The organism is uncultured Aquabacterium sp. (genome assembly GCF_913773725.1).
In the GTDB taxonomy this organism is placed as follows: domain Bacteria; phylum Pseudomonadota; class Gammaproteobacteria; order Burkholderiales; family Burkholderiaceae_C; genus Aquabacterium.
Genome location: NZ_CAJYGK010000034.1, coordinates 54,432 through 110,108, shown reverse-complemented (window position 1 = coordinate 110,108; position 55,677 = coordinate 54,432). Strand labels below are relative to the sequence as shown.

Here is a 55,677-nt window from a genome sequence, read left to right as displayed (position 1 = left end):
GTGGTGTCGTCCGGGCGGATCGCCTCGCGCTCGATCAGCAGCATGTCGCCGGTGTCCAGTCCCGCGTCCATCTGCATGATGGTGATGCCGGTGTCGGCATCGCCCGCTTCGATGGCGCGGTGAATGGGGGCAGCACCCCGCCACCGTGGCAGCAACGAGCCGTGGATGTTCAGGCAGCCGAGCCGCGGCAGGTCGAGCACCCATTGCGGCAGGATCAGGCCATAGGCGGCCACCACCATCACGTCCGGTGCGGCGGCCTGCAGGGCCTCCCGCGCGGCGGCGGCTTCGTCCGGGTACTTGCCGTCGAGCTTCAGGCTGTGCGGCTGCGCCACCGGAATGCCATGGGCCATGGCCAGCTGCTTGACGGCCGAGGCCTGCAGCTTCATGCCGCGACCCGCCGGTCGGTCAGGCTGGGTCAGCACCAGCGGCACCTCGTATCCGGCGGCCAGGATGGCGGCCAGGGCTTCGCGGGCGAACTCCGGCGTGCCCGCGAACGCGACCTTCAGCGCGCTCATGCGGACTGCTGCTCGTCGCGGGCGCGCTTGACCAGTTTGGTCTTGATGCGGTTGCGCTTGAGGGGCGACAGGTATTCGACGAACACCTTGCCCATCAGGTGGTCGAGCTCGTGCTGCACGCACACGGCCAGCAGCTCGTCGGCATCGAACTCGTACACCTCGCCATCGCGGTTGGTGGCGCGCACCCGAACGCGGGCATGGCGGTCGACCTTGTCGTAGATCGTCGGCACCGAAAGGCAGCCTTCTTCCCACACGATCATCTCGTCGCTGGCCTGGATGATCTCCGGGTTGATCAGCACCATCGGCTGGTTGCGCTCCTCGCTGGTGTCGATCACCACCACGCGCTCGTGCACATCCACCTGGGTGGCCGCCAGGCCCACGCCCTTGGCGTCGTACATGGTTTCCAGCATGTCGTCCACCAGCTGGCGAACGCGGTCATCGACCTGTGCCACGGGTTTGGCCACCGTGTGCAGACGGGGGTCGGGAAACTTCAGGATGGGCAACAGGGCCATGGCAGCTCGGGGGATTTCAGCGGGGTGGAATGTGGATGGGGCGCAACGACGCGTTCGCCCAAGGGCGGGTATCGGGCCGTAACACCGGGCAATTTTCGTTGCGACTGCCCGGTTTTTGCGGGCAGAATCGTTCGATCACTGACCAGATTTTGCCGAATCCGGGGAGTCCTTGCTGGATGAAATCCCTTCGGCGGTTTTCGGAGACCGATTTCATGAGCGAGCGATCACTGCCCCCGGGGCTGGCAGGCGTTCTGGGTTGCGGCCCCGCCCGCCGGCGGTATGCCCCGGTGGCCCGGGCGGCTGTCCTGGCCCTGTTCGCCCTGGGCGCCGCCCAGGCTGGCGCCGAACCCAACTTTCCCGTCACCCCGCAGCAGAAGGCCACGGCTCAGAAGGTCGCCGAGGCCGGCGTGCCGCTCTCCGAGCTTTCTCCCAACGCGCCGGACAGCTACACCGTCAAGCGGGGCGACACGCTCTGGGACATCGCCACGCTGTTCCTGAAGTCGCCCTGGCGGTGGCCGGAGCTGTGGGGCATGAACCTGCAGCAGATCCGCAACCCCCACCTGATCTTTCCGGGTCAGGTGCTGTTCCTCGACAAGCGCAATGGCCGCGCCGTGTTGCGTGTCGGGCAGCCGCTGGGTGCCTCGGGCGATGTCAAGCTCACCCCCCGTGTGCGCGAGGGCAGCCTCTACGACGCCATCGCCGCGGTGCCCATGCACCTGCTCGAGTCCTTCTTCAACGAGGCCGTCATCCTCGAAGACAGCCAGCAGCTGCTGACCGCCCCCCGCGTCGTGGCCACCCAGGAAGGGCGCGTGATGCTCTCTCGCGGGGAAACCGCCTACGTGCGCGGCGAGCTGGGCAATGTGCGTGACTGGCGGCTGTTCCGCGAGCCTCGCCCGCTGCGCGACCCGGCCACCAAGGAGGTGCTGGGCTACGAGGCGCAGTACGTCGGCACCCTGTCGCTGCAGCGCGAAGGCGCCGAGGGCACCGGGGCCGATGGCAAGCCGCTCATCATCCCGTCGACCTTCACCGTCAACAGCATTCGTCAGGAAGCCTCGGTGGGTGACCGCCTGGCCCCCGTGCCGGTGCGCGAGTTCGACAGCCTGGTGCCCCACCCGCCGGCCCAGCCCATCAGCGGGGCGATCGCCTCCATTTACGGCGACGCGCTGGCGGCAGGGCAGCACCAGATCGTGGCGCTGAACCGGGGCACGCGCGATGGCCTGGCCCGTGGCAACGTGCTGGCACTGTGGCGCGATGGCCGCGTGGTGCGCGACATGACCCAGCCCGATCGTCCGCAGATGAAGTTGCCGGACGAGCGCCAGGGGCTGTTGTTCGTGTTCCGCGTGTTCGACCGCATGTCGTACGCGCTGATCATGAACACGCAGGATGCCGTCAAGGTGGGCGATCGCTTCACGCAGCCCTGATTGCCGGCACCTTTCCGTTGCGCCCACCCGATCGCCCGACAGAGGTGAGGGCGGTGCGCTTCGCTGACCGGGCCGAGGGCCCTTCAAGGGATGGATCACGATGAACTGGGCGCCTGGCTGCGCCTGTTGATGACGCCGCGCATCGGGCCCTTGCAGGCCCGGCGCCTGCTGGCGGCGTTCGGCTCGCCTCAGGCTGTGCTGGCAGCCACGCCGTCGGCCCTGGGCACCTTGCTGTCCGAACGGGATGTGGCGGCGCTGTGCCAGGTCCCGCCCGAGTTGCCGGCCGTCGTCGCCCGCACCGAAGCCTGGCTGGCTGCCAGCCCGCACCACCAGGTGCTGAGCCTGGCCGACGGCCGCTACCCGGCTGCGCTGCTGGACCTGGCCGATCCACCGCCCCTGCTGTTCGCGCAGGGTGACCTGGCCCTGCTGCAGCGGCCGGCTGTGGCGGTGGTGGGCAGCCGCCACCCGACACCGCAGGGCGCGGACAACGCGCGGGCCTTTGCCGCCGCGCTCAGCGAGGCCGGCGTGGTCATCGTGTCCGGGCTGGCGCGTGGGGTGGACGGTGCCGCCCATGAAGGCGCGCTCGAAGCGCAGTCGCGTTCGCTGGCTGCCGGCGGCACGGTGGCCGTGGTGGGCACGGGGCTGGACATCGTCTATCCCAAGGCCCATTCGGCGCTGGCCGCCCGCATCCGCGAACACGGGCTGCTGCTCAGCGAGTTCGTGCCGGGCACGCCGCCGCTGGCGGGGCACTTTCCCAAGCGCAACCGGCTGGTGGCCGCGCTGTCCCGCGGCACGCTCGTGGTCGAGGCCGCGGTCCAGTCCGGCTCGCTGATCACCGCCCGTCTGGCGGCCGAGCTGGGGCGCGAGGTGCTCGCCATCCCGGGCTCGATTCACGCACCACAGTCGCGGGGCTGCCATGCCTTGATCAAGCAGGGCGCGCGGCTGGTGGAAACCGCGCAGGACGTGCTGGACGAGCTGCATCTGCAGCGACCGGTATTGCAGGTGGGCGACCTGCTGCCCGACGAGAGCCCGCAGTCTTCCGCAGCGGGCCACGACGAGCCGACGGCCGACCCCGTGCTGGCCGCCATGGGCTACGACCCGGTCAGCCAGGAGGCGCTGTGCGCGCGAACCGGGCTGGGGCCAGCCGCGCTGTCGGCGCGCCTGTTCGAGCTCGAGCTGCTCGGCGAGGTGGCGCGCCTGCCCGGGCAGTTGTTTCAGCGCGTCGGGCGTGCCTGAGGGCGTGGGCGGCCCGGATGCCGGGCGGTGCTTCGCCCGCGTGCATCGGTGATACAAACAGGCCCGTGAGCACGACCGACATCCTGGTGCGCGACCTCGGCCTGGCCGACTACGCGCCCACCTACGCCGCCATGCAGGCCTTCACCGAGGCCCGCACCCCCGACACGCCCGACGAGCTGTGGCTGTGCCAACATCCCCCGGTGTTCACCCAGGGGCTGGCCGGCAAGCCCGAGCACGTGCTGCTCAACCCGCCGGGCGCCGGCCACATCCCGGTGGTGCAGACCAACCGGGGCGGGCAGGTCACGTTCCACGGCCCCGGGCAGGTGGTGGCCTATCCGCTGCTCGATCTGCGCCGGCGCGGCTACTTCGTCAAGGAATACGTCTACCGCATCGAAGAGGCCGTGATCCGCACGCTGATGCACTTTGGCGTGACCGGCCACCGCGTGGGCGGCGCCCCCGGCATCTATGTGCGCCTGAACGACCCGTTCTCGCACGCGGCGCTGACCACGCCGGCCGACCCGCGCGACCCGTTCAAGGGCCTGGGCAAGGTGGCCGCGCTGGGCATCAAGGTGTCCAAGCACTGCACCTACCACGGGGTGTCGCTCAACGTGGCCATGGACCTGTCACCGTTCCAGCGCATCAACCCGTGCGGGTATGCGGGCCTGGCCACGGTGGACCTGGCGGCACTGGGCGTGCAGGCCGACCCGGCCGAGGCCGCGGCGGTGCTGGCGCAGCAACTGGTGCAGCGGCTGGCGCCGTGACGGTATGCGCGGTGCGTTGGGGCCCGCTGCGCTGTGCCCCGGCAGGACGTCCCTTTTCCCCCGCCGGCGGGCAGATCGGCTAAAGTGGCGGATTGGCCGCGCCACCCGTGCGGCCTGTGTGGGCCACAGCCAGCCTATCCGGCTTTGCGTGTGCCCCTTCCGGCAGCCACGCCACCTGACCCCGCGCCATGACCACTGAACGCACCCCGTCCGCACCGGCCCCCGATACCCCCACGGCCGCCGGTTCCGCCAGCTACGACCCCAGCGCCAAGCAGAAGGCCCAGGCCAAGACCGCGCGCATCCCGATCAAGATCGTGCCGGCAGGCGAAGTGCTGAAGAAGCCGGACTGGATCCGGGTCAAGGCCGGATCGCCCACCACGCGCTTCTACGAGATCAAGGAGATCCTGCGCGAGCACAAGCTGCACACGGTGTGCGAGGAGGCCTCGTGCCCCAACATCGGTGAATGCTTCGGGCACGGCACGGCCACGTTCATGATCATGGGCGACAAGTGCACGCGCCGCTGCCCGTTCTGCGACGTGGGCCACGGCCGCCCTGACCCGCTGGATGTGAATGAGCCGGCCAACCTGGCCAAGACCATTGCGGCCCTCAAGCTCAAGTACGTGGTGATCACCTCGGTCGACCGCGATGACCTGCGTGACGGCGGCGCCGGGCACTTCGTCGAGTGCATCAAGCAGGTCCGCGAGCAGTCGCCGGCCACGCGCATCGAGATCCTCGTGCCCGACTTCCGCGGCCGTGACGACCGCGCGCTCGAGATCCTCAAGGCCGCGCCGCCCGACGTGATGAACCACAACCTCGAGACGGCGCCGCGCCTGTACAAGGAAGCGCGCCCGGGCTCGGACTACCAGTTCAGCCTGAACCTGCTCAAGAAGTTCAAGGCACTGCACCCCGATGTGCCGACCAAGAGCGGCATCATGGTCGGCCTGGGCGAGACCGACGACGAGGTCTACCAGGTGATGCGCGACATGCGGGCGCACGACATCGACATGATCACCATCGGCCAGTACCTGGCACCCTCGGGCCACCACCTGCCGGTGCGCCGCTACGTGCACCCCGACACCTTCAAGGCCTACGAGCAGGCTGCGATCGAGATGGGCTTCACCCACGCGGCCGTGGGCGCCATGGTGCGCTCGAGCTACCACGCCGATCAGCAGGCCATGCAGGCCGGCGTGGCGGTCCCCGGCGGCTGAGCCGGTTCGCTCAGAAGGTGCCCACGAGCGACCCCAGCGCGATCACCACGGCCAGCGCCAGGATGGGGCCGGCCACGGCCACAACCGCGATGTCCGCATACGACTGACGGTGCGTCATGCCGCTGATGGTCAGCAGCGTGATCACCGCGCCGTTGTGGGGCAGCGCATCCAGGCCGCCGGTGGCGATGGCCGTGACGCGGTGCAGCAGCGCGGGCGAGATGCCGGCTGCTTGACCGAGCTGCAGGTAGGTGTCGCCCAGCGTCTGCAGCGCGATGCTCATGCCCCCGGAGGCCGAGCCCGTGATGCCGGCCAGCACGTTGACGGCCACCGACAGCGAGATCAGCGGGTTGCCCGGCGCGATGCCGAGGACCGCATCGCGCACGAGCACGAAGCCGCTCAGTGAGGCGATGACCGCCCCGAAGCCCACCAGCGAGGCGGTGTTGAAGATGGGCATCACGGACGCCGCGGCGCCGGCGTCGAGCAGGGCCGTCAGCTTGCCGAGACGGTGGTACTGGGTGGCCGCGATCAGCACGATGGCCGTGCCCAGGGCCACGATGATGGCCCACACGCCCCGCACCGCGCTGATGTCGGTCGGTCCATACAGCGCCTCGGCCAGGTAGGCCGTGTCCCAGCGCGGCAGCAGCACCTCGGCCAGCAGGTAGTTCAGCGCCACCACCAGCACGATGGGCGCGAGCGCCATGCCCGGCGAGGGCAGGGACGCGACCACGGGCGGTGCCGCCTCGGGGGCATCGACGCCTGCGCCTTGCGCGTGCGCACGCAGCGGGGCCTCGTCCACCGGCGGCGCGATGGCGTCCCCGGCCACGCCGAACCCTTCGCCGGCCGCTGCCGCCTGGCGCGCCCGGTACCCCAGCCACAGCAGGCCCACGCCCAGCATCACGGCACTGGCGATCAGGCCCAGGCCGGGCGCGGCGAACGGCGTCGTGCCGAAGTAGGGCATGGGGATGGCGTTCTGGATGGCCGGCGTGCCCGGCATGGCGGTCATCGTGAAGGTGAAGGCACCGAGCGCGATGGCCGCCGGGATCAGGCGTGCCGGCACCTCGGCCGCACGGAACAGCGCCACCGCGATCGGGTAGACGGCGAAGGCGACGACGAACAGCGACACGCCGCCATAGGTCAGCAAGGCACAGGCGCCGACGACGGCCAGGATGGCACGCCCGGCGCCCAGCAGGCGGACCATGCCCTGCGCGAGCGCCTGGGCCGCCCCGCTGGCCTCCATCAGCTTGCCGAACACGGCCCCCAGCAGGAACAGCGGGAAATACAGCGTGATGAAGCGGCCCAGCGCCGGCATGAAGACCTGCGTGTAGCTGGCGAGCAGGGGCGCGCCGCTGAAGGCCACGGCCAGCAAGGCGGCCACCGGCGCCAGCAGCAGCACGCTGATGCCGCGGTAGGCCAGGGCAATCAGCAGGGCCAGGGCAAGCAGCATTCCGATCAGGCTTTCCATTCGTCCTCCGTTCAGGCGTACTGGGACAGCGCCACGGTGCCGCGGCGCCCCAGGTGGGTGAAGTGGGTCTGCAGCCACTGGTCGGCCGCATCCCGGCCGATGCGGTGCAGGCGTTGCAACTGGGGCCAGCCCGCGTCCAGCTTGCTGCCTGCGCCGAGTCCGAGCAGCGCCTTTTCGGCATCGATGCGGTGCAGGCGCAAGGCTTCGACGTGGCGAAACAGCGTGGCCCGGCGAGGCGGCACATGCCCGGGCTCGTGTTCTTCGCGCAGCGCGGCCTGCACCAGAGCCAGGGTGCGCAGGTCTTTCAGCAGGGCGCCATTGAAGGTGATCTCGTTGGTGCGGTCCAGGATCTGCCGCGGCGTGACCGGCACGGCCTGCCGGAACGACGGGTTGATCTGGACCAGCACCAGGTCGTCGGTGCTCCCTTCGGTCATCAGCGGCAGCAGCGGGGGGTTGCCGACGAAGCCGCCGTCCCAGTAGGCCTCGCCCTCCACCGTCACGCTGCCGAACAGCAGCGGCAGGCAGGCCGAAGCCATCAAGGCGTCTGCGCTGAGTTCATGCTGGCGGAACAGCTTCAGTGCGCCGGTCTGCACGTGCGTGGCCGAGATGCAGACCTTGACCCGGTTGCAGCGGCGCACCCGGTCGAAATCGATGGTGTTCCGCACGATGTCGGCCAGGGCGTGGGTGCCCGGCAGAAAGCTGCGCGGCGACCACAGCGCCATCCAGCCGGCCATCCACTGCATGGGCAGGGGTGCCGGTGTGCCGTCTGTGCCTGAAAAGGTGTGCATCCAGCCACCCGGTGCCGCGCGGCCCACTGCTGTCCAGAAGCGCCGCAGGGCGTCCCGGGCACCGGCTCGGCCTCCCGCCTGCAAGCCATCCGCCAACACGGCCGCATTCATGGCGCCGGCGCTGGCGCCGCTGACCGCCTCGATTTCAAGCCGCTCGTCCTCCAGCAGCCGATCCAGCACGCCCCACGTGAACGCACCGTGAGACCCACCCCCCTGCAGGGCCAGCTTGACCTGCTTGCGCCGACGCGTTCCGCTCATGAGTGACGTGCCTCCTTGACCGTGTCGTTCCATTGTGCCGGCTGGGGGAGGGAAGGCCCGGATAGACGGTGATCACCAGGGGCGATGGCCCCTCCTTGGAAGGAAAGGCGTCCGTTTTTCTATGTTGTCGGCCTGCCGACAGTTATCATCACGTGGGACGCCGGTGTTTCAGGGTGTCGCAAAGACAACGAAATCGTGACCAGGGGTGGGACGATGTCCGCCAGTTCAAAGCAACAAGATTCCCAGGGATCGGGCCGTGTGGCCCTGACGCCGCGCCAGTTCGCTGTCGGCGCCCTGGTGGCCCGGGGGCTGACCAATGCCGAAGTGGCCGAACGCCTCGGGCTCAGTGTCGCCACCGTCAAGGTGTATCGCCGGGAAGCCATGCAGCGGCTCGGTGCGTCTTCCCCGGTGCAACTCGTCCGGCACTTTCTGGGTGTGCCGGCGTCGGCGGCCGTCGGCAACGTGGCTCGGCTGGTGCAGCCGCTTCAGGTGCATGTGGTGGATGCCGACGACGCCACGCGGCGGGCGCTGGTTCAGGCGCTCCGCCAGCGTGGCATTCCGACCCAGCCGCACCCCGACGTGGAAGCCCTGCTCGATGCCTGCACCCCGTGCGACACCGATGTCGTGCTGCTGGCCCTGACGCCACGCCAGGGGCCCATGGTCGACCCGCTGGATTTCGCTCCGCTCGCGGCTGTGCGGCACATCAGCCCATGCGGCCTGCTGGCATTGCTGCCGTGCTACCGCGCCCCGCACTGGACTGAAGCGCGGGAGCAGGGGGCCGACGGTGTCTTCTCAAGACCTGCAGAGCTGCGTGAACTGCACGCCGCCATCATGAACCTCTATGCCCGACTGGGCCATGGCGCGGCGGCCGACGTAGACTCGCCGGCATGGCCCGCAAATCTGCCCACGTCAGCGAAACCCCTGCAACCCAATGGCTCAAAGCTCACAGCGTGAGCTACACCGAGCACGCGTACGATTACGTTGATCACGGCGGCACGGCCGAGTCTTCGCGCCAGTTGGGGTGGCCCGAGCACCAGGTGATCAAGACGCTGGTGATGGAGGATGAGCGCGGCGCGCCCCTGATCATCCTCATGCATGGTGACCGGCAGGTCAGCACCAAGAACCTGGCGCGCGCCATCGGTGTGAAGTCGGTGCAGCCGTGCAAGCCCGAGGTGGCCCAACGCCACAGCGGCTACCTGGTAGGAGGCACGTCGCCATTCGGCACGCGCAAGGCCATGCCGGTGTACGTAGAGTCCAGCGTGCTGGCGCTGGACCGCATCCTGATCAACGGAGGCCGACGGGGGTTCCTCGTCGGCCTTGCATCCGAGGTGCTGACCGGGCCGCTGGGCGCGCGCCCGGTTCAGTGCGCGCTGTAGGGCGCAGCCCGGCCGTCAGCGCGAAAGTGCCTTGTCGGCCTGACCTGTGGGCGGCAGGCGCGCCTCGACATCTCGCGCGAACATGATGGCCGCCTGAAACAGCGAGTAGGTGTTGCGCAGCACGTCCTCCAGGGGCATGCGGCAGCGGTCGGCGACCCACTTGGTCGCGATGCGGGTGTTGGAGCCCACCAGGCCTTGTGCCAGGGTGTTGTGGTTGAGGCCGGCTTCGGGCAGGCGCGGGAACATCTGCGTCATGAAGCCCTGGATCAGCAGCGCAAAGTCTTCCTGCGCCTTGTCGAAGGCAGTCTGCATTTCGCCGCCCACGTTCAGGGCATCGATCAGCGCGACGCGCGCGCGCCGCGGGTCATCGCGGATGAACTCGAAGAAGGCTCGCAGGGCCGACTCGGCCAGCTTGTCGGGCTCGGGCTCGCTGCGGGCCAGCGCCATCACAGTGGCCTGCATCAGATCCCGGCTGACGTCGGCATACACGGCGCGGAACAGGTCTTCCATGCCATCGAAGGACTCGTAGAAGTAGCGCGAGGTGAGCTGCGCCTGCTTGCACACGTCGCGCACGGTGGACTGGTGGTAGCCCTGCTCCCCGAACACCGCCAGCGCCGCTTCGATCAGGCGGGCGCGGCGCTGGCGCTGGCGTTCTTCCGAGTCGATGCCGCCATACCGCCGGCCGGTCGTCCCCGCACTGGAGGGGGTCTCAGGGTTAACCCGATTTCTGGAAACGGACATTGTCAAATAGTATTTTCTGAAATTGATCGTTGTCAAATCCGGCGCGCCGCGTGGCGTGTGCGCCCGGGCGTGGGGCCGACAGGACGATCTCCCACGCAGGACTGCAGCGCAGTGCACAAAAGTATGGCATGCCAGGGCCTTTTTGCCGCCCCCGTGTGCACACGGATGTGATCTGACTGCAAACCGAACCGGGTGGGCTGACAGCGCGCGACCCCTCCGTCTCTGCTCCCCGCACATTCACACCAGGCACCACTCATGAAGGACTTCCGCAACAAGGTTGCCGCCATCACCGGCGCGGCATCGGGCATGGGCCGCACGCTGGCGCTGGAGCTGGCCCGGCGAGGCTGTCACCTGTCGCTGAGCGATGTCAATGACAAGGGGCTGGCCGAGACCGCCGACATGGTCGGTCGGTTTGGCGTGCGCGTCACGACGGCCAAGGTCAACGTGGCCGACCGGGACGCGGTGTGGGCCTGGGCCGAGCAGACCGCGCGCGACCATGGCAAGGTCAACCTGGTCTTCAACAACGCGGGCGTGGCCCTCGGTGCCTTTTGCGAGAGCGTGAGCCTCAAGGACTTCGAGTGGATCATGGGCATCAACTTCTGGGGGGTGGTGCATGGCACGCAGGCCTTCCTGCCTCACCTCAAGCAGGCCGGCGAGGGCCACATCGTCAACACCTCCAGCCTGTTCGGGCTGCTGGCCACGCCCACGCAGGGCACGTACAACGCCAGCAAGTTTGCGGTGCGCGGCTTCACCGAGGCGCTGCGCCAGGAGCTGGACATGGCCCGCTGCGGTGTCAGCGCGACCTGCGTGCACCCGGGCGGCATCCGCACCAACATCGCCCGGGATGCCAAGATGGACGCCAGCATCGACAAGGCGACCGGCGGCAAGGCCGACGTGGCCCGCGCCAAGTTCGACAAGCTGCTGAACACCACCAGTGCCGAGAGCGCCGCGCTGCAGATCCTGCGGGCGGTCGAGCGCAATGACCGTCGCGTGCTGGTCGGGATGGACGCCCGCTTCCTCGACAAGCTGGTGCGCCTGCTGGGCAGCGCCTACCAGCCGCTGACCACCTTCTTCGCCAAGAAGAGCATGCTGGGCTGATGCCGGCCCGCGCCGCATTCCCCCCCTCACCCGAAGCCCCACCCGCCGCCATGTCTGCCGTCCTGCACGCCGCCCCAGCCCCTTCCGGCCGATCGTCGCCCGTCCAGCGCACCTACGAGCCCGTGCCCGGCCTGCGGGAACGCGTGATGTCGGCCCTGATGCGCACCAGCCTGCGCCTCATGTTCAAGCCCGTGATCAAGCCGCCGATGCCGGTCGGCCTGCAGCGGGCCGTGCTGCACACGCTGTCGGTGTCGATGCCGCCGGGCGGCGGGGTGAAGGTCGAACACATCCGCATCGGGAACATGGCCGCCGAGCGCATCACGCCCAAGGCCACGCCGAAGCCGAAGCACGCCATGCTGTACCTGCACGGGGGCGCGTTCTGCGCCGGCAGCCCGCGCAGCCACCGCAGCATCACCACGCGCCTGAGCCGCATGGCCGACTGCGAGGTGCTGGCGATCCACTACCGCCGCGTGCCGGAGCATCCCTTTCCTGCGCAGATCGAAGACTCGGTGGCGGGCTACAAGGCCTTGCTCGAGCGCGGCTACCGGCCCGAACACATCGCCGTGGGCGGGGATTCGGCTGGTGGCACGCTGACCCTGCTGGTGTTCAAGGCGCTGGAACTGGCGGGCCTGCCCACGCCGAAGTGCCTGGTGATGATGTCGCCGGCGTTCGACGCCAAGCTCAACAGCGACAGCGTGAAGAAGTACAAAAAGCTCGATCCGATGATCAACATCGAGTGGGGCATGCAGGGCTTTGCCTGGTACCGCCCGCAGCATGACCACCCGCTGGCGTTTCCCAAACGCCAGGACCTCAGCACGCTGCCGCCCACGCTGGTGCAGGTCGGCGAGATCGAGGTGCTGCACGACGATTCCGTGTGGCTGCTGCACGCCGCCAAGCGCTTCGACCGCCCGGTGGAGCTCGAGGTCTACAAGGGCCGCTGGCACGTGTTCCAGATCCACGCCGGGCTGATGCCGAGCGCGACACAGGCGCTGGCACGTCAGGCCGCATTCATGAAGCTGCACTGGGGCGCCTGACGCGGCCGCCCGCGACGTTTCGCGTCACGGCACAAGACAAAGCCACCCCGCGGGGTGGCTTTGTCGTTCAAGGCGGGGCTCAGGCGAAGACGGGGCGTGGGCCGCCCCCCGGCTCACGCCGCTTTTTTCCGCCGCGCCATCTCGGCAAGGGCTTCGTCGCGCAGGTCCTTGCGCAGGATCTTGCCGACGTTGCTCATGGGCAGGTCTTCGCGGAACTCGATGTACTTCGGCCGCTTGTAGCCAGTCAGCTGTTCCTTGCAGAAGGCGGCCACATCGTCTTCGGTCAGGCTGTAGTCCTTGCGCACCACGAAGAGCTTGACCGCCTCGCCCGAGCGCTCGTCCGGCACGCCGATGGCGCAGCACTCGGTCACGCCAGGGTGCAGGTTCACCACCTGCTCGATCTCGTTCGGATAGACGTTGAAGCCGGACACCAGGATCATGTCCTTCTTGCGGTCGACGATCTTGATCAGGCCGTCTTCGGCCATCACGCCGATGTCACCGGTGCGGAAGAAGCCATCGGCCGTCATGACCTTGGCGGTTTCCTCGGGGCGCTTCCAGTAGCCGGCCATGACCTGCGGGCCGCGCACGGCGATTTCACCGGCTTCGCCCAGCGCCACGGGCTGGCCTTGCTCGTCGAGCAGCGCCACCTCGGTCGAGGGCAGGGGGTAGCCGATGGCGCCGTTGTAGCTGCGGTTGTCCAGGCGGTTGACCGTGACCACGGGCGAGGTCTCGGACAGGCCGTAGCCTTCCACGATGGGCACGCCTGTGATGCGCTGCCAGGCCTCGGCCGTGGCCTGCTGCACGGCCATGCCGCCGCCGTTGCAGACCTTCAGGCGCGAGAAGTCGAGCTGCTCGAAATCGGGCTCGTCCACCAGCGCGTTGTAGAGCGTGTTGACGGCGGGGAACTGCGTGATCTTGAACTTCTTGAGCGTCTCGATGAGCTTGCCGATGTTGCGGGCGTTGTCGATCATGACGTTGAGCGTGCCCATGCGCGCGCTCAGAAAGTAGCACACCGTCAGTGCGAACACGTGGTACAGCGGCAGGGCCACCACGTTGACCAGCTGGCCCTCGACCTTGTCGAGCTCGGGCTTGAACCAGGCCTCGCACTGCAGGATGTTGGCCACCAGGTTGCGGTGGGTCAGCGTGGCGCCTTTGGAGACGCCGGTCGTGCCGCCGGTGTACTGCAGGAAGGCGACGTCGCTGCCGCGCAGCGAAGGGGCCGTGAACGGCAGGCCCTTGCCCGCGGTCAACGCCTGCTTGAAGGGCGTGACCTTGAGCCGGCCGCCAGCGGGCAGCTTGAAATCGATCACATGCTTGTCCACATTGCGGGACTTGTAGGTGACCCACGGGCCCTTGAGCGGGCCGAAGACGTCACCCAGCGACGCCAGCAGCAGATGGCGCACGGGGGTGCGGCCGATGACCTCCTGAACGGTTGGCCCGAAGTACTCGAGCACGATCAGGACATCGACCTCGGCGTCGTTGAGCTGGTGCTCCAGCTCGCGCGGGGTGTACATCGGGTTGACGTTGACCACGGCATGGCCGGCCCGCAGGATGCCGGCGATCGCCACCGCGTAGTGCGGGATGTTGGGCATCATCACGGCCACGCGCGCGCCCTTGGCCAGCTTCAGCGCCTGCAGCCAGGCCGCCAGATGCCGCGACAGGGCATCGACCTCGGCAAAGGTCCAGCGTGAGCCCAGGTAGGCCATCATGTCCTTGCGCGCGTGGGTGCTGAATGCCGACTCGAGCAAGGACACCAGCGAAGGGTGGCTGTCGGGATCGATCGTGGCCGGCACGCCGGGCCCGTATTGTTTCAACCAGGGTTTTTCCATGAGCTGCTGCCCCATCCAGAAGTGATGAACGACGTCATCTGAAAACGATGGATGTCATTTTGTATGACGTCGCGCAAGGTGTCATCCCTGGTTTGTGGGCAAGCACGGCCCCGCCCCTGCTGAGCGCGGGTTATCCCGGGTGTGCTGCATGAAAAAGCCCGGCGGGCACGTGGCACGCCGGGCTGGCGGGGGCAAGGCGGCCGTCCTTGCCGCCTTGAATCAGACAAAGCTGAAATGCTCGTTGTCCATTTGCATGACCGACCGGGTGGGCGACAGCATGGTCTTCTTGTGGCCGTCGGCACGGGGGGCCAGGCGCTCGAAGAAGAACTCGGCGGTCTGGATCTTGGCGGTGTAGAACTCCTTGGACTCCTTGCCGCCGCGGGCCAGCCGCTGCTTGGCCACGATGGCCTGCTTCAGCCAGAAGTGGCCCATCATCGCGAAGCCGGCGTACATCAGGAAGTCGTAGCAGGCCGCGCTGACGATGTCGCGGTCCTTGTTGGCGCGCAGCATGATCTTCAGCGTGATCCACTTCCACTCCATGGCCCGCTTGAACGAGGCCCGGGCCATCTTGCCGATGGCGTCGCCATCGAGCAGGTGCGGCCTGGCCAGCGCGACCATCTCGTTGGTGAAGTTGAAGACGCACTTGCCACGCGACTGCAGCAGGGTCTTGCGGCCCAGCAGGTCGAGCGCCTGGATGCCGGTCGTGCCTTCGTACAGCGTGGAGATGCGCGCGTCGCGGGCGATCTGCTCCATGCCGTGTTCCTTGATGTAGCCGTGCCCGCCGAAGACCTGCATGCCGAGGTTGGCGCACTCCAGTCCCATTTCGGTGATGAAGCCCTTGAGGATGGGCGTGTAGAAGCCCAGCTTGTCGTCGTACTCCTCGTACTTGGCCTTGTCGCCGGTGGCCACCCCGGCCACCATGTGGTCGGCCAGCTTGGCGGCGTGGTAGATCATCGCGCGAGCCCCTTCGGCCACGGCGCGCTGGGTGAGCAGCATGCGGCGCACGTCGGCGTGCCAGATCAGGGCGTCGTTCGGGTGGTCGGCGTCCTTCTTGCCCGACAGGGCACGCATCGAGCGGCGCTCCTTGGCGTAGGGCAGGGCGCCCTGGTAGGACAGTTCGGCGTGGGCCAAACCCTGCACGGCGGTGCCGATTCGGGCGGTGTTCATGAAGGTGAACATCGCTTCCAGGCCCTTGTTGGGCTCGGCAATCATGTAGGCGGTGGCGCCATCGAAGTTCATCACGCAGGTGGCCGAAGCGCGGATGCCCATCTTGTGCTCGAGCGCACCGGCGCGCACGTTGTTGCGCTCGCCCAGGCTGCCATCCTTGTTGACCAGAAACTTCGGCACGATGAACAGCGAGATGCCGCGCGTGCCCTTGGGCGCGTCGGGCAGGCGAGCCAGCACGATGTGGATGATGTTCTCGGCCAGGTCGTGTTCACCCGAGGAGATGAAGATCTTGGTGCCGGTGAGCTTGTAGGTGCCGTCACCGGCTGGCTCGGCCTTGGTCTTGACCTGCCCCAGGTCGGTGCCGCACTGGGGTTCGGTCAGGCACATCGTGCCCGTCCACTCGCCGCTGACCAGCGGCGGCATGTAAGTGGCCTTCTGCTCGGTGTTGCCAAACTGGAAGATGGTGTTCATGCAGCCCAGCGACAGGCCGGGGTACATGGTGAACGACCAGTTGGCCGTGCCCATCATTTCCGCCTTCAGCAGGTTGAGCGACATCGGCATTTCCTGCCCGCCGTACTCCTTGGGGTGCGACAGGCCCTGCCAGCCACCGGCCACGTACTCGGCATAGGCTTCCTTGAAGCCCTTGGGCGTGGTGACTTCGCCGTCCTTGAGCGTGCAACCTTCCAGGTCGCCCGGCAGGTTCAGCGGAGCCAGCACCTCTTCGCAAAAGGTGGCGCAGCCTTCGAGAATGGCGTCCACCATGTCGGGGGTGGCTTCTTCCCCGTTCGGCAGGCTCTTGTAGTGCCCTTCGTAGTCGAAGACTTCGTTGAGCAGGAAGCGCATGTCGCGCAAGGGCGTCTTGTACTGCGGCATTGGTCGTCACCTCGTCGTGTCAGGGGGCTGTCGAACGGTCTTTTGAAACGGTCGTTCGAATCTGGCGCATTTATAGCGCATTGCAGCCGCCCTGTGTCAAGGCACGCCCATTGCCAAAGGGGCCTTCCCCCGGAGCGAGGGGCCGGCTTTTCCCTTGCCGGCCCCGTGAGGTCACAGGCCCAGCAGGCCGTAGATCGGCTGCAGCAACCAGTCAAGCACGCCCGGCGTCAGCGTGTTCTGGGGGTTTTTCTGGGTCTCCACCGCGCGGATGGGGGTGCCCTTGCCATCGATCAGATCGTCCACCACCACTTTCAGGCTGCTGATGTTGGCTTCCTTGATGGCCGTGCCGGCAAAGGTCAGTGTGGTCAGCGTGTGCGACTTCAGCAGGTCACGCTGATAGGGCACGTAGTAGCCCACGTTCGGATAGGGCTTCATGGCGTCCACCCACTTGTTGACCTCGAGCGTCCACTTCTGGTTGAGCAGCGTGTCGCGCGGAACGCCGGACGGCGCGGCGGCAATCTCCGGGTAGAAAGAGGTGTAGGAGAACGCCGAGTAGATGCCGTCACGCTGCAGCGTGCTGAAGTTCAGCCGGTCCTGCGGAAAGATCTTGGCCAGGCCGGTGCTGAGCGAGCCCAGGTTCTCGGCCGTGCCCGCGTTCGGGTACAGCGTCAGCAGCTTGGTGACCAGGCCCTGCTCGCCATCCAGTCCCCACACGTCGCGGATCTTGTTGTGCAGCCGGACCGAGGGCGAGACCTCGGGGCTGTCCGTGCGGTTCACCTGGAACAGCGGACCCGAGTCGGCCAGCAGCGCCGACTTCTTCGGGTTCATGGCCAGGCGCACCCAGCCATAGTTGGCCGTGGCGCCCGCGCCGCCCGCCGAGAAGCCCGTCACCAGCAGCCGCTCGGGCTGCTTGAAATTCTTGCCCAGCCACTGGGCCATGGCGTAGCCGTTGACACTGCCGCGGTGGTACTGGGTGCGCGGCGTGCTGGTATCGGCGTCGTTGTAGACGGTGACCTTGTTGCCCGTGTGCACGTCACCCGTGCAATAAGGGGCATAGACGATGTTCCAGCTCTGCGTCTGCACCGATTGCAGCGGGTGCAGGCGCGCCGAGAACGGGGTGATCAGCCCCCCCAGCGCCACACCGGAGAGCCCGCCGTTCAGGATGCTGAAGATGTTGGTCATGTAGTCGGCAGGCACCCCGTTGGGGTTGGAGGCCGACAGGATGGACAGACCCAGCGGGCCCTCGCCCTTGCCTGCGCACGCGTTCTGATCCCAGCAGGCGCCGCCGCCTTCGAAGATCACGACGGTCTTGGTCGTGAACGGCGTGCGGTTGACGAAGAAGCGGTAGGGCGAGCCGTTGCCGCACGAGGCGCCGGTGCTGGCGGGCAGTTCGACGGCTTCCCATTGGAAGTAACCGGCGGACGCTGCCAGGGGCAGCACACATGCCGACAGCGCGGCAAGACGGATCATGGGGCGCATGGTGGACTCCTGTGTGTGTCGTTGGGGTGCTGCAGTCTAGGAAGCGGTGCCTGCGCACGCGATTGGGGAATCACCTTCGGGTGATTCCGCGCCGAACGTCGGCGTCGGGACAGTCCACGGGCCCCTGGCGGTGTAGCGCCTGGGCTGGCAGGTCGCGTTCGCCCCAACTCGGGGTGGCATGAACGCTGCTTGTATACAAGTCGGTGCATCACCTGAAGTGATCAGATTCAGGCGATGGCCTTGCGTGGTGCAGGCCGTCGGATCAGGTGGTGGTCTTCAACGTGTTGGTGCAAGGAGATGTGCATGTCACTGGATCAATGGAGCCGGCGTTCGTGGATCAAAGGCGTGGGTGCCTCGGGGGCGGGTCTCGCCCTGGGCGGGCTGTCCGGGCTCGCGCTGGCGCAGAAGCCGCTGGTGATCGGCATGATCTACGTCGGCCCCAAGGACGACTTCGGCTACAACCAGTCGCACTACGAAGCGGCCATGGCGATCAAGGCCATGCCTGGCATCAAGATGGTCGGTGAAGAGAACGTGCCCGAGACCCAGTCGGTGCAGAAGACCATGCAGGGCATGATCTCGCAGGACGGTGCCACGCTGCTGTTCCCGACCTCCTTCGGCTACTTCAACCCGCACATCCTCGAGGTGGCCAAGAAGAACCCCGACGTGCGCTTCGCGCATTGCGGGGGCCTGTGGGATGCGGCCAAGCACCCCAAGACCGTGGGCAGCTTCTTTGGCTACATCGACGAATGCCAGTACCTGAACGGCGTGATCGCCGGCCACATGACAAAGTCGAAGAAGATCGGCTTCATCGCGGCCAAGCCCATCCCGCAGGTGCTGCGCAACATCAACGCCTTCACGCTGGGCGCGCGTTCGGTCAACCCGGCCATCACCTGCTCGGTCATCTTCACGGGTGACTGGTCCATGCCCGTCAAGGAGGCCGAAGCCACCAACAGCCTGGCCGATCAGGGGGTGGATGTGTTCACCATGCACGTCGACGGCCCCAAGGTCATCGTCGAGACCGCTGCCAAGCGCGGCAAGTTCGTGTGCGGCTACCACGCCAGCCAGGCCAAGCTGGCGCCCAATGCCTATCTGACCGGCGCCGAGTGGAACTGGATCACGCCTTACAAGCAGATCGTCGAAGCCGCGCGCACCGGCAAGCCCCATCCGAACTTCCTGCGGGGAGGCCTGAAGGAAGGCTTCGTGAAGACCTCACCCTATGGCGCGATGGTGCCGGAAGGCGCGCGCAAGCAGGCCGACGCCATCAAGGCCGCGATGCTGAAGGACGAGTTCGAGATCTTCACCGGCGAGATCAAGGACAACACCGGCAAGGTGGTCGTGCCCAAGGGCTCGGTGATGAAGCAGACCGACGTGGCGCTGGAAGGCATGAACTACCTCGTCGAGGGGGTGATCGGCAAGATCTGATCGACCCGCTCTGTCCGGTCAGGCTCGCCGATTGAGCCTGATCGGCAGACAACCAGCCACTCCGTTACCGGGATCAAGGGCCACGACGATGCGAGACCGCTTGCTCAACCTCTTCGACAGTGTGGTGCTGCCGCTGCTGGCGCTGGCTGGCGCCGTGCTGCTGTTCGGCGGCTTCGTCTGGCTGGGTGGCACCAGCCCCACCGAGACCTGGGTGCTGCTGTTCAAGGGCGCCTTCGGTGACGCGTTCTCGTGGCAGAACACCTTGCAGCGCGCCGCGCCGTTGATGCTGACGGCACTGTGCGTGGCCATTCCGCAGCGCGCCGGGCTGATGGTGATCGGCGGGGAGGGCGCGCTCGTGCTCGGTGGTCTGGCTTGCGCGGGGCTGCCTTACTGGTTTGCGCCACCTGCGGGCGTGACGGGCACGGTGCTGGTGTTGCTCGCCAGCGCCGTGGCGGGCGCGGCGTGGATCGCGCTGGTGGGGATTCTGCGCCAGTTTCGCGGTGTGAATGAAACCATTGCCTCTCTGCTGATGGCCTACCTTGCCATCGGCGTCTTCAAGCATGTCGTGGAAGGGCCGATGCGGGATCCGGCCAGCCTCAACAAGCCGTCCACGCTGCCGCTGGATCCGGTCCTGCTGTTGGGCCCGTTGCCCGGGCAGGATGTGCATTGGGGTCTGGTGTGGGGGGCGGTGGCCTGCGTGGTCGCGGGCCTGTGGCTGTTTGGCAGCACGCACGGCTTTGCCACCCGGGTGGTGGGCGGCAATGCACGGGCGGCCCGCCTGGTAGGGCTGCCGAGCCACACCATCGTCATCACCGCCTGTGCGCTGGGCGGTGCCTGTGCCGGCCTGGCGGGCGGCATCGAGGTGGCCGCCGTGCACACCTCGGCCAATGCCTCCCTGATTGTCGGGCTGGGCTACACCGGCATCCTGGTGTCCTTCGTGGCCCGGCACAACCCGTTTGCCGTCATCCCGGTGGCCATCCTGTTCGGCGGCTTCGGGGCGGCGGGCAGCCTGCTGCAGCGCCGGCTCGATCTGCCCGATGCCTCGGTGCTGGTGCTGCAGGGCTTTGCCTTCGTGCTGATCCTGGCCTGCGAGGCGCTGCGCGGAAGGCTGGCTCAATGGGTGAGCGAGCGGGACGCGGTGCGGGACCGACAGACGCCCCATGAAACCAGCCGGGCACGGCTCGCCCGGGAACAGGCGGCCCTGCGGGCCGCGCGCAAGGAGGCCGCATGAGCGACGCTGCAATGTGGGGCGATGTGGCCCTGGCCGTGCTGGGCGGGGCCATCCGCGTCGGCACGCCCTTTCTGTTCGTCAGCCTGGGGGAGTGCCTGACCGAGAAGTCCGGGCGCATCAACCTCGGCCTCGAAGGCGTGCTGGTGCTGTCGGCCATGGCCGCCTTCGGGGGCAGCTACCTCACGGGCTCGGCCTGGGCCGGTGTGCTGCTGGCCGGGGTGGTGGGGGCGCTGCTGGCCATGCTGCACGGGCTGTTGTGCTCGCTGCCGCGCGTCAACGACATCGCCACGGGCATCGCGCTGATGCTGCTGGGCGCAGGGCTGGCGTTCTACCTGGGCAAGCCGCTGATCCAGCCGCAGGCCGCGCAGATCCCGGCGCTGTCGCTCGGCGACTGGATCGACGCGCCGGCGGTCCAGGCGGCCTTGCGCATCAATGCGCTGTTCCCCATCGGGGTGGTGCTGGCCGTGCTGATGGCCTGGGCGCTGGCCAACACGCGCTGGGGCCTGATCGTGCGCATGGCCGGCGACAGCAGCGACGCGGCGCGGGCCCTGGGCTACTCGGTGAACACCGTGCGCGTGCTGGCCACGATGGCGGGCGGCTTCGTGGCCGGCCTGGGTGGCGCGTCGCTGTCGCTGTACTACCCGGGCAGCTGGAACGAGGGGCTGTCGAGCGGCCAGGGTCTGATCGCCGTGGCCCTGGTGATCTTTGCCCGGTGGCGCCCCGTGGCTTGCCTGGGAGCCGCATTGCTGTTCGGCGGGGCAGGCGCGCTCGGCCCGGCCTTGCAGTCGGTCGGCGTCAGCTGGGGCTATCACCTTTTCAACGCGGTGCCTTACGCGCTGACCCTGGCCATTCTGGTGTGGACCTGCAGCCCGAAGCGGGCCGTGCAGGGCGCCCCGGCCGAACTGGGGGTGTCGCGCTGAACGCCCGCGCATGACCGCTGCACACAGAGAAAGGACGAACCCATGAGTGGACTCAGTGGCCTGAACAAGTCGCCCAACGGCATGGTGATCGGGCTGGTTCAGCTGCAGTTGCCGGTGGTCGACACGCCTGCGCAGCTGGCCGCGCAGACCGATCGCATCGTCGAGATGGTGGGCAAGGCGCGCCGCAGCTATGCCGGCATGGACCTCGTTGTGTTCCCGGAGTACGCCTTGCACGGCCTGTCCATGAACACCGCCGAGGATCTGATGGTGACGCTCGACGGGCCCGAGGTCGCCGCGTTCAAGGCGGCCTGCCTGCAGCACCGCATCTGGGGCTGCTTCTCGATCATGGAGAAGAACCCCGGCGGCAACCCGTACAACACGGGGCTCGTCATCGACGACCAGGGCGAGCTGAAGCTCTACTATCGCAAGTACCACCCGTGGGTACCGGTCGAGCCCTGGGAGCCGGGCAACATGGGCATCCCGGTGATCACCGGCCCGAGGGGCGTGAAGCTGGCGCTCATCATCTGCCACGACGGCATGTTTCCCGAGATGGCGCGCGAATGTGCCTACCAGGGCGCGGAAGTGATGATCCGTACCGCAGGCTACACCGCGCCCATTCGCCATGCCTGGCAGATCACCAACCAGGCCAATGCCTTCCAGAACCTGATGGTCACGGCCAGCGTGTGCCTGTGCGGCAGCGATGGCACCTTCGATTCGATGGGCGAGGCCATGGTGTGCAACTTCGACGGCACGGTGATGGCCCAGGGGGGCGGTCGCCCCGATGAAATCGTGTGTGCCGAGGTGCGGGCCGATCTGGTGCGCGAGGCGCGGCGGCACTGGGGCGTCGAGAACAACCCCTACCAGTTCTTCCACCGCGGCTATGTGGCCGTGCGCGGCGGCGCGCAGGACTGCCCCTACACCTTCATGCAGGACATGGTGGCCGGGCGGGCGCGCCTGCCGTGGGAGGACGAGGTGGTCCACACCGACGGCACGTCCTGTGGCTTCGCCCCCCCTGAGCGCACCCACCGCGGGGCCGAACCGAACCTGCTGACCTCGTCCACGCCGGCCGTGGCCCAGTCTGACCTGAAGGATGCCGCATGAGCACGCCCCTCACCCCCCTGTACGTCGAAGCCCAGCCTTATGCCTGGCCCTACAACGGCGACCTGCGCCCGGCAAACACCGCGCTCGTCATCATCGACATGCAGACTGACTTCTGCGGCGTGGGCGGCTACGTCGACAAGATGGGCTACGACATCAGTGCCACGCGCGCTCCGATCGAGCCGATCAAGGCGCTGCTGGCCGAAGCCCGCCGCGTGGGCATGCACGTGATCCACACCCGCGAAGGCCACAGGCCCGATCTGAGTGACCTGCCGGCCAACAAGCGCTGGCGCTCGCGCCAGATCGGCACCAACGGCGTGGGCATCGGTGACATGGGCCCGTGCGGGCGCATCCTGGTCCGGGGCGAGCCGGGCTGGGACATCATTCCCGAGCTGTATCCGATCGACGGCGAGCCTATCATCGACAAGCCGGGCAAGGGCAGCTTCTGCGCGACCGACCTCGAGCTGATCCTGCGCACGCGCGGCATCGAGAACCTGATCCTGACGGGCATCACGACCGACGTGTGCGTGCACACGACGATGCGCGAGGCCAATGATCGTGGCTTCGAATGCGTGATGCTGACCGACTGCACCGGCGCGACCGACCCGGGCAACCACGCCGCGGCCTTCTCGATGATCCGGATGCAAGGCGGTGTGTTCGGCGCCTACACCGATTCGAAGGCGGTGATCCGGGCGCTGCAGGGCCTGCCCCTGGTGGCCGCTTCGGTGCCCACGCCGGCCAAGGTCGCCTGAGCCATGACCGCCCCGCTCGACCCCATCCCGCCGCGCTCCGGTGCGCTGGCCCTCTCCACCTACCAGCTCACCAAGCGTTTCGGCGCATTCACGGCGCTCGACCACGTCGACATCGAGGTGCGGCCGGGCACCGTGCACGCCCTGTTGGGCGAAAACGGCGCGGGCAAGAGCACGCTGGTCAAGGCCATTGTGGGCTACCACCAGCCCGACGACGGTGCCGTGCTGATCGACGGCCGCGAGCGCGCCATCACCTCGCCCGTGGTGGCGCGGGAACTGGGCATCGGCATGGTCTACCAGCACTTCACCGTGGTGCCCGGCATGACGGTGGCCGAGAACCTGCTGCTGGCCCGGGGCGCCTTGCCGGCAGTCGTGCCGTGGAAGCGCGTGCGTGCCGAGCTCGAGGCCTTCATGGCCACCACGCCGTTCCGACTTGACCTGGATGCCCGCCCCATGGACCTCTCGGCTGGCGAGAAGCAGAAGCTCGAGATCCTCAAGCAGCTCTTCCTCAAACCGCGCCTGCTCATCCTGGACGAACCCACGTCGGTGCTGACGCCGCAGGAGGCGGACGAGGTGCTGGGCGCGCTGCGCGACCGCGCCCATGCCGGCGAGGTCAGCGTCATCATGATCTCGCACAAGTTCCGCGAGGTGATGGAGGTGGCCGACGACGTGAGCGTGCTGCGCAGGGGCAAGCTCATGGGCAGCCACCGCGTGGCGCAGACGACGCCGGCCTTGCTGGGCGCCGAGATGATGGGCCTGACCGCTGCCGCTGGCGCGCCTGCCGGGGCCGTGGCCCAGGCCGAGGCGCTGACACGCGAAGCGCTGCCCCAAGGCCCGGTGCGCCTGGAGGTCGAGGGCCTGTGCGTGGCCGGTGACCGTGGCGAGCGCGCGGTGCACGGGCTGTCACTGACCGTGCGCGCGGGCGAGATCGTCGGCATCGCCGGCGTGTCGGGCAACGGCCAGCGCGAGCTGATGGAGGCGCTGGTGGGGCAGCGGGACCGCGAATCGGGCACGGTGCGGCTGGCCGGCGAGCGCTACGACGCGCGGCGTGAACAGAACCAGCGCCTGCACGTGCGCAGCCTGCCGGAGGAGCCGCTGCGCAATGCCTGCGTGGGCGACCTGAGCGTGGCCCTCAACATGGGTCTGCGCCGCTTCGATCAGGCGCCCGCAGCCCGATTCGGCTGGCTGCACGGCGGGGTGCTGCGTGAGCAGGCGCGGGCGTTGATCCAGGCCTACAAGGTCAAGACGCAGGGCGAGAACGCCCCGATCCGATCGCTGTCCGGCGGCAACGTCCAGCGCGCGGTGCTGGCCCGCGAGCTCGACGGCCAGGTCGACGTGCTGCTGGTCTCCAACCCGGTGTTCGGCCTGGACTTCGCCGCGGTGCACGAGATCCACGCCCGCATCATGGCCGTGCGCAACCGCGGCGGGGCGGTGCTGCTGGTCAGCGAAGACCTGGACGAGTTGCTCAAGCTGGCCGACCGCATCGTGGTGATGAGCGAAGGACGACTGGTGCACGCCTGCTCTGCCGCCGAAGCCGATCGCCACGTGCTGGGCAGCTTCATGGGCGGCCACCACCACGCCGAACACGCCACCGAACAGGAGGCCGCATGACCTCGCCCCTCGACGCCCAGCCCTTTGCGTTCGCCCTCGACCTGCCGCGGGCCGCGCTCGTCATCATCGACATGCAGCGCGACTTCGTCGAGCCGGGCGGCTTCGGCGCCAGCCTGGGCAACGACGTGACCCGCCTGCAGGCCATCGTGCCCACCGTCCAGCGGGTGCTGCGCGCGTGGCGGGCGGCTGGCGGGCTGGTCGTGCACACCCGCGAAGGCCACGCGCCCGATCTGTCCGACTGCCCACCGGCCAAGCGCCTGCGCGGTCAGCCCAGCCTGCGCATCGGCGACACCGGCCCCATGGGCCGCGTCCTGATCCACGGTGAGCCCGGGCACGCGATCATCCCGGAGCTGACCCCCCTCGATGGCGAGGTCGTCATCGACAAGCCGGGCAAGGGCGCGTTCTACGCGACGCCGCTGGGCGAGGTGCTGGCTGAGCGGGGCATCACGCAGCTCGTCATCATGGGCGTCACCACCGAGGTGTGCGTGCAGACCACGATGCGCGAGGCCAATGACCGCGGCTTCGATTGCCTGCTGATCGAGGACGGCACCGAAAGCTATTTCCCCGAGTTCAAGGCCGCCACGCTCGAGATGGTGCGCGCACAGGGCGCCATCGTCGGTTGGACGGCGCCCAGTGCGGCGCTGCTCGGTGCACTCGGCGCCGACCGGCTCATACCCTGAGCCAGATCACCTTGTCCCCCTCATCGCGAACGACTTTTCCGGCAATCTGCCTTCATCCATGAGTTCGAAGCCCTCTCTTGTCTCCACCGAGATCCCGCCCACGGTGGCGGGCCTGCTGGCCGCCTACCGCGATGGCAGCCTGACACCGGCGCGTGTCGTGGCCGCCATCCAGGCCCGCTGGGCCGCCGTGCCCGCGTCGTCCGATCCGGCGTGGATCACCCGGGCCGATGACGCCTTTCTTCAGGCCGAGCTGGCGCGTCTGGAAGGCGCCTCGCCCGACACCCTGCCGCTGTACGGCGTGCCGTTTGCCGTGAAGGACAACATCGACGTGGCCGGTCTGCCCACCACGGCGGCCTGCCCGGCCTTCGCCTTCCACCCCGAGCGCAGCGCCGAGATCGTGCAGCGTCTTCAGGCAGCCGGGGCCATCGTCATCGGCAAGACCAACCTGGACCAGTTCGCCACAGGCCTGGTGGGCACGCGCACACCCTACGGCATCCCGAGCAGCACCTTCAGTGCCGACCACGTGTCAGGCGGATCGAGCTCGGGCTCGGCCGTGGTGGTGGCGCGGGGCGAGGCCGCCTTTTCTCTGGGAACCGACACGGCGGGCTCGGGCCGCGTGCCCGCCGGCTTCAACAACCTCGTCGGCCTCAAGCCCACGCCGGGGTGGGTGCCCATGCGGGGCGTGCTGCCGGCCTGCCGTACGCTGGATGTGGTGTCCGTGTTCACGCACACGGCGCCGGATGCGGCGCGCGTGCTGGCGGTCGTGGAAGGGCGCTCACCCGATGAGCCAGTCTTTCAGAGCGTCACGCTCCAGCCTCCCCAGCTGCCGCGCGCCCTGCGTGTCGGCATCCCGGCCCGTCCGGAGTTCTTCGGCGATGTCGAGTACGCCGCCTGCTTCGATGCTGCGTGCGCACACTGGTCAGCCCTGCAGGAGGCCGACGGACAGCCCTGGCCCGTGACCCGGGTCGAGGTCGACCTCCAGCCCTTCTTCGATGTGGCCCGCATGCTGTACGAGGGCCCGTGGGTGGCCGAGCGCCATGCGGCGATCGCGGCCTTCATGGCGGGCCACGCCGACGAGATGAACCCGGTGGTGCGCGGCATCATCGAGCAGTCGAGCCGCCACGATGCCGTGGCCACCTTCCAGGCGTTGTACCGCCTGCGTGAACTGGCCGTGCACACGCGCGCCACCTGGGAGGCCATCGACGTGCTGATGGTGCCGACCGCACCCACCCACCCGACGCTGGACAGCGTGGCCGCCGACCCCGTGGGGCGCAACAGCCAGCTGGGCACTTACACGAACTTCGTCAACCTGCTGGGGCTGGCCGCACTGGCCCTGCCTGCGGGCTTCACCCCCGCGGGCATGCCGTTCGGCATCACCCTGATTGCGCCGGGCGGCAGCGACGCGGCCTTGCTCGACCTGGGCGTGCAGTGGCAGCGCACCCTGCAACGCCAGGGGGCGGTCACCCAGCTGGGCTGCACGCGCACGCAGCCCGGCCCCGCCGAGTGGGCCTGGCCCTTGCCGACCCTGCCCGCCGGCGAGCCGGTGATGGCCCTGGCCGTGGTGGGCGCCCACCTCCGTGGCATGCCGCTGCACGGCCAGCTCACCGAGCGCCGCGCACGCCTGATCGAAGCCACCCGGACGGCGCCCCGCTACCGTCTGCATGCGCTGCCAGGCACGGTGCCCCCCAAGCCGGGCCTGGCCCGCGTGCCCGATGACGCCGGCCCGGACACCGGACACGCCATCGACGTCGAGGTGTATGCCGTGCCCCTGTCGGCGGTGGGCTCCTTCCTCGCCCTCATCCCGCCGCCGCTGGGTCTGGGTTCGGTCGAGCTGGCCGATGGCCGGTGGGTCAAGGGCTTCATCTGCGAGCCCTGCGGCCTGAACGGGGCCGAGGACATCAGCCACTTCGGCGGCTGGCGGGCCTACATGGCGCACCGTGCAGCGCTGCCGAAGGACGGGGAGGGCGCATGACGCTGCCTCCCCGCCAGATCGACGCACCCGATGTGGTGCAGGAAGTCACGCAGCTGTTTCTGGCCTATGAAGCGGCGTTGATGGGCAACGACGTGGCGGCGCTCAATGCCTTCTTCTGGCACGATCCGCGCGTCACGCGGTATGGCATTGCCGACCGCCAGTGGGGCCACGACGCCCTGGTGGCCTACCGCGCGAGTGTGCCGGCGCCGGATTTCACCCGCAGGCTGGAGAATGTGCGCATCACGGCCTTCGGCCCGGACATGGCAGTGGCCCTGTGCGAATTCGTGCGCAGCGACACCCCCTTGCGCGGTTTTCAGTCGCAGACCTGGGTGCGCCTTTCCGAGGGATGGCGCATTGTCTCCGCCCATGTCAGCATGATCCCCTGGACGTCCCCTGACGCATTGCCCGCACCTCGTTCATGAAGCTGGTCGCCTCTTCCTCGCCGGTTCTGCCGCCCACCGCCTTGCCTGCCACGACGCTGGCCGAGCGCGTGTACGCTCAGATCAAGCAGCTCATCTTCGATTTCGTGCTGCTGCCCGGCGACCGCTTCTCAGAAAGCGATCTGGCCAACCAGGTGCAGGTCAGCCGGACGCCGTTGCGGCAGGCCCTCCAGCGGCTTCAGCGCGAGGGCTTTCTGCTGGTGTTTCCCAAAAGCGGCTGGCAAGTGGCCCCGCTGGATTTCGATGCATTCGACCAGCTCTACGACCTGCGCATCCTGCTGGAAACGCATGCGGTGGCGCGCCTGTGCGAGGCCGAAGTGCGGCCCGTGCTCGATGAGCTGGCGGCGGTGTGGTTGATCCCGCCAGGCGAGCGCGCGCAGGCCTTCCTGACGGTCGATCGGCTGGACGAGGCCTTTCACGCAGCCCTCGTGCGCGCCACCGGCAACGACGAGATGACCCGGGTGCATGCCGACATCACCGAGCGCATCCGGATCATCCGCCGGCTGGACTTCACCAAGCCGCAGCGCGTCGAGGCCACCTACAACGAACATGCGACCATCCTGAGGGCCATCACCCGCCGCCGCGCCGACGAGGCGCAGCGCCTGCTGCGCGCCCACATCGAGCACAGCAAGCTCGAGGTGCGGCGCATCACGATCGAAACGCTTTACCACGCGCGCCAGCGCCTGGCCGAGGTGCGTGAGCAGCCGGGCTGAGCGCCCGGTGCGGCGTCAGCCGACGTGCAGGTCCGGCATCCGGCGCAGCATCATGACGTCGCGGGTGTCGACGGCCTGGGTGTCACCGTGGCCAGAAAAGCGGTAGTGGCGTCCCGACACGCTGGACCGCACGCTGAGCCGCCCCTGCCCCGTGAAGCGGGCGGTCACGGTTGCGCCGTCGTGCATGCTGGGTTCAGGCGCCTGCGGCACTTGCACCGGCGAGCGCCGCGGCAGGCCGCTGGCGGCGGGCGCCATGCGGGTGGTGAGCGACGGGGTGCTCACGGCGCGGTCCGGGGTGGCAAAGGGAATGGGCGCGCGAGGCGCCAGAGGGCGTGCGATCATGGACGGCTCCTGGGCGGGACCATGCGCGAACAGGCCATGGCAGGCGACAACGACCCAAGGAGTGTCCTGCACCTTTGGTCAGGTGGGTATCCCCCTAGGGTGGGGCCTCAGCCGCCGAACACCGTGAGCACGCCGGTGTAGCCGTACAGGTGCCGGCGGGCGATTTCGCCGCCGGCAAAGAAGCCGACGAGCGGGATGTCGCCCAGCGCGTGCCGGACGATCTCCATCTCGGCATGAGGCCCGCCGAAGTGCGGCCCGCCGCGGCCCGAGCAGCTGATGTAGACCGCGCCCAGCATCCGGCGTCCGGGGTGTTCCAGCGGGTCGAATTCCTCCCGCACCTCTGCGCATGCGCGCACCAGATCCTGGCGCGCCGCCTGCACGTGCCGCTGGCAGAAGGCGAGCTGCATGCCGGGCTCCACCCAGTCGCTCACCGCCACGCCATGGCGGGCCGGGTCGAGGCCAACCAGATGGCGCACCCGGGTGTCAGCCCCGAAGTGTTGCCCGTGCTGCATCAGGTCGGAGTCGGCATCCGTCAACCCGACCAGGGTCGCGCGCATGCGAGGCAGGGCTTCGCGCTGCCAGTCCGGCCCGCCCACCGGCGCCGTGACGCCCAGGTCCCGGAGCAGGCAGGTCAGGGCGGGCTCGCCGTCCAGGGTGTAGACCAGGTTGCGGTCCGACGAGGTCACTTCGCGCCGCGGGCCGATGGGCTCACAGCCTTGGGTGACCCGCGAGACGAGGTCGATGCGGGCGTCGAACGCGACGCCGGAGACGCCCCCTTCCCACACGCCGAGTTCGCCCCCTTCACGGGGGTCGAAGGCCAGGTGCAGGGCGTGCTGTCTGCCGGTGCTCAGTCCGCCGAACAGGTAACCGGTGTCCGTGCGCTCGGCCAGCTCGCTCAGCAGGTCGCACAGGTCGGCCGTGCGGGCATCGGCGTGCACCTGCGCCGTGTGGGCGCGCCAGCCGGTGGCGTCAGGCAGCAGGCGCTCGGTCGGGCCCGGCAGCGGCTGTCGTCCATGGAAGATGCGGAAGCTGTCTGCAGGCAGGTTCGACACCATCGCCACCAGCGCAGGCTCGTCGATGTATTCGACCCCGCTGGCCAGGACGCCCACGCCGACGCCCCCCACCCACGCGACGCCGGGCAGACGGGCGCGCAGGCTGTCGAGCACGGCTTCGGCGTGGTCAGAGTAGGCCTCCGTCAGGTAGCACCACCCGATGCTGGCTTCCATGGTGGTGGCGCCCTGCGAGGCAAGCTGGGCCCACGCGATCTCGAGCGCGAGCTCGGGATGCGGGTGCGTGGCATGCGCGTGCAGAAAGCGCAAGGGAACGGAAGACATGGCGTGCTCAGTCGGCCTGGGGGTCGGTGCGGCGCCGGCTGGCCGGGCGGGCGGTGCCCGACGCCGCGCCCGAGGTCCGTTTGCGGGCCGGTGCTGCGCCCTTGTCACTGCCCGTGGGGGCGGCGGCCGCCCGCCGCGTGGTGCCGGCGCGTCCGGCGGGGCCGGTAGCCGCTGCCGGGCTCTGGTGATGGGTCGCCGCCTTGCCTTTGGCTGGCGAACCTGCGGCGGGCATCTGCGCCGCCGCAGTGGCTGCCGTGGCGGCAGCCTGGTTGGCCAGGTGCGTGAACTGCTGCGTGAGCGTGTCCCACCAGCGCATCGGATTGATCAGGTCGGCCGGGGGGGCTTCGCCGGGCTGGCCGGCCTCGGCTGCGGGCGGCGCCGCAGCCGGTTCCGGCGGCGCCTCCGGGCGGGGCGCCGCTTCGGCTCGGGCGGTGCCGAGGTCGGCCGACGCCCTGGCCCGCGCCATCCAGTCGGGGGTGGGGGCCGGGCCTTCCGGCGTGCGGTCGGCAGCGTCCGGTGTGCCGCCGAACCCGGCCGCAGTGGTGCGGGCCTTCAGCGCGTCGCGCACCGCGTCCATCGACACGTTCATGCCCTTGAGCGTGGTCAGCGTCATGCGCTGGACCTCGAGCCCCTGGATCGTCATGCCGATCATCCTGGCGTTCTGCTCCAGCCAGAACTGCACGGTCTTGAGGTCCTGGATGCGCTTGTCCAGTTCCTCCGGGTCCAGCGTGGGGAGCGTCCAGGCCGACATGCCGGGCGCGGCCGCACCTGCAGCGTTCTGGAGATGAGGCAAGGCACTGCCCGCCGCCTTCATCCAGTCCTGGAGGAAGTCGAGGCCGGCGCCCAGGCCAGCAAAGGGGTGCAGTCGGTCGGTGGCGCCAGGCGAGCTGCCATCGGAGGCATCGGCGGGGCGAGTCGGCATGCGTTCTCCTTCGAGTCTGTGTCCCATTGTGCCCGCCTCGCATCCCGGGCGCGAGTCTTCGGGAAAACCCCGCCGCATAATCGGCGGCTTCATGCAACGCCGACAACTGTTACTCCTTGCCAGCCGCATGGCCGCGGCCCTTGCCTGGCAGCAGCTCTTTGCGCCACCCGTCCGGGCGCAGTCCCCCGATGCCCCCGACTGGCTGGCGTCGGGAGAGGTGTTCACACTGGGGGTGGCCAGCGGGGAGGTGCAGCCGTCCTCCGTGGTCATCTGGACCCGTCTGGCCCCGCGACCGCTGCGGGCCGATGGCGGCATGCCGGCGGCAGCCGTGCCGGTGCGCTGGACGGTGGCACGCGATGCCCGTTTCGAGCGCATCGTGGCCTCCGGCGAGGTGCGCGCGACCCCAGAGGCGGCCCACAGCGTGCATGTCGATGTCACGGGCCTGTTGCCCGGCCAGACCTACCATTACCGGTTCGAGGCCGGTGGCCAGACCAGCCCGGTGGGGCGCACGCGCACGGCGCCGGCGGCCGAGTCTCAACCGACGCGCATGCGTGTGGCGCTGGCATCCTGTCAGCACTACGAGGCAGGGTACTTCACGGTGCACCGCGAGATCGCGGCGGCCGATGTCGATCTCGTCGTCTTCGTGGGCGACTACATCTACACGACCGAGGTGCCGTCTTACAACCGCGTGCGCCGGCATCCGCACCGGTTTCCGGATCGGCATGAACGCCACACGCTGGCCGACTACCGTATTCACCACGCCAGCTACAAGCTGGATGCCGACCTGCGTGCCTGCCATGCCGCCCACCCCTGGCTGCTGACCTGGGATGACAACGAAGTGGTCAACGACTACACCGGCGACCACGACGCGGACATGGACGACGACGACGTGCAGGCCTTCCTGGCCGTGCGGGCAGCGGCCTACCGTGCCTACTTCGAACACCTGCCGATCTCGCCGTCTCGCGCGCCGAACGGGCCTCGCATGCTGATGCAGGCCCGTTACGACTGGGGCCGGCTGGCCACGTTCTGGACCGTGGACACGCGCCAGCACCGCGACCCCTCTCCATGCCGGCGCCTGACCCAGCAGCTCTTCAACGGCAAGCTGCTGCGCGATTGCCCTGAGCTGGCCGAGCCGGCCCGGCAGATGCTGGGTGCGGCCCAGGAAAGCTGGCTGGGCTGGGAACTGGCTTCCAGCATGGCGGCCTGGAAGTTCGTCGTGCAGTCCACCCAGGTCAGCCCCGGCACCCTGCGTGCGCCCTTCGGCCGTGTCGTCTACGGCGACGGCTGGGACGCCTTTCCCGGTGCCCGCGAGCGGCTGATGCAGGCCATTGCGCAGCCCCGCGTGCCCGATGTGGTCTGCCTGGGCGGGGACGTGCACCGACATGTGGCCGCGCAGTTGCGCCTGCATCCCGAAGACCTGACTTCGCCCGTGCTGGCCAGCGAGATCGTGGCCACCTCGGTGTCGAGCAAGGGGCTCAGCGAGGTGGTCACCTCGTGGATCAAGTCCGGCAACCCTGACATGCTGCACGCCCGTGCCGACCAGCGCGGGTATGTGGTGCTCGACGTCACGCCCTCGCACATCGATGTCGAGTTCCGTGGCACCCCGCACCCGGTTCGCCCGGATGCGCGCTTGCGCACCCAGGCGCGCTACCGAATCGACCGAGGCATCCCGGGGCCCCGGCGAGCCTGAGCGGCTCTCCCTACAATCGCGTCATGGCCAGACTTCCTTTCAGTCAGCAGGTGCGGCAGGCGCGCGAAGACGCGATCGTCGATGCAGTGAACCGCCTCCTGGCGGGCAAGGGCTTCGATCTGATGACCATGGACGAAGTGGCCGGCGAGGTCGGCATCGCCAAGGCCAGCCTCTACAAGCACTTCGACTCCAAGGAAGCGCTGGCTGCCGCGGCCATGAAGCGCCTGCTGGGGCGCGCCGAGGTGGAGTTGGATCGCATCGCAGCGAGGGATGGGCTGGATGCGCTGGGCCGGCTCAAGGCCGTGGTGCACTGGACGATGACGGTGCAGCTGGCTGGCGAGATGCCGTCGCTGCCTTCTCAGAACTCCAGCCTGCGCGCAGCCCTGATGGCCGACATGGATTACATGACGCTGTTGATGGGCGTCAGCGAACGCCTCAGCAGCTGGATCCTGGCCGCCCAGGCCGACGGGGCCCTGAGCCCCAAAGTGCCGCCCGAGGTGGTGCTGTACACCTTGTTCGCACGGGCGTGTGACCCGGTCTTGGCGGTGCTGAAGGCCGGCGGGCACCCGGACGACCAGGTGATCGACTGGGTCATGGCCACGACATTCGACGGCCTCTCAGCCCGTTGAGCCGAAGCCCGGCTGGCCGGGGTGTTGCGTGCACGCACAGTGACGCGCAATTGACTCAGTTCTGTCGCAGCCGGCTGTGGGCCGGCACACTGGCCAGCAGGAACTCCATCTGGTCGGCCAGGATGCGTCGTCCCCGCAGGATCATGTCCTCGTGCAGGCTGGGCACGTAAGGCAGGTAATACAGGGACCAGCCCAGCTCGTGGAGGGTGCGGTTGCCCTTGCGGCCGTTGCACCCGCGACAGGCCGTGATGCAGTTCATCCAGGTGTCGCTGCCGCCACGTGAGGTGGGCACGATGTGCTCGCGCGTCAGGTGGTCCAGTGCGAAGTGGCCACCGCAATAGGCGCACACCTGCCGGTCTCGCGCGAAGAGCTTGGGGTTGCTGAGCGCCGGCTGCTGCCGCCACGCGCGGCTGGGCACGGCGCCGTGCACCGCGATGATCGGGTGCAGGGCCAGTTTCGATTGCAGGCCCGAATGGCGCTGGATGCCGCCGCGCAGCACCATGAAGGGCTCGCCCAGCGTCCACGCGACACCATCGCTCGCATACACGACCGCCGCTTCCTTGGCTGACAGCCAAGCCTGCGGACGGCCTGACACGTCAAGTTGCAGCACGTCCATGCAGCCTCCGGTAAGGCATTGATGCACAACAGCATAGAGAGCTTGCGTGACATTCTCAAGCACGCAGGCAGATGCCCGACGGGCGCGCGGGCGCGTTCACGGCGGCCGTGCGGTCCTGCTTCTTGCTGGCCGTCAAGTACGGGGTAACCCGCGGCACTGCCAGAAGGGGTGTTCAGGGGAGGGCTCGACGCTTTGCGACAAATCCCCAAAAATTTTTAGGGATCGGTCACACAAGCGCCATCGTTTTCTGCAAAATAGCACGGTCGTTCGATTTAGCACGACCGTTCGTATTTTTTTGAGGAGCCCCGCTGTGTCCGATGCCCCGTCCCCCGACACCAAAGTCGCTGCCGCCGAAGCCGGGCGCGAGCGTGGGCGTGGTGCGGCCAAGGGGCAGCAAACGCGTGCGGCGATTCTGGATGCGGCCTTGAACCTGGCATCCCAGATGGGGATCGAAGGGCTGTCCATCGGCGCGCTGGCCGAGGTCACCGGCATGAGCAAGTCCGGCGTGTTCGCCCACTTCGGCTCGCGCGAAGAACTGCAGATCTCGGTGATCCGCGAGTACCACGCCCGCTTCGAAGAGGAAGTCTTCAAGACCGCGATTCAGCAGCCCCGTGGCCTGCCGCGTCTGCGCGCGCTGTTCGAGAACTGGGTGGCCAAGGTCGCCACCGAAATCGATTCGGGTTGCATCTACATCAGTGGCGCGGTGGAGTTCGACGACCGCCCCGGCCCTGTGCGCGATGCGCTGGCCGGCATGGTCGTCACCTGGCACACGTCGCTGGTGCGCGCGATCCGCATGGCCGTCGAAATGGGCCACCTGCGCGCCGACACCGATCCGATGCAGATGCAGTTCGAGATCCACGGCCTCATTCTTTCCCTGCACCACGACGCCCGCTTCCTGCGGTCGACGGGTGCCATCGACCGTGCCCGCGTCGCATTCGACCGCGTGGTGCAGTACTACGCGCAAGGGGCAACGAACCCCTTGCCGTCCCAGGCCGCGGCGGCTCCGGCTGCCACGGCATCCCGCTGAACCCATCGCCTGGCCAGATCAGGTTTTTTCAAGTGTCTTTCTGACCGAGGAGCTTCACGATGCCTTCCTACACCCCTCCGCTGCGCGACATGCAATTCGTGATGCACGAGCTGCTGGGCGCTGTTGACGAACTCAAGCAGATCCCGAAGTACGCCGATCTGGACGCTGACACCGTCAACGCGGTGCTGGAAGAAGGCGGCAAGTTTGCCTCCAAGGTGCTGGCTCCGCTGAACCTGGTGGGCGACGTGCAGGGCTGCGTCCTGAACAAGGAAACCCACGAGGTCAAGACCCCGGACGGCTTCAAGGACGCCTACAAGCAGTACACCGAAAACGGCTGGTCGGCCCTGTCGGCGGATCCGGAGTGGGGCGGTCAGGGCATGCCCCAGCTGGTGAACCAGGCCATCTACGAGATGCTGAACTCGGCCAACCAGGCCTGGACGATGTACCCCGGCCTGAGCCACGGTGCCCACGCCTGCCTGGAAGCCCACGGCTCCGAAGAGCAGAAGAAGATGTACCTGCCCAAGCTGACCTCGGGCGAGTGGACCGGCACGATGTGCCTGACCGAGCCGCACTGCGGCACCGACCTGGGCCTGCTGCGCACCAAGGCCGAGCCGCAGGGCGACGGCACCTACAAGATCACCGGCGCCAAGATCTTCATCTCGGCCGGTGAACACGACATGGCCGAGAACATCGTCCACCTGGTGCTGGCCCGCCTGCCGGACGCGCCTGCGGGCTCGAAGGGCATCTCGCTGTTCGTGGTGCCGAAGTTCAAGGTGAACGCCGACGGTTCGCTGGGCGAGCGCAACGGCATCTACTGTGGCGGCCTCGAGCACAAGATGGGCATCCACGGCAACGCCACCGCCCAGATGGTGCTGGAAGACGCCGTCGGCACCCTGGTGGGCCAGCCCCACCGCGGCCTGCCTGCCATGTTCGTGATGATGAACGGCGCCCGCCTGGGCGTGGGCAACCAGTCGCTGGGCCTGACGCAAGTCGCTTACGAGAACGCCGTCAACTACGCCAAGGACCGCGTGCAGATGCGCGCCCTGTCGGGCCCGAAGCGCCCCGACCTGGCGGCCGACCCCATCATCGTGCACCCCGACGTGCGCAAGATGCTGCTGATCGCCCGTGCCTACGCCGAAGGCGCCCGCGCCCTGGTGTACTACACCGCCATCGAGCTGGACAAGGAGCACAACCACCCCGACGAGGCCGTCCGCAAGGAAGCCTCCGACACCGTGGCGCTGCTGACCCCGATCGTCAAGGCCTTCATCACCGACAACGCCTGGGAAGCCACCCGTCACTGCCAGCAGGTCTTCGGTGGCCACGGCTTCATCCACGAGTGGGGCATGGAGCAGTTCGTGCGCGACGCCCGCATCAACATGATCTACGAAGGCACGAACACCGTGCAGTCGCTGGACCTGCTGGGCCGCAAGGTGCTGGGTGACGGCGGCGCCAAGCTGACCGCCTTCGGCAAGAAGATCGGTCGCTTCGTGAAGGAAAACGCCGACAACGAAGCCATGCAGGAGTTCACCAAGCCGCTGGCCGACCTGGGCCAGAAGGTGCAGGGCTTCACGATGGAAATCGGCATGAAGGGCATGCAGAACCCCGACGAAGTGGGCGCCGCCGCTGTTGACTATCTGCGCGTGGTCGGCCATATGGTCTATGCCTATTTCTTCGCCCGCATGGCCAAGATCGCGCTCGAGAAGCAGGCGTCCGGTGACGCCTTCTACAAGGCCAAGCTGGCCACCGCCCGCTTCTATTTCGCCAAGCTGCTGCCTGAGGTCGAAACGCTGATGATCACCGCCAAGGCCGGTCTGAAGCCGCTGACCGAAATGGAAGAAGCCCTGTTCTGACCGACAGGCACCCGATGAAGGGCGCGCCCCGTGCAGGCGGGGCCGCCCTTCGGTCTCTCTCCTCTTTCCAAAATCTCTGCCAGGAGAAAACATGAGTCGATTCAATGTCCGCAAGGTGGCCGTGCTCGGCGCCGGCGTGATGGGTGCCCAGATCGCGGCCCATCTGGTCAACTGCAAGGTGCCGGTCGTGCTGTTCGATCTGCCTGCCAAGGAAGGGCCGAAGAACGGCATCGTCACCAAGGCCGTTGAAAACCTCAAGAAGCTCAAGCCGGCTCCGCTGGGCGTGGCCGAAGACGCCGCGCTGATCCAGCAGGCCAACTACGAAGAGCACCTGGAAGTCCTGCGCGGCTGCGACCTCATCATCGAGGCCATCGCCGAGCGTCTGGACTGGAAGGAAGACCTCTACAAGAAGATCGCCCCGTTCGTGAACGACAACGCGATCCTCGCCACCAATACGTCCGGCCTGTCGATCACCGCCATGGCCAACGTGCTGCCCGAGCAGCTGCGTTCGCGCTTCCTGGGCATCCACTTCTTCAACCCGCCGCGCTACATGGCGCTGCTGGAACTGATCCCCACCGAATACACCAAGCCGGAAGTTGTCGACCAGCTCGAAGCCTTCTCGACCTCGGCCGTGGGCAAGAGCGTCATCCGCGCCTACGACACCCCGAACTTCATCGCCAACCGCGTGGGCGTGGCCGGCATGCTGCTGACCTTCCGCGAAGTCGAGCGCTCGGGCCTGGGCTATGACGTCGTCGACGACCTGACCGGCAAGAAGCTGGGCCGCGCCTCGTCGGCCACCTTCCGCACCGCCGACGTGGTGGGCCTGGACACGATGGCCCATGTCATCAAGACGCTGCAGAACGGCGCCAAGGACGACCCGTTCAACGGCGCGTTCGAAACCCCCGCTGCCCTGACCACCCTGATCGAGAAGGGCTTCCTGGGTCAGAAGACCAAGCAGGGCTTCTTCAAGAAGGAAGGCAAGACCATCCTGCAGTTCAACGCTGCCACGGGTGAGTACGGTGCCGCCGGCGGCAAGGCCGACGAAGAAGTCAGCAAGATCCTGAAGAAGCCGGCCGCCGAGCGTCTGAAGGCGCTGCGCGAGTCGAGCCACCCGCACGCCCAGTTCGTGTGGGCCATCCTGCGCAACGCCTTCCACTACGCTGCCGTCACGCTGGAATCGATCGCCGAGACCGCCCGCGACGTGGACTTCGCCATGCGCTGGGGCTTCGGTGCCAAGCAGGGCCCGTTCGAGCTGTGGCAGGAAGCCGGCTGGAAGCAGGTCGCTGAATGGGTGAAGGCCGACATCGACGAGGGCAAGGCCCTGTCGAAGGCGCCGCTGCCCGCCTGGGTGTTCGACGGCCGCGACGGTGTGCACACCGCCGAAGGTTCGTGGGCCCCGAAGCTGGGCAAGTACGTGCCGGTGCGCAACCTGCCCGTCTACGAGCGTCAGTACTTCCGTGAGAACGTGCTGGGCTCGAACGCCCCGTCGGCCGCCACCGCTGGCAAGACGCTGTTCGAAGACGCTGCGATCCGCCTGTGGACCCTGGACGACGAAGTCGTCATCGCCTCGATCAAGTCGAAGATGCACACCATCTCGGCCGAGGTGACCTCGGGCCTGACCAAGGGCCTGGAGCTGGCCGAAGCCGGCTACAAGGGCCTGGTGATCTGGTCGCAGGACGGTCCGTTCTCGGCCGGTGCCGACCTGCAGTCCATGATGCCTGCCTTCATGCAGGGCGGCGGCAAGGCCATCGCTCCGTTCGAGAAGCAGCTGCAGGACTTCATGCTGTCGCTGCGCTACTCCAACGTCCCGACCGTGGCTGCGATGCACGGTCTGGCCCTGGGTGGTGGCTGTGAGCTGGCCGTGCACGCTGCCAAGCGTGTGGCCGCGATGGAAACCTACGTCGGCCTGGTCGAAGTGGGCGTGGGCCTGATCCCTGGCGGTGGTGGCCTGGCCTACCTGGCCCGCCGCGCAGCCGAGCTGCTCGAGCCGTCGAAGGGCGTGTCGGGTCAGGTCGGTGGCGAACTGATGGGCTTCCTGAAGGAAGGCTTCCAAGCTGCGGCCATGGCCAAGGTCGGCACCTCGGCGATCGAGTCGCGCAAGTTCGGTTACCTGATCGACGGCGACATCATCGTGCCGCACAAGGACGAGGTCCTGCACGTGGCCATCGCCCAGGCCAAGGCCATGTACGAGTCGGGCTACCGCGCCCCGGCCAAGAAGCTGATCCCCGTGGCGGGCCGCAGCGTCAAGGCCACGCTGCAGTCCTCGCTGATCAACATGCGTGATGGCGGCTTCATCAGCCAGCACGACTACTACATCAGCTCGTGCATCGCCGATGTGCTGACCGGCGGCGACGTCGATGCCGGCACCCTGGTGAGCGAGGAATACCTGCACGCTCTGGAGCGCAAGCACTTCTGCACGCTGCTGGACAACCCCAAGACGCAAGAACGCATCATGGGCATGCTGTCGACCGGCAAGCCTGTCCGCAACTGATCGATCGGAGACACACACATGTCCAAGCAACTCCGCGACGTCTACGTCGTTGCCGCCACCCGCACCCCGATCGGCAAGTCGGGCCGTGGCGTGTTCAAGAACACCCGTCCTGACGACCTGCTGGTCGCCACCATCAAGAACGCCCTGAAGCAGGTTCCCTCGCTGGATCCGGCCGCCATCGAAGACGCCATCATCGGCTGCGCGATGCCCGAAGGCGAACAGGGCATGAACGTGGCGAAGATCGCCGCGCTGCTGTCGGGGCTGCCCAAGACCGTGGCCGGTGCCACCGTGAACCGCTTCTGCGCGGCCGGCATCACCGCCGTGTCGATGGCCGCCGACCGCATCCGCGTCGGTGAAGCCGAAGTCATGATCGCCGGTGGCGTGGAATCGATGTCCATGGTGCCCATGGGCGGCTCCAAGCCCTCGTTCAACCCGGCCGTGGTCAACGTCGACGAGAACGTCGGCATCGCCTACGGCATGGGCATGACCGCCGAGAAGGTGGCCGAGAAGTGGCAAGTCACCCGTGAAGAGCAGGACGCCTTCTCGGTGGAATCGCACCGCCGCGCCATCGCCGCCCAGCAGGCTGGCTGGTTCGACGCCGAGACCACCCCGATCGAAGTGGAAGTGCGCACGCCCAACCTCGAGACCGGCGAAGTGACCGTCACCAAGAAGGTCATCACCCGTGACGAAGGCGCGCGCCCCGACACCTCGATGGAAGGCCTGGCCAAGCTGCGCCCGGTGTTCGCTGCCAAGGGTTCGGTCACGGCCGGCAACTCGTCGCAGACCTCGGACGGCGCTGGCTGCCTGATCCTGGCTTCGAAGGAAGCCTGCGAGAAGTACGGTCTGCAGCCGCTGGCCAAGTTCGTGGCCTTCGCGGTCAAGGGCGTGCCGCCCGAGATCATGGGCATCGGCCCGATCGAAGCCATCCCCAAGGCCCTGGAATACGCCGGCCTGAAGGCCTCGGACCTGGACTGGGTCGAGCTGAACGAAGCCTTTGCCGCCCAGTCGCTGGCCGTGCTGAAGGACCTCGACAGCAAGGGCCACGTGCTGGACCGCGCCAAGGTGAACCCGATGGGCGGCGCCATCGCCCTGGGTCACCCGCTGGGTGCCACCGGTGCCATCCGTGCCGCCACCGTGGTGCACGGCCTGCGTCGCACCGGCGGCAAGTACGGCATGGTGACGATGTGCATCGGCACCGGCCAGGGCGCTGCCGGCATCTTCGAGCGCGTGGACAGCCTGTAATCGGCCCCATCGCGCTGCACGCCTGAGAAAGCCCGCCGCCGTGCGGGCTTTTTCTTGAACGCCTTGCCACCATGGAACACCTCGAACACCTCCACCTGCACACCGACGATGGCCACACGCTGGCGGCCCGGGCCTACCGGCCGCTGGAGGGGGCGACGGTGCCGCGCGCCGTCATCGTGGCGCCGGCGCTGGGTGTGCCGCAGTCGTTCTATGACCGCTATGCACGCTGGCTGGCCGGCCATGGTTGCGTGGTCTACACGCTCGACTGGCGCGGCATGGGCGAGTCGGCCCCGGCCGACCTGAAGCGTTACCGCGCCCGCCTGACCGACTGGGCGCGGCACGATGCGCCGGCCATCATGGCGCTGGTGAGCGAACGCCACCCGGGTCTGCCCATCAGCTGGTTCGGCCACAGCATGGGCGGCATCCTGTTCGGGATGATGCCGCAGCACCCGCAGATCGACCACGTCGTGACGCTGGGCAGCGGCAGCGGCTTCACGCGCCATCTGGCGCCGCGGCTGCGGCCGTGGATGGGGCTGTTCTGGCATGTGGTGGTGCCGCTCAGCGTGGCGCGTCATGGCTATTTCGCCGGGCGGCGGATCAACGCGGTGGGTGACCTGCCGCGGGGCATCGTCGCGCAGTGGAAGCGCTGGTGTGCCAGCCCCGACTTCCTGTTCAGCGAAGGGCCCGAGGTCGTGGCCGCGTACGCCGCGGTGCGCAAGCCGATCACGGCCGTGCTCTTCACCGACGACACGATGGCCAGCGCGCGCGGGATCCGCGCCGTGCACGCGGGCTACACCGGCACCACCGTGCGCGACCTCCACCTGCGTCCGCAGGACATCGGGGCGGCGCGCGTGGGCCACTTCGATTTCTTTCACGCTCGCACGGGCCCGCGCGGCTGGGCACACAGCCTGGCCTGGCTGGGCGTGACACCGCAGGCCGACACGGCTGAATCCTCCCGGCAGGCCGCCTGACGCCCTAACATGGCGCCTTGATTCCGGCCCCTGCCTCTCGAACCGCATCCTTCAGGAGACCTCTCATGTCCGATCCCATCCTCGCCCACGTCGAAGGCGCGGTGCTGACCCTCACCTTCAACCGCATCGAGAAGAAGAACGCGATCACGACCGCGATGTACTCGGCGCTGGCCGACGCCCTGACCGAGGCCGCCCAGGACGACGCCGTGCGCGTGGTGGTGTTCCAGGGGGCGGTCGAGGTCTTCACCGCGGGCAACGACCTGGCCGACTTCCTGAGCAAGCCGGCCGACCTGTCTCCGGGCGCCGAGCCGGCCCCGGTGGTGCGCTTCCTGGAAGCGCTGCGCACCTTCCCCAAGCCCGTGGTGGCGGCCGTGTGCGGCCCGGCCGTGGGCATCGGCACGACGCTGCTGCTGCACTGCGACCTGGTCTACGCGGGTGACAACGCGGCCTTCAGCCTGCCGTTCGTCAACCTGGGCGTGTGCGCCGAGGGCGGCTCGAGCCTGCTGCTGCCGCAGCTGCTGGGCTACCAGCGTGCCGCCGAAAAGCTGCTGCTGGGCGAGGCCTTCTACGCCGACGAGGCGCTGGAGATGGGCCTGGTCAACCGCATCCTGCCGCCCAACGAAGTGAACGGCTACGCCCAGGCGCAGGCTGCCAAGCTGGCCGCCAAGCCGGCCACCTCGCTGCGCGCCACGAAGGCGCTGATGAAGAAGCCGATGACCGGTCTGGCCCAGGCCATGATCGACGAGTTCCAGTCCTTCGGTGAGCTGTTGCGCGGCCCGGCCGCCCGGGAGGCCATCAGCGCGGTGATGGAAAAGCGCAAGCCCGACTTCTCGAAGTGCTGAGCGCCGCGGGGCTGAGGACGCTCAGCCCCTTTCGTGGTGGACCTCGGCCGTGATGTGCACGATCTCTTCGTGGAGGGACAGCCGGCGGCGCACCTCGTCCGGCGTCAGCGTGGTGTCGCGCGTGGTCAGCGTCAGCGCGCAGGCATAGACCTGCTGACCGACACGCCAGACGTGCAGGTCGGTCAGCCGGGTGCCGTGCGGGTCGCCAGGCACGTCGAGCACGTCCCGGATCTCGTCCACGACCGGGTGATCCATCTCGCGGTCGATGAGGATCAGCCCCGTTTCACGGATCAGGCCCAGCGCCCAGCGGGCCACCAGCGCCGCCCCGACCAGACCCATGAGCGGGTCGAGCCAGTTCCAGCCCCAGGCCCAGCCGGCGGCCAGCGCCACGATGGCCAGCACCGAGGTGAGGGCGTCGGCCAGGACGTGCACATAGGCGGCATGCAGGTTCAGGTCTCGCGCCGGCGCGCCGTGGTTGGCGTGCGCATGGGCGTGCCCGTGTTCGTGCCCGTGAGCGGCATCGTGCGCGCAGGCTGGGCCGTGGTGATCCGCGTGATGGTGGCCATGATGATGCCCGTGATGGTGATGGCCGCCCCCGGCCCGCATCAGGATCAGGGCACACGCCGCATTGACCAGCAGACCCAGCGCCGCGATCGCCATCGCTTCGCGGTGGGCGATGGGCACGGGTTGCAGCAGGCGCTCGACCGAGCCCCACACCATCAGACCGGCCACGGCCATCAGCAGCACCGCGCTGGCGAACCCGCCCAGGATCTCGACCTTCCAGGTGCCGAACGCAAAGCGGGGGTCGCGCGCATAGCGGCGCGCGGTGGCGTAGGCCACCACCCCCAGGCCGATGGCCACGGCGTGTGAGCTCATGTGCCAGCCGTCGGCCAGCAGGGCCATGGACCCGCTGAGCCAGCCGGCCACGATCTCCACAACCATGGTGACCAGGGTGATGACCAGCACGATGCGGGTGCCTCGCTCGGCCCCGTCTGCCGGGGCATGGAACAGGTGGTCGTGCCCGAGATGGGTGGATTCGATGTGGGGATGCGGGGCGGACATGGGGCGGCGCGTCGGAAAGGGGGCGGCAGAGACGGGTGGCCATCCTGTCCAGGCAGTGTCTCGCAACTGTCCTCTTCTGGATGCGGGAAATTGCCGATACCGCTGTGACAGGGTGGCGTCATAGCCAACGGCGGGCGCATAATGTAACGATACGGTCGTCTTGTCGGCCGATCCACCATCCGTCGCCAGCCTGCCCGGGGCCGCTTTGTTCGACATCCGTCTGCCCTCCGCACTTGTCCAGTCCGTGCTGGATGCCTTGCCGACGCCGGTCTTCTTCAAGGACCGGAGCGGCCGGTATCAGGGTTGCAACCGGGCCTTCACCGAGTTGATGGGCAAGCAGCCGGGCGAGCTGATCGGCCTGACGGTGTACGACCTCTCTCCGCCGGACCTGGCCCGCATCTACGAAGAAGCCGACGAGGCCCTGATGCGCAGCGGCGGCGAGCAGCGTTACGAGACCCAGGTGCAGCGCCCGGACGGGCAGCGCCGCCACGTGCTGTTCTACAAGGCCGCGGTGCGCGACGAGCACGGCGAGGTCTGCGGCCTGGTCGGCACCATCCTCGACATCACCGAGCGCAAGGACCTGGAGCGGCGGCTGTCCGACCTGGCCGACCTCGATGCCCTGACCGGCCTGTTCAACCGCCGCGCCATCCTGAGCCATCTCGAAGGCCTGCATGCCGACCGCCGGCAGCAACGCCTGCCGCTGTGCCTGCTGATGGTCGATGTCGACCATTTCAAATCGATCAACGACCGCTTCGGCCACGCCATCGGCGACGAGGCCCTGGTCCGCGTCGCTTCCTGCCTGCGGCAGAACCTGCGCGACGGCGATCGCGTGGGCCGCATCGGCGGCGAAGAGTTCCTGGTGGTGCTGGGCAGTACCGAGCTCGAAGATGCGCAGGGCGTGGCCGAGCGCCTGCGCCTGGTGGTCGCGCAGACCTGCGTCGACACGCTGGACGGTCCGCTGCGGCTGACGGTCAGCATCGGTCTGGCGCGCAGCCTGCCCGACGAGGACTGGGCCCAGGTGCTGGGCCGGGCCGATGAAGGCCTGTACGCGGCTAAGCGCACGGGCCGCGACCGGGTGGTCGTGGCCCCGAATGAGGGCCGCCACCTGCTGCACAAGGACTGGCGCCGAGCGTGACGCCGGCGGGCCTCAGGGCCCCTGGAAGCCGCCCTGGCGGAAGGTCAGCACGAGCGTGTCGCGCCAACCGTGGTCGCCCAGCGGCTGGATGGGCGTGGACTCGTGGATCACCCGTTCGTCGTCGATCAGCATGAGGCTCCACGGCTCATTGAGCGTGAAGCGCACACCGTGCGGGCCATCGGCTTCGAACACGCGGGTTTCGCCCCCTTTGATGTCATGCCGCTCGAGCATGAAGACGGCCACGAAGTCGACGCCGTCGCGGTGCGCGCCTTCCGGCGTGGGGCGGCCGATACCGCCGGTGGTGTCCACGCGGAACTGGTGGGCCTCGATGTACCAGCGATCGACCGGCTTGACCTGGGCCAGCAGCTGGCCGGTCTGCTTCAGCAGCGCCTGCCACAGCGGGTGCGTGCTCACGGCGGGCGTCACCGGTTCGAACCAGCGCTCAAAACCCCCATGCAGGGCGTTGTACGTCACGGGCTGCCAGTGGGCCCGGTGCGGCACCTGGACGAGATCACCGGCGGCGGTGTCCAGCGTGTAGCAGCTGTGGCGGCGGAAGCGGTAGCGCCCGCCATCCTTCAGATGCTGGTCGGGCGGCAGGTCGTTCCAGCTGGTGTGCACCGCGTCGGCCGCGGCCGCGTCGGTGTGCAGCCAGTCCAGCAGCACGGCAGGGCGGATCAGGGCCCAGCCCTGTTGACGCAGGGCATCCGGAACCAGGTCGAAAGAGGTCGAGGTCAGCGCTTCCATAAGACCGCGATGGTCTCACAGTCCACCGCGCCCCCGTGGCGTCAGGGCGGCGTCACGGGCCTGCCGCTGCACAAGGCTTGCGCTGCAGCAAGCCGGCCCGCGCAGGTGTCGGGTGCCGGCTGCCGTGCCCGCCTCACTCGGCCTGGACCGGCCGCGATTTGCCTTCCCGGTCGATCGCGACGTAGGTGACGTGGGCTTCGGTGACCTTCACCAGGATCGGGTCGGTGGGCTGGCGTTCGGCCCAGACCTCGACGTGCACCTTCATCGAGGTGCGGCCGACCGATTCGATGCGGGCGTAGAACGACAGCAGGTCGCCCACCGACACCGCATTGCGGAAAACAAACTCGTTGACGGCGATGGTCGCGACACGGCCGCGCGAGATGCGACCGGGCAGCACGCACCCGGCCAGATCGACCTGGGCCATGATCCAGCCGCCGAAGATGTCGCCGTTGCCGTTGGCGTCCTTGGGCATGGGCATGACCCGCATCACCAGCTCCATGTCGGGGTGCAGTTCGGGCGGGGTCAGAAGGGTGTTGGGGCGAGGGACAACGGTCATGGGCAATCGGGCAGACAATCTGCTTCTTCGGTCTGATCCGTGATTGTTCCAGAATGCGCCGTTACGCACACGTTCCCGCCGCCGACGCCCCTGCCGGCGCTGCTCCCGTCGCCCAGCATGGCGAGCGCCAGACGCTGGCCCGTCTGTGGCCCTATCTGTGGGCCTACAAGGGGCGGGTGCTGCTGGCGCTGGCCTTCATGGTGGGCGCCAAGCTGGCCAACGTGGGCGTGCCGGTGGTGCTCAAGAACCTGGTCGATCGTCTGGCGCCGGACGCGAGCAGCCCGCAAGCCCTGCTGGCCGTGCCGGCGGGCCTGTTGCTGGGCTACGGGCTGCTGAGGCTGTCGACCTCGGTGTTCACCGAGCTGCGGGAGCTGGTGTTTGCGAAGGCCACCGAGGGCGCCGCGCGTCGCATCTCGCTCGAGGTGTTCTCGCACCTGCATGCCCTGAGCCTGCGCTTCCACCTCGAGCGCCAGACCGGCGGCATGACGCGTGACATCGAGCGCGGCACCCGGGCCGTGCACTCGCTGATCTCCTACTCGCTCTACAGCATCGTTCCCACGCTGATCGAGGTGGCGCTGGTGCTGACGCTGCTGGGCACGAAGTTCGACATGGCCTTTGTGTGGATCACCGTGGTGGCGCTGGTGGGGTATGTGGCGTTCACGGTGGGGGTGACGAGCTGGCGCACGCGCTTTCGCCGCGAAATGAACGAGCTGGACTCGAAGGCCCACACGCGCGCGGTCGATTCGCTGCTGAACTACGAGACCGTCAAGTATTTCAACAACGAGGCCTTCGAAGGCCGGCGTTACGACGAGGCACTCGAGCGCCTGCGCAAGGTCGCGGTGCGCACGCAGCAGACGCTGTCGCTGCTGAATGCCGGGCAGCAGACCATCATCGCGACAGCCCTGATCGTGATGCTGTGGCGCGCCACGCAGGGGGTGGTCGATGGCCGCATGACGGTGGGCGACCTGGTCATGGTCAATGCCTTCATGATCCAGCTGTACATCCCGCTGAACTTCCTGGGCGTGATCTACCGCGAGATCAAGCAGTCGCTGACCGACCTCGACAAGATGTTCACGCTGATGGCGCGCGAGCGCGAGGTGGCCGATGCCGCCGACGCCCGCCCGCTGCTGCTCAAGGACCAGCAGGCCCCGGCCGTGCGCTTCGACCACGTGCAGTTTGCCTACGATCCGGCGCGGCCCATCCTGCACGACGTGAGCTTCGAGATCCCCGGTGGGCAGACGGTGGCCGTGGTGGGGCCGTCGGGCTCGGGGAAGTCGACACTGGCGCGCCTGCTGTACCGCTTCTACGACGTGCAGAGCGGGCGCATCACCGTCAATGGCCATGACGTGCGCAGCCTGACGCAGGACAGCCTGCGCCGCCACATCGGCATCGTGCCGCAGGACACCGTGCTGTTCAATGACACCGTGGCCTACAACATCGCCTATGGCCGGCCCGACGCGTCGCGCGACGAGGTCGAGCAGGCGGCGAAGGCCGCGCACATCCACGATTTCATCACCGCCACGCCCGGGGGCTACGACACCATGGTGGGCGAGCGGGGCCTGAAACTGTCGGGCGGTGAAAAGCAGCGCGTGGCCATTGCCCGCACGCTGCTGAAGAACCCGCCCATCCTCGTGTTCGACGAGGCGACCTCGGCGCTCGATTCCGCGAACGAGCGCGCCATCCAGGCCGAGCTGGCGGCCGTCGGCCAGGGCAAGACGGTGCTCGTGATCGCGCACCGGCTGTCGACCATCGTGCACGCGCACGAGATCCTGGTGATGGAGCAGGGCCGCATCATCGAACGCGGCACCCACCCGCAGCTGCTGGCCGCCAACGGCCGCTATGCGCAGATGTGGCGGCTGCAGCAGGCCGGCGGCGAAGGCTGACGCGGTCGGGGCTGTCAGTCGGGCTTGACCTGGATGAAGGGCACGGTGCCCCCGGTCACGTTGGGCAGCTTGCCGTCCCACTTGCGGATGGCCTCGCGTTCGTTCTCGACCTTGCGCAACTCCAGCAGCTCGCGTGTGACCTGCTGACGCTGCAGGGCCAGCGCATCGGCTTCGGCCTTGGCCGAGGCCACCTTCTGCTTGGCTTCCACCTCGATGCGCTGCAGGTCGCGTTCGGCCTTGAGCTTTTCCTGCTCGGCCTTGACCTTGGCCTCGATGGCCTCGGCAAACGAGCGCGAAAACGCGAAGTTCACGATGGCGAATTCGTCGAGGACGAGGCCGTGGCGTTCCATCTTCTGCTTGAGCAGGCCGCCGATGGCATCGCGCACCTCGGTGCGGCGTGTGACCAGCTCCTCGGCCGTGAAGCGCGCGGTGACGGCCTTCACGGCCTCCTGCGCGGCCGGGATGATGATGCGGTCGGCCGCGATGTCGGTGCTCGGCCCGATCGAGCGGAACACGTCCACCACCCGGCGCGGGTCGAGGTGGTAGTTGATGGCGATGCGCGTGTGCACCGACTGCAGGTCGCGCGAGGCCGCGTCGCCTTCACCTTCGCCCTTCTGGATGCGCACGTCCATCAGATGCATGGACTGCGCCAGCGGCACCTTGAAGTGGATGCCGGGCTCGTAGACGGCGTCGTCGGGCTTGCCGAAGGTGGTCTTGACACCGCGCTCGCCGGCGGTGATGACGACCACAGGGTTGAGGAGAGACAGCGCGAAGAGCGCGCCGCCGATGTACAGCGCGCCCTTGAGCACCGGGCCCACGCGGGATGGAGAAGAAAGCGAGGTCATGGTCCTTCCTGATGCAGCCGCTCGGATGGCGGCCTGGCCAGCATCGTAATGGCTGCGCGGGCCGGCGGCGGTGCGAAAATAGCGGCCGATTCCACACCCGTACCCGCTCTGCCATGACCGACACCGCGCCCGCCACGCTGACCCTGACCCGCCCCGACGACTGGCACCTGCACGTGCGCGATGGCGCGGCCATGGCTTCGGTCGTGCCGGCCACGGCGGCGCAGTTCGCCCGCGCCATCATCATGCCCAACCTGCGTCCGCCGATCACGACGGCCGAGCAGGCCGTGGCCTACCGCGACCGCATCCGCGCGGCGGTGCCGGCCGGTGTGGCCTTCGAGCCGCTGATGGTGCTCTACCTGACGGACAACACCCCGGCCGACGAGGCGGCCCGCGCCAAGGCCATGGGCGCCGTGGCCTTCAAGCTCTACCCGGCCGGCGCCACCACCAACAGCGATGCCGGCGTGACCGACCTGCGCACGACCTACAAGGTGCTGGAAGCCATGCAGCGCGAGGGCCTGGTGCTGTGCGTGCACGGCGAGGTGACCGACAGCGAGGTCGACGTGTTCGACCGCGAGAAGGCCTTCATCGACGACAAGCTGATCCCGCTGCGCCGTGACTTCCCCGAGCTGAAGATCGTGTTCGAGCACATCACGACCAAGGAGGCCGCGCAGTACGTGACCGAGGCCGACCGCTTCGTGGGCGCCACCATCACCCCGCAGCACCTGCTGTACAACCGCAACGCCATCTTCATGGGCGGCGTGCGCCCGCACTACTACTGCCTGCCCATCCTGAAGCGCGAAGAGCACCGCCTGGCTCTGGTGCAGGCCGCGACGAGCGGCAGCCCCAAGTTCTTCCTGGGCACCGACAGCGCGCCGCACGCCTCGCACCTGAAGGAGCACAGCTCCGGCTGCGCCGGCTGCTACACCGCGCCGTGTGCCATCGAGCTGTATGCGGAAGCCTTCGAAGCCGCCGGTGCGCTCGACAAGCTGGAGGGCTTTGCCAGCTTCTTCGGCCCGGATTACTACGGGCTGCCGCGCAACACCGACCGCATCACGCTGGCGCGAGAAGACTGGGTGGTGCCGGAAAGCCTGCCCTTCGGCGAGGCGGTCATCAAGCCGCTGCGTGGCGGCGAGACGCTGCGCTGGCGTCTGCGCTGACGTTCCGTTCGTGTCTGACAGCGTACCCCGGGGGCTCAGGGGCCCTCGTTCGGGCCGGGTGGGGTGCGGGCGGCCCGCTCTGCCCGCAGGGCATGGACTTCGTTGCGCAGGCCGCTGATTTCTTCGCGCAGTGAGCGGATCTGCGTGTGCATGTCGCGCAGGATGTCGCGCTCGACCTTGCGTTCTTGCGTGCCCACGAACATCGCGGCGATGCTGGCCGTGACCAGCGACAGCAGGCCGTAGCCCAGCAGCACCACGAACACCGAAAACACACGCGAGGCCGTGCTGGTCGGCACGACGTCGCCATAGCCCACCGTGGCGGCGGTCGAGAAGGCCAGCCACAGCCCTTCGTGCAAGGAGCTGACGCCCGGATCGAGCCAGTAGAAGCCGATGCCGCACAGGCCGATGACGGTGGCGCCCATGGCGAGCAGCCGCGCCAGCCCCGTCTCGGTGAACAGCGGCTTGCTGATCTTCAGCAGCCGATAGAGCATCAGCACCGCGATGGCCAGACGCCAGATCAGCGCCGGCTCGGACTCGTTGCTCTGCGGCAGCACGGCGTTGAGCAACAGGGCCCCGCCCAGAAACCAGTCGAGCCGCAACTCCATGGGGTGGTGACCCCACACACTGCTGTGCTCGTCCGGCGCAGTCCCCCGCAAGCGGACCGCCCGCCGCACCCGCCACGCCGACACCAGCACCACCGTGCCACTGAGCAGGTACATCCACGTCGCCCAGGTGGCCGGCGTCGGCATCATCGAGTCGTAGAAGGCCGGCACGCTGGCGATCAGGGCGATCAGCATCGGCCACGGAGAATGGGCCGCGTCGAAGCGGCCGAAGCGTCTGGGCATGGCGTAGCCGGGCGCGGGGGCCCGGAAAGGCTGCAGAGGCGGATGTCAGGCGGGCAGGAAGCCCTCGACCGACAGGTAGCGTTCGCCCGTGTCGTAGCAGAAGCCGAGCACGCGGGCGCCTTCCGGCAACTCGGGCAGCTTCTGCGCGATCGCCGCCAGCGTGGCCCCCGACGAGATGCCGACCAGCATGCCCTCTTCGCGCGCCGCACGGCGGCCGTACTCACGGGCGTCTTCGGCATCGACCTGGATCACGCCGTCGAGCAGGTCGGTGTGCAGGTTGACCGGGACGAAACCGGCGCCGATGCCCTGGATGGGGTGCGGTGCCGGGCTGCCGCCCGAGATCACGGGCGAGGCCTTGGGCTCGACCGCGAACACCTTGAGCTTCGGCCAGGCGGCCTTGAGGATCTTGGCGCAGCCCGTCAGGTGGCCACCGGTGCCCACGCCGGTGATCAGCGCGTCCAGGCCCTCGGGGAAGTCGGCCAGGATCTCCTGGGCGGTGGTGCGTTCGTGCACGGCGATGTTGGCCGGGTTCTCGAACTGCTGCGGCATCCAGGCGCCGGGTGTGGAGGCGACCAGTTCCTTGGCGCGCTCGATCGCGCCCTTCATGCCTTTTTCGCGCGGGGTCAGGTCGAACTGCGCGCCATAGGCCAGCATCAGGCGGCGACGTTCGATGGACATGCTGTCCGGCATGACCAGGATCAGGCGGTAGCCCTTGACCGCGGCCACCATGGCCAGGCCGATGCCCGTGTTGCCGGAGGTCGGCTCGACGATGGTGCCGCCGGGCTGCAGTGCGCCGCTGCGCTCGGCGTCTTCCACCATGGCCAGGGCAATGCGGTCCTTGATCGAGCCGCCCGGGTTGGCGCGCTCGGCCTTGATCCACACCTCGGGCGCCGTGCCGAACAGGCGGTTCATGCGGATATGGGGCGTGCGGCCGATGGTGTCGAGGATGGATGAGGCTTTCATGGTGGTTCTCTCCGCGGTCACAAAGACCTTATGCACAAAGCGACCAAGAGCATACGACGCCGGGCGGGCAGAATGCGGGCCATGTTGCAATCACTGATGTGGTCGCTGGGTGGTCGGCCCGGCGCGCGAACGGGGGGGCTCTGGCTGCCGTGCCTGCTCCTGATCATGGTCGCCCTGTGGCCCTGGCGGGCGCAGGCCGAGGATTTCCTGCCTGCCGACCAGGCTTTCCGGGTGAGCGTGGGCGTGGCGGGCCCCCAGGCCGTGCGCGTCGACGTGGGCCAGGCGCCGGGCGTCTACCTGTACAAGGAACGCTTCGAAGCCCGCCTGCAGGGCGGTGAACGCGCGGCGCCGGCTGTGCTGAGCTGGCGGCTGCCCCAAGGGCAGGCCAAGCACGACCCGACCTTCGACAAGGTGATGGAGGTCTACCACGGCAATGTTTCGGGCGAGGTGGTGCTGCCCCAGGGGCTGCGCGGTGAGCCGCTGCTGACCATCGTCTACCAGGGCTGTGCGGATGCCGGCCTCTGCTACCCGCCGCAGACGCGGCGTTACGAACTGCAGGTGGACGAGCGGGGCGAACTGCGGGGTGTGCGCCCCGCCGGCGGGACGGTGGCCCTGGCCCCCCCCGGCGCGCGCCTGCTGGGCTCAGCCAGCGTCGAGCGGCCCCCGCTGCCCGCGACGCCGACCGTGCCCGCGGCCGCGGCCGAGGGCGGCGACCAGGTCAGCCGCGCGCTGGCTTCGGGCAGCCTGCTGACCATCGTGCCGGTGTTCCTGCTGGCGGGGGTGCTGCTGTCGCTCACCCCCTGCGTGTTGCCCATGGTGCCCATCCTGTCGTCCATCATCGTCGGGCAGAAGGGGCAGGTCAGCCGCGGTCGGGGCTTTGCCCTGGCGCTCAGCTATTCGCAAGGCATGGCGCTGGTCTACACGGCGCTGGGGGTGGCCGCCGGGCTGCTGGGCCAGGGCCTCGCGGCCTATCTTCAGCATCCTTGGGTGGTGCTGGGCTTCGGCGCGCTGATGGTGCTGCTGGCGCTGTCGATGTTCGGCCTGTACGAGCTGCGCCTGCCCGCGGCGGTGCAGAGCTGGCTCGGCGAGGGATCGAGCCGGCTGCCCGGCGGGCGCTTCATCAGCGTGTTCGCCATGGGTGTGGTCTCGGCGTTGATCGTGAGCCCCTGCGTGTCGGCGCCGCTGGCCGGGGCGCTGCTCTACATCAGCCAGACGCGCGACGTGTGGCTGGGCGGCGGCGCACTGTACGCCATGGCCTGGGGCATGAGCGTGCCGCTGCTGCTGGTCGGGTTGTCGGCGGGTACGCTGCTGCCGCGCACGGGGCCCTGGATGAAGGCGGTCAAGGCGCTGTTCGGTGTGCTGATGCTGGTGATGGCGGCGTGGATCACGCGCCCGGCCTGGCCGGTGCTGGTGGCGCAGGTCATGGGCCAGCAGGCCGCTGCCGGGGCGCACCGCAGCGTGCTGCCCTTCGAGCGGGTGCGCACCGTGGCCGAGCTGGATGCCGCTCTGGCCCGCGCCGCCGCCGAGGGGCGGCCGGTGATGCTGGACTTCTACGCCGACTGGTGCGTGTCGTGCATCGAAATGGAGCAGCTGACCTTCCGCGATCCCGGCGTGCGACCGCGCCTGGAGCGTGCCGTGTTGCTGCAGGCCGATGTGACGGCCAACAACGACGATGACCGCGCCCTGCTGGCCCGCTTCCAGCTGTTCGGGCCGCCGGGCATCCTGTTCTGGAACGCGCAGGGGCAGCCGGTGCCGGCCGCACGGGTCGTCGGCTTCCAGAAGCCGGACGTGTTCGCCGTGGCCCTGCAGCAGGCCGGATTGTGAGCATGCACCCCGATGCCCGGGCCCTGTGGCGGGCCCCGATGTGGCTGCTGTCGGTGCTGCTGGCTGCGCTCGGCATGCTGGGCCCGTTCGCGGTCGACACCTACCTGCCGGCGTTTTCCGGCATCGCGGCCGACCTGCAGGCCACGCCGGTGCAGATCCAGCAGACGCTGTCCGCCTACCTGTTCGCCTTCGCCTTCATGAGCCTGTTCCACGGCTCGCTGTCCGACAGCCTGGGCCGCCGGCCGGTCGTGCTGACCGGCATTGCGGTGTTCACGCTCGCTTCGGCCGGGTGCGCGCTGTCGACGAGCATCGGGCAGCTGGTGTTCTTCCGCGCCCTGCAGGGGCTGTCCACTGGCGCGGGCATCGTGGTGTCGCGTGCCGTCATCCGCGATCTGTTTCCGCCGGCCGACGCGCAGCGGGTGATGTCGCAGGTGACGCTGTTCTTCGGCATCGCGCCGGCCATCGCCCCGGTGATCGGCGGCTTTCTGTTCGCCCACCTGGGCTGGCACGCGGTGTTCTGGTTCCTGACGGGCGTGGGCGTCGTGCTGTGGGTGGCCAACTGGCGGCTGTTGCCCGAGTCGCTCCACTCCGCGCACCGGCAGCCTTTCGTGCTGGGCAACCTGATGCGGGGCTATGTGGCCATCGGCACGAGCCCGCGTTTCCTGTTGCTGGCGCTGGCCAGCGGGGTGCCGTTCAACGGCATGTTCCTCTATGTGCTGGCTGCGCCGGCGTTTCTGGGCGAGCACCTGAAGCTGGCGCCCACCGAGTTCTTCTGGTTCTTTCTGTGCACCATCAGCGGCATCATGGGCGGCGCGTGGATCAGCGGGCGGCTGGCCGGGCGCATCGAGCGCGACCGCCAGATTCGCATCGGCCTGGGCGTGATGCTGACGGTGTCGGTGCTCAACCTGGTGGCCAATGTGCTGTGGGCGGCGCACGTGAGCTGGTCGCTGATCCCGATCGGGCTATATGCGCTCGGTTGGGCGATGATGACGCCGGTTGTCACGCTGATGGTGCTGGATCTCTACCCGGATCGCCGGGGCATGGCGGCCTCGATGCAGGCCTTTGTGGGGGCGTTGTCCAACGGCGTGGTGGCCGGTGTGGTGGTGCCGCTGGTCATGCACGACACGGTGGCCCTCGCCGTGGCCTCGTTGCTGCTGATGCTGGTGGGCCTCTTTGCCTGGGGCGCCTTGCAGCGCCACGGACTGCGGCGATAATGCGCGGGTGAAGTCGGCCAGACCGCCGCTGGTGCAAGGCCCGAAAGGGCGCACTGGAGGAAGGTCCGGACTGCACAGGGCAGCGTAGGAGGTAACACCTCTCCACCGCGAGGTGAGGATCAGAGCAACAGAGACGAGCCGATTCAGTTCGGGTGAAACGGGCAATCTCTACGCGCAGCAACACCAAATAGGCACACGACGACCTGGCCCGGGGAGTGTGCGGGTAGGTGGCACCGAGCCGCTCTGGCGACAGGCGGCCCAGAGGAATGGCGGTCACGGTCCAGCGTCGCGAGACACGGGACTGCACAGAATCCGGCCTATCGGCCGACTTCACACTTATTTCACGATGCGGGGCGCCAGGGGCGCCTTGTCGCACTGCGGGATTCAAGTTGCCGGCGGGCTGTCCGACAACCTGGGGAGACCCTTCTTGCGTCCCCGCCATGCCCGCATCCGATGCCCGCCCTGCGCTCCAGCGCGTCAAACACTACGTCAGCCTGCTGACCTTGTCTGTCGGCCTCTCCTATGCGGCCGACGCCCATGCGGCCGGCAGCGCCCATGGAGAAGCCAAGGCCGACGCCGCGTCCCGACCCGAGGCCGCGGCCAGCAGCAATGTCTCGATGACTGAATTGCGGGACATGATCGACCAGAAAATCTCGGAGGTGCGGGCACGCCGCGAGGCGCCCGCGGTGGTCCGCGTGCAGAGCCGCGGCCCCCGCGCGAGCAAGCCCGCCGCTGGCGCCACCGCCGCCGTGCCCGCCGGCCATGCCGCGTCCGGTGGGGCGGCGCTGGACCCGCACGGACACGAGGTGCATTGGGCCTACAGCGGGGCCACCGGCCCCGAAAACTGGGGGCAGCTCAAGCCCGAGTTCCGCCAGTGCATGCTGGGCAAGCGCCAGAGC

50 protein-coding genes and 1 other RNA gene (2 of these 51 running past the window's edge) are annotated in these 55,677 nt (G+C 68.4%); 33 read left to right on the top strand and 18 right to left on the bottom strand.

Features of this window, described 5'->3' with window-relative positions; translation table 11 throughout:
* Together fmt and def are read right to left on the bottom strand one after the other, a co-directional pair.
* Positions 1-506, bottom strand: partial view of a methionyl-tRNA formyltransferase gene (gene fmt / locus QZ709_RS03890; RefSeq protein WP_294636087.1) — the 5' portion only. 451 nt of this gene lie to the left of the window's left edge; 506 of the gene's 957 nt are visible here — the first part of the coding sequence; the start codon lies at positions 504-506; its stop codon lies beyond the left edge, outside the window.
* 5 nt (positions 507-511) lie between these two features.
* On the bottom strand, positions 512-1,027 hold the full coding sequence (gene def / locus QZ709_RS03885) for a peptide deformylase (RefSeq protein ID WP_294636024.1): 516 nt from the start codon (positions 1,025-1,027) through the stop codon (positions 512-514).
* Positions 1,028-1,239: 212 nt separating this feature from the next.
* Here def and QZ709_RS03880 point away from each other — a divergent pair, with 212 nt between their 5' ends.
* The 4 genes from QZ709_RS03880 (at position 1,240) to lipA (ending at position 5,653) form a co-directional block, all read left to right on the top strand.
* Positions 1,240-2,448: a LysM peptidoglycan-binding domain-containing protein gene (locus QZ709_RS03880; protein WP_294636023.1), complete on the top strand. Its 1,209-nt coding sequence runs from the start codon at positions 1,240-1,242 to the stop codon at positions 2,446-2,448.
* Positions 2,449-2,538: 90 nt separating this feature from the next.
* Positions 2,539-3,684, top strand: a complete 1,146-nt coding sequence (dprA, locus tag QZ709_RS03875; protein ID WP_294636022.1) for a DNA-processing protein DprA — start codon at positions 2,539-2,541, stop codon at positions 3,682-3,684.
* An 80-nt stretch (positions 3,685-3,764) separates the two neighbouring features.
* Positions 3,765-4,445, top strand: coding sequence for a lipoyl(octanoyl) transferase LipB (lipB, locus tag QZ709_RS03870; RefSeq protein WP_294636086.1), 681 nt, complete (start codon positions 3,765-3,767; stop codon positions 4,443-4,445).
* 188 nt (positions 4,446-4,633) lie between these two features.
* The gene (gene lipA, locus QZ709_RS03865) at positions 4,634-5,653 is read left to right on the top strand and encodes a lipoyl synthase (RefSeq protein WP_294636021.1); all 1,020 of its coding nucleotides are present in this window, start codon (positions 4,634-4,636) and stop codon (positions 5,651-5,653) included.
* 10 nt (positions 5,654-5,663) lie between these two features.
* Here lipA and QZ709_RS03860 read toward each other — a convergent pair whose 3' ends face one another.
* Both QZ709_RS03860 and QZ709_RS03855 read right to left on the bottom strand, forming a co-directional pair.
* Complete coding sequence (locus QZ709_RS03860; RefSeq protein WP_294636020.1) at positions 5,664-7,115, bottom strand: GntP family permease; 1,452 nt, start codon at positions 7,113-7,115, stop codon at positions 5,664-5,666.
* 11 nt (positions 7,116-7,126) lie between these two features.
* Positions 7,127-8,161, bottom strand: a complete 1,035-nt coding sequence (locus QZ709_RS03855; RefSeq protein ID WP_294636019.1) for a patatin-like phospholipase family protein — start codon at positions 8,159-8,161, stop codon at positions 7,127-7,129.
* 213 nt (positions 8,162-8,374) lie between these two features.
* On the opposite strand from QZ709_RS03855, the gene QZ709_RS03850 reads away from it, so the two are divergent.
* Both QZ709_RS03850 and QZ709_RS03845 read left to right on the top strand, forming a co-directional pair.
* Positions 8,375-9,115 (top strand): LuxR C-terminal-related transcriptional regulator, encoded by a 741-nt coding sequence (locus QZ709_RS03850; protein ID WP_294636018.1) that lies wholly within the window; start codon positions 8,375-8,377, stop codon positions 9,113-9,115.
* Entirely contained in the window at positions 9,049-9,537 is a 489-nt protein-coding gene (locus tag QZ709_RS03845) for an aminoacyl-tRNA deacylase (RefSeq protein WP_294636017.1), read from the top strand. Before QZ709_RS03850 ends, QZ709_RS03845 begins: the two co-directional genes overlap by 67 nt.
* Before the next feature lie 15 nt (positions 9,538-9,552).
* On the opposite strand, the gene QZ709_RS03840 is transcribed toward QZ709_RS03845, so the two are convergent.
* Positions 9,553-10,278, bottom strand: a complete 726-nt coding sequence (locus QZ709_RS03840; RefSeq protein WP_294636085.1) for a TetR/AcrR family transcriptional regulator — start codon at positions 10,276-10,278, stop codon at positions 9,553-9,555.
* Between the two features lie 255 nt (positions 10,279-10,533).
* Here QZ709_RS03840 and QZ709_RS03835 point away from each other — a divergent pair, with 255 nt between their 5' ends.
* Both QZ709_RS03835 and QZ709_RS03830 read left to right on the top strand, forming a co-directional pair.
* Positions 10,534-11,376 carry an SDR family oxidoreductase gene (locus tag QZ709_RS03835; RefSeq protein ID WP_294636016.1) on the top strand — a complete coding sequence of 281 codons (843 nt, stop codon included), beginning with the start codon at positions 10,534-10,536 and terminating at the stop codon, positions 11,374-11,376.
* 50 nt (positions 11,377-11,426) lie between these two features.
* The gene (locus tag QZ709_RS03830; RefSeq protein ID WP_294636015.1) at positions 11,427-12,410 is read left to right on the top strand and encodes an alpha/beta hydrolase; all 984 of its coding nucleotides are present in this window, start codon (positions 11,427-11,429) and stop codon (positions 12,408-12,410) included.
* Between the two features lie 113 nt (positions 12,411-12,523).
* Here the strand turns inward: QZ709_RS03830 and QZ709_RS03825 are convergent, their stop codons facing one another.
* From QZ709_RS03825 to QZ709_RS03815, 3 genes are all read right to left on the bottom strand, one after another.
* Entirely contained in the window at positions 12,524-14,239 is a 1,716-nt protein-coding gene (locus QZ709_RS03825; RefSeq protein WP_294636014.1) for an AMP-binding protein, read from the bottom strand.
* 219 nt (positions 14,240-14,458) lie between these two features.
* On the bottom strand, positions 14,459-16,279 hold the full coding sequence (locus tag QZ709_RS03820; RefSeq protein WP_294636013.1) for an acyl-CoA dehydrogenase C-terminal domain-containing protein: 1,821 nt from the start codon (positions 16,277-16,279) through the stop codon (positions 14,459-14,461).
* 171 nt (positions 16,280-16,450) lie between these two features.
* Positions 16,451-17,758 (bottom strand): pectin acetylesterase-family hydrolase, encoded by a 1,308-nt coding sequence (locus tag QZ709_RS03815; RefSeq protein WP_294636012.1) that lies wholly within the window; start codon positions 17,756-17,758, stop codon positions 16,451-16,453.
* A 303-nt stretch (positions 17,759-18,061) separates the two neighbouring features.
* On the opposite strand from QZ709_RS03815, the gene QZ709_RS03810 reads away from it, so the two are divergent.
* The 10 genes from QZ709_RS03810 to QZ709_RS03765 all read left to right on the top strand — a co-directional run bounded on the left by QZ709_RS03810 (position 18,062) and on the right by QZ709_RS03765 (position 28,594).
* Entirely contained in the window at positions 18,062-19,180 is a 1,119-nt protein-coding gene (locus QZ709_RS03810) for a BMP family ABC transporter substrate-binding protein (protein ID WP_294636011.1), read from the top strand.
* A gap of 88 nt (positions 19,181-19,268) precedes the next feature.
* Positions 19,269-20,411 (top strand): ABC transporter permease, encoded by a 1,143-nt coding sequence (locus QZ709_RS03805; protein WP_294636010.1) that lies wholly within the window; start codon positions 19,269-19,271, stop codon positions 20,409-20,411.
* Positions 20,408-21,331 carry an ABC transporter permease gene (locus tag QZ709_RS03800; RefSeq protein WP_294636009.1) on the top strand — a complete coding sequence of 308 codons (924 nt, stop codon included), beginning with the start codon at positions 20,408-20,410 and terminating at the stop codon, positions 21,329-21,331. The genes QZ709_RS03805 and QZ709_RS03800 overlap by 4 nt, the downstream gene beginning before the upstream one ends.
* Positions 21,332-21,373: 42 nt before the next feature.
* The gene (locus QZ709_RS03795) at positions 21,374-22,432 is read left to right on the top strand and encodes a formamidase (protein WP_294636008.1); all 1,059 of its coding nucleotides are present in this window, start codon (positions 21,374-21,376) and stop codon (positions 22,430-22,432) included.
* Positions 22,429-23,181, top strand: coding sequence for an isochorismatase family cysteine hydrolase (locus tag QZ709_RS03790; RefSeq protein WP_294636007.1), 753 nt, complete (start codon positions 22,429-22,431; stop codon positions 23,179-23,181). The genes QZ709_RS03795 and QZ709_RS03790 overlap by 4 nt, the downstream gene beginning before the upstream one ends.
* A 3-nt stretch (positions 23,182-23,184) precedes the next feature.
* Complete coding sequence (locus QZ709_RS03785) at positions 23,185-24,789, top strand: ABC transporter ATP-binding protein (RefSeq protein ID WP_294636006.1); 1,605 nt, start codon at positions 23,185-23,187, stop codon at positions 24,787-24,789.
* Positions 24,786-25,469, top strand: a complete 684-nt coding sequence (locus QZ709_RS03780; protein WP_294636005.1) for an isochorismatase family cysteine hydrolase — start codon at positions 24,786-24,788, stop codon at positions 25,467-25,469. The genes QZ709_RS03785 and QZ709_RS03780 overlap by 4 nt, the downstream gene beginning before the upstream one ends.
* A 58-nt stretch (positions 25,470-25,527) precedes the next feature.
* Positions 25,528-27,441, top strand: coding sequence for an allophanate hydrolase (gene atzF, locus QZ709_RS03775; RefSeq protein WP_294636004.1), 1,914 nt, complete (start codon positions 25,528-25,530; stop codon positions 27,439-27,441).
* Complete coding sequence (hpxZ, locus tag QZ709_RS03770; protein ID WP_294636003.1) at positions 27,438-27,863, top strand: oxalurate catabolism protein HpxZ; 426 nt, start codon at positions 27,438-27,440, stop codon at positions 27,861-27,863. Before atzF ends, hpxZ begins: the two co-directional genes overlap by 4 nt.
* The gene (locus tag QZ709_RS03765; protein ID WP_294636002.1) at positions 27,860-28,594 is read left to right on the top strand and encodes a GntR family transcriptional regulator; all 735 of its coding nucleotides are present in this window, start codon (positions 27,860-27,862) and stop codon (positions 28,592-28,594) included. The genes hpxZ and QZ709_RS03765 overlap by 4 nt, the downstream gene beginning before the upstream one ends.
* Positions 28,595-28,609: 15 nt before the next feature.
* Here QZ709_RS03765 and QZ709_RS03760 read toward each other — a convergent pair whose 3' ends face one another.
* The 3 genes from QZ709_RS03760 to QZ709_RS03750 all read right to left on the bottom strand — a co-directional run bounded on the left by QZ709_RS03760 (position 28,610) and on the right by QZ709_RS03750 (position 31,192).
* Positions 28,610-28,936 carry a hypothetical protein gene (locus QZ709_RS03760; protein ID WP_294636001.1) on the bottom strand — a complete coding sequence of 109 codons (327 nt, stop codon included), beginning with the start codon at positions 28,934-28,936 and terminating at the stop codon, positions 28,610-28,612.
* Between the two features lie 107 nt (positions 28,937-29,043).
* The gene (locus tag QZ709_RS03755; protein ID WP_294636000.1) at positions 29,044-30,270 is read right to left on the bottom strand and encodes an FIST N-terminal domain-containing protein; all 1,227 of its coding nucleotides are present in this window, start codon (positions 30,268-30,270) and stop codon (positions 29,044-29,046) included.
* Positions 30,271-30,277: 7 nt separating this feature from the next.
* A complete protein-coding gene (locus tag QZ709_RS03750; RefSeq protein WP_294635999.1) occupies positions 30,278-31,192 on the bottom strand; it encodes a PhaM family polyhydroxyalkanoate granule multifunctional regulatory protein in 915 nt (304 codons plus the stop codon).
* A gap of 91 nt (positions 31,193-31,283) precedes the next feature.
* On the opposite strand from QZ709_RS03750, the gene QZ709_RS03745 reads away from it, so the two are divergent.
* Positions 31,284-32,882 (top strand): alkaline phosphatase D family protein, encoded by a 1,599-nt coding sequence (locus QZ709_RS03745; RefSeq protein WP_294635998.1) that lies wholly within the window; start codon positions 31,284-31,286, stop codon positions 32,880-32,882.
* A gap of 23 nt (positions 32,883-32,905) precedes the next feature.
* On the top strand, positions 32,906-33,511 hold the full coding sequence (locus tag QZ709_RS03740) for a helix-turn-helix domain-containing protein (RefSeq protein WP_294635997.1): 606 nt from the start codon (positions 32,906-32,908) through the stop codon (positions 33,509-33,511).
* Between the two features lie 55 nt (positions 33,512-33,566).
* On the opposite strand, the gene QZ709_RS03735 is transcribed toward QZ709_RS03740, so the two are convergent.
* Positions 33,567-34,127, bottom strand: a complete 561-nt coding sequence (locus tag QZ709_RS03735) for an HNH endonuclease (RefSeq protein ID WP_294635996.1) — start codon at positions 34,125-34,127, stop codon at positions 33,567-33,569.
* 310 nt (positions 34,128-34,437) lie between these two features.
* On the opposite strand from QZ709_RS03735, the gene QZ709_RS03730 reads away from it, so the two are divergent.
* The 6 genes from QZ709_RS03730 to QZ709_RS03705 all read left to right on the top strand — a co-directional run bounded on the left by QZ709_RS03730 (position 34,438) and on the right by QZ709_RS03705 (position 42,550).
* A complete protein-coding gene (locus QZ709_RS03730; protein WP_366937138.1) occupies positions 34,438-35,154 on the top strand; it encodes a TetR/AcrR family transcriptional regulator in 717 nt (238 codons plus the stop codon).
* Positions 35,155-35,213: 59 nt separating this feature from the next.
* Positions 35,214-37,004 (top strand): acyl-CoA dehydrogenase C-terminal domain-containing protein, encoded by a 1,791-nt coding sequence (locus QZ709_RS03725; RefSeq protein WP_294635994.1) that lies wholly within the window; start codon positions 35,214-35,216, stop codon positions 37,002-37,004.
* A 91-nt stretch (positions 37,005-37,095) separates the two neighbouring features.
* Positions 37,096-39,495 carry a 3-hydroxyacyl-CoA dehydrogenase/enoyl-CoA hydratase family protein gene (locus tag QZ709_RS03720; protein WP_294635993.1) on the top strand — a complete coding sequence of 800 codons (2,400 nt, stop codon included), beginning with the start codon at positions 37,096-37,098 and terminating at the stop codon, positions 39,493-39,495.
* Between the two features lie 18 nt (positions 39,496-39,513).
* Positions 39,514-40,737, top strand: coding sequence for an acetyl-CoA C-acyltransferase (locus tag QZ709_RS03715; RefSeq protein WP_294635992.1), 1,224 nt, complete (start codon positions 39,514-39,516; stop codon positions 40,735-40,737).
* A gap of 71 nt (positions 40,738-40,808) precedes the next feature.
* Positions 40,809-41,708 (top strand): alpha/beta fold hydrolase, encoded by a 900-nt coding sequence (locus tag QZ709_RS03710; protein WP_294635991.1) that lies wholly within the window; start codon positions 40,809-40,811, stop codon positions 41,706-41,708.
* A 65-nt stretch (positions 41,709-41,773) separates the two neighbouring features.
* Positions 41,774-42,550 carry an enoyl-CoA hydratase gene (locus QZ709_RS03705; RefSeq protein WP_294635990.1) on the top strand — a complete coding sequence of 259 codons (777 nt, stop codon included), beginning with the start codon at positions 41,774-41,776 and terminating at the stop codon, positions 42,548-42,550.
* 21 nt (positions 42,551-42,571) lie between these two features.
* Here QZ709_RS03705 and dmeF read toward each other — a convergent pair whose 3' ends face one another.
* Complete coding sequence (dmeF, locus tag QZ709_RS03700) at positions 42,572-43,612, bottom strand: CDF family Co(II)/Ni(II) efflux transporter DmeF (protein WP_294635989.1); 1,041 nt, start codon at positions 43,610-43,612, stop codon at positions 42,572-42,574.
* A 160-nt stretch (positions 43,613-43,772) separates the two neighbouring features.
* On the opposite strand from dmeF, the gene QZ709_RS03695 reads away from it, so the two are divergent.
* On the top strand, positions 43,773-44,747 hold the full coding sequence (locus QZ709_RS03695) for a GGDEF domain-containing protein (protein ID WP_294635988.1): 975 nt from the start codon (positions 43,773-43,775) through the stop codon (positions 44,745-44,747).
* A gap of 12 nt (positions 44,748-44,759) precedes the next feature.
* Here QZ709_RS03695 and QZ709_RS03690 read toward each other — a convergent pair whose 3' ends face one another.
* Both QZ709_RS03690 and QZ709_RS03685 read right to left on the bottom strand, forming a co-directional pair.
* A complete protein-coding gene (locus tag QZ709_RS03690; protein ID WP_294635987.1) occupies positions 44,760-45,491 on the bottom strand; it encodes a 2OG-Fe dioxygenase family protein in 732 nt (243 codons plus the stop codon).
* 133 nt (positions 45,492-45,624) lie between these two features.
* Positions 45,625-46,047 carry an acyl-CoA thioesterase gene (locus QZ709_RS03685; protein ID WP_294635986.1) on the bottom strand — a complete coding sequence of 141 codons (423 nt, stop codon included), beginning with the start codon at positions 46,045-46,047 and terminating at the stop codon, positions 45,625-45,627.
* A gap of 53 nt (positions 46,048-46,100) precedes the next feature.
* On the opposite strand from QZ709_RS03685, the gene QZ709_RS03680 reads away from it, so the two are divergent.
* On the top strand, positions 46,101-47,930 hold the full coding sequence (locus QZ709_RS03680) for an ABC transporter ATP-binding protein/permease (RefSeq protein ID WP_294635985.1): 1,830 nt from the start codon (positions 46,101-46,103) through the stop codon (positions 47,928-47,930).
* A gap of 14 nt (positions 47,931-47,944) precedes the next feature.
* On the opposite strand, the gene QZ709_RS03675 is transcribed toward QZ709_RS03680, so the two are convergent.
* On the bottom strand, positions 47,945-48,775 hold the full coding sequence (locus QZ709_RS03675; protein ID WP_294635984.1) for a prohibitin family protein: 831 nt from the start codon (positions 48,773-48,775) through the stop codon (positions 47,945-47,947).
* 113 nt (positions 48,776-48,888) lie between these two features.
* Between QZ709_RS03675 and pyrC the strand changes: the two genes are divergently transcribed.
* Positions 48,889-49,932 (top strand): dihydroorotase, encoded by a 1,044-nt coding sequence (gene pyrC, locus QZ709_RS03670; protein ID WP_294635983.1) that lies wholly within the window; start codon positions 48,889-48,891, stop codon positions 49,930-49,932.
* A gap of 35 nt (positions 49,933-49,967) precedes the next feature.
* Here the strand turns inward: pyrC and QZ709_RS03665 are convergent, their stop codons facing one another.
* Positions 49,968-50,777, bottom strand: coding sequence for a potassium channel family protein (locus tag QZ709_RS03665; RefSeq protein ID WP_294635982.1), 810 nt, complete (start codon positions 50,775-50,777; stop codon positions 49,968-49,970).
* A 45-nt stretch (positions 50,778-50,822) separates the two neighbouring features.
* Complete coding sequence (gene cysK / locus QZ709_RS03660) at positions 50,823-51,740, bottom strand: cysteine synthase A (protein WP_294635981.1); 918 nt, start codon at positions 51,738-51,740, stop codon at positions 50,823-50,825.
* Between the two features lie 81 nt (positions 51,741-51,821).
* Between cysK and dsbD the strand changes: the two genes are divergently transcribed.
* The 4 genes from dsbD to QZ709_RS03640 form a co-directional block, all read left to right on the top strand.
* Positions 51,822-53,564 carry a protein-disulfide reductase DsbD gene (dsbD, locus tag QZ709_RS03655; protein WP_294635980.1) on the top strand — a complete coding sequence of 581 codons (1,743 nt, stop codon included), beginning with the start codon at positions 51,822-51,824 and terminating at the stop codon, positions 53,562-53,564.
* 2 nt (positions 53,565-53,566) lie between these two features.
* Entirely contained in the window at positions 53,567-54,778 is a 1,212-nt protein-coding gene (locus QZ709_RS03650; RefSeq protein ID WP_294635979.1) for a multidrug effflux MFS transporter, read from the top strand.
* A 9-nt stretch (positions 54,779-54,787) separates the two neighbouring features.
* Positions 54,788-55,114, top strand: an RNA gene (gene rnpB / locus QZ709_RS03645) — RNase P RNA component class A.
* 104 nt (positions 55,115-55,218) lie between these two features.
* Positions 55,219-55,677: the 5' end (the start) of a carbonic anhydrase gene (locus QZ709_RS03640; protein WP_294635978.1), read on the top strand. 579 nt of this gene lie beyond the right edge of the window; only the first 459 of its 1,038 coding nucleotides appear in the window; it begins with the start codon at positions 55,219-55,221; its stop codon lies off the right edge, out of view.

What these genes read in the sequence shown, in the direction of transcription:
- QZ709_RS03815 (WP_294636012.1), bottom strand. Translation starts at nt 17,758, where the DNA reads ATGCGCCCCATGATCCGTCTTGCCGCGCTGTCGGCATGTGTGCTGCCC.
- dprA (WP_294636022.1), top strand. Translation starts at nt 2,539, where the DNA reads ATGGATCACGATGAACTGGGCGCCTGGCTGCGCCTGTTGATGACGCCG.
- QZ709_RS03785 (WP_294636006.1), top strand. Translation starts at nt 23,185, where the DNA reads ATGACCGCCCCGCTCGACCCCATCCCGCCGCGCTCCGGTGCGCTGGCC.
- QZ709_RS03710 (WP_294635991.1), top strand. Translation starts at nt 40,809, where the DNA reads ATGGAACACCTCGAACACCTCCACCTGCACACCGACGATGGCCACACG.
- QZ709_RS03675 (WP_294635984.1), bottom strand. Translation starts at nt 48,775, where the DNA reads ATGACCTCGCTTTCTTCTCCATCCCGCGTGGGCCCGGTGCTCAAGGGC.
- def (WP_294636024.1), bottom strand. Translation starts at nt 1,027, where the DNA reads ATGGCCCTGTTGCCCATCCTGAAGTTTCCCGACCCCCGTCTGCACACG.
- QZ709_RS03755 (WP_294636000.1), bottom strand. Translation starts at nt 30,270, where the DNA reads ATGTCTTCCGTTCCCTTGCGCTTTCTGCACGCGCATGCCACGCACCCG.
- QZ709_RS03790 (WP_294636007.1), top strand. Translation starts at nt 22,429, where the DNA reads ATGAGCACGCCCCTCACCCCCCTGTACGTCGAAGCCCAGCCTTATGCC.
- QZ709_RS03780 (WP_294636005.1), top strand. Translation starts at nt 24,786, where the DNA reads ATGACCTCGCCCCTCGACGCCCAGCCCTTTGCGTTCGCCCTCGACCTG.
- QZ709_RS03665 (WP_294635982.1), bottom strand. Translation starts at nt 50,777, where the DNA reads ATGCCCAGACGCTTCGGCCGCTTCGACGCGGCCCATTCTCCGTGGCCG.
- QZ709_RS03690 (WP_294635987.1), bottom strand. Translation starts at nt 45,491, where the DNA reads ATGGAAGCGCTGACCTCGACCTCTTTCGACCTGGTTCCGGATGCCCTG.
- lipA (WP_294636021.1), top strand. Translation starts at nt 4,634, where the DNA reads ATGACCACTGAACGCACCCCGTCCGCACCGGCCCCCGATACCCCCACG.
- hpxZ (WP_294636003.1), top strand. Translation starts at nt 27,438, where the DNA reads ATGACGCTGCCTCCCCGCCAGATCGACGCACCCGATGTGGTGCAGGAA.
- QZ709_RS03795 (WP_294636008.1), top strand. Translation starts at nt 21,374, where the DNA reads ATGAGTGGACTCAGTGGCCTGAACAAGTCGCCCAACGGCATGGTGATC.
- QZ709_RS03705 (WP_294635990.1), top strand. Translation starts at nt 41,774, where the DNA reads ATGTCCGATCCCATCCTCGCCCACGTCGAAGGCGCGGTGCTGACCCTC.
- QZ709_RS03760 (WP_294636001.1), bottom strand. Translation starts at nt 28,936, where the DNA reads ATGATCGCACGCCCTCTGGCGCCTCGCGCGCCCATTCCCTTTGCCACC.
- QZ709_RS03765 (WP_294636002.1), top strand. Translation starts at nt 27,860, where the DNA reads ATGAAGCTGGTCGCCTCTTCCTCGCCGGTTCTGCCGCCCACCGCCTTG.
- QZ709_RS03835 (WP_294636016.1), top strand. Translation starts at nt 10,534, where the DNA reads ATGAAGGACTTCCGCAACAAGGTTGCCGCCATCACCGGCGCGGCATCG.
- QZ709_RS03855 (WP_294636019.1), bottom strand. Translation starts at nt 8,161, where the DNA reads ATGAGCGGAACGCGTCGGCGCAAGCAGGTCAAGCTGGCCCTGCAGGGG.
- QZ709_RS03880 (WP_294636023.1), top strand. Translation starts at nt 1,240, where the DNA reads ATGAGCGAGCGATCACTGCCCCCGGGGCTGGCAGGCGTTCTGGGTTGC.
- QZ709_RS03840 (WP_294636085.1), bottom strand. Translation starts at nt 10,278, where the DNA reads ATGTCCGTTTCCAGAAATCGGGTTAACCCTGAGACCCCCTCCAGTGCG.
- QZ709_RS03715 (WP_294635992.1), top strand. Translation starts at nt 39,514, where the DNA reads ATGTCCAAGCAACTCCGCGACGTCTACGTCGTTGCCGCCACCCGCACC.
- cysK (WP_294635981.1), bottom strand. Translation starts at nt 51,740, where the DNA reads ATGAAAGCCTCATCCATCCTCGACACCATCGGCCGCACGCCCCATATC.
- QZ709_RS03745 (WP_294635998.1), top strand. Translation starts at nt 31,284, where the DNA reads ATGCAACGCCGACAACTGTTACTCCTTGCCAGCCGCATGGCCGCGGCC.
- QZ709_RS03805 (WP_294636010.1), top strand. Translation starts at nt 19,269, where the DNA reads ATGCGAGACCGCTTGCTCAACCTCTTCGACAGTGTGGTGCTGCCGCTG.
- pyrC (WP_294635983.1), top strand. Translation starts at nt 48,889, where the DNA reads ATGACCGACACCGCGCCCGCCACGCTGACCCTGACCCGCCCCGACGAC.
- QZ709_RS03650 (WP_294635979.1), top strand. Translation starts at nt 53,567, where the DNA reads ATGCACCCCGATGCCCGGGCCCTGTGGCGGGCCCCGATGTGGCTGCTG.
- QZ709_RS03735 (WP_294635996.1), bottom strand. Translation starts at nt 34,127, where the DNA reads ATGGACGTGCTGCAACTTGACGTGTCAGGCCGTCCGCAGGCTTGGCTG.
- QZ709_RS03725 (WP_294635994.1), top strand. Translation starts at nt 35,214, where the DNA reads ATGCCTTCCTACACCCCTCCGCTGCGCGACATGCAATTCGTGATGCAC.
- QZ709_RS03845 (WP_294636017.1), top strand. Translation starts at nt 9,049, where the DNA reads ATGGCCCGCAAATCTGCCCACGTCAGCGAAACCCCTGCAACCCAATGG.
- QZ709_RS03680 (WP_294635985.1), top strand. Translation starts at nt 46,101, where the DNA reads ATGCGCCGTTACGCACACGTTCCCGCCGCCGACGCCCCTGCCGGCGCT.
- QZ709_RS03750 (WP_294635999.1), bottom strand. Translation starts at nt 31,192, where the DNA reads ATGCCGACTCGCCCCGCCGATGCCTCCGATGGCAGCTCGCCTGGCGCC.
- atzF (WP_294636004.1), top strand. Translation starts at nt 25,528, where the DNA reads ATGAGTTCGAAGCCCTCTCTTGTCTCCACCGAGATCCCGCCCACGGTG.
- QZ709_RS03850 (WP_294636018.1), top strand. Translation starts at nt 8,375, where the DNA reads ATGTCCGCCAGTTCAAAGCAACAAGATTCCCAGGGATCGGGCCGTGTG.
- dsbD (WP_294635980.1), top strand. Translation starts at nt 51,822, where the DNA reads ATGTTGCAATCACTGATGTGGTCGCTGGGTGGTCGGCCCGGCGCGCGA.
- QZ709_RS03820 (WP_294636013.1), bottom strand. Translation starts at nt 16,279, where the DNA reads ATGCCGCAGTACAAGACGCCCTTGCGCGACATGCGCTTCCTGCTCAAC.
- QZ709_RS03830 (WP_294636015.1), top strand. Translation starts at nt 11,427, where the DNA reads ATGTCTGCCGTCCTGCACGCCGCCCCAGCCCCTTCCGGCCGATCGTCG.
- QZ709_RS03740 (WP_294635997.1), top strand. Translation starts at nt 32,906, where the DNA reads ATGGCCAGACTTCCTTTCAGTCAGCAGGTGCGGCAGGCGCGCGAAGAC.
- QZ709_RS03685 (WP_294635986.1), bottom strand. Translation starts at nt 46,047, where the DNA reads ATGACCGTTGTCCCTCGCCCCAACACCCTTCTGACCCCGCCCGAACTG.
- QZ709_RS03800 (WP_294636009.1), top strand. Translation starts at nt 20,408, where the DNA reads ATGAGCGACGCTGCAATGTGGGGCGATGTGGCCCTGGCCGTGCTGGGC.
- QZ709_RS03825 (WP_294636014.1), bottom strand. Translation starts at nt 14,239, where the DNA reads ATGGAAAAACCCTGGTTGAAACAATACGGGCCCGGCGTGCCGGCCACG.
- QZ709_RS03810 (WP_294636011.1), top strand. Translation starts at nt 18,062, where the DNA reads ATGTCACTGGATCAATGGAGCCGGCGTTCGTGGATCAAAGGCGTGGGT.
- dmeF (WP_294635989.1), bottom strand. Translation starts at nt 43,612, where the DNA reads ATGTCCGCCCCGCATCCCCACATCGAATCCACCCATCTCGGGCACGAC.
- QZ709_RS03720 (WP_294635993.1), top strand. Translation starts at nt 37,096, where the DNA reads ATGAGTCGATTCAATGTCCGCAAGGTGGCCGTGCTCGGCGCCGGCGTG.
- QZ709_RS03860 (WP_294636020.1), bottom strand. Translation starts at nt 7,115, where the DNA reads ATGGAAAGCCTGATCGGAATGCTGCTTGCCCTGGCCCTGCTGATTGCC.